The sequence below is a fragment of the Achromobacter sp. 46006 genome (assembly GCF_059761975.1).
Map to the genome: position 1 here is coordinate 57441 of NZ_JCBANN010000010.1, position 57014 is coordinate 114454.

Annotated in this window: 45 protein-coding genes (2 of these 45 cut by a window edge); 20 read left to right on the top strand and 25 right to left on the bottom strand. The window is 67.2% G+C overall.

The window, feature by feature from the left end; genetic code table 11:
- Both AC6LKG_RS08080 and AC6LKG_RS08085 read right to left on the bottom strand, forming a co-directional pair.
- Positions 1-227, bottom strand: the 5' portion of a protein-coding gene (locus AC6LKG_RS08080; RefSeq protein WP_498163833.1) for a hypothetical protein. 286 nt of this gene lie to the left of the window's left edge; 227 of the gene's 513 nt are visible here — the first part of the coding sequence; it begins with the start codon at positions 225-227; its stop codon lies off the left edge, out of view.
- A 130-nt stretch (positions 228-357) separates the two neighbouring features.
- Entirely contained in the window at positions 358-801 is a 444-nt protein-coding gene (locus AC6LKG_RS08085) for a hypothetical protein (protein WP_498163834.1), read from the bottom strand.
- Positions 802-1014: 213 nt separating this feature from the next.
- Between AC6LKG_RS08085 and ppk2 the strand changes: the two genes are divergently transcribed.
- Positions 1015-2175: a polyphosphate kinase 2 gene (gene ppk2, locus AC6LKG_RS08090; protein WP_498163835.1), complete on the top strand. Its 1161-nt coding sequence runs from the start codon at positions 1015-1017 to the stop codon at positions 2173-2175.
- Between the two features lie 42 nt (positions 2176-2217).
- Here ppk2 and AC6LKG_RS08095 read toward each other — a convergent pair whose 3' ends face one another.
- The 3 genes from AC6LKG_RS08095 to AC6LKG_RS08105 all read right to left on the bottom strand — a co-directional run bounded on the left by AC6LKG_RS08095 (position 2218) and on the right by AC6LKG_RS08105 (position 5280).
- Positions 2218-3036, bottom strand: coding sequence for a hypothetical protein (locus AC6LKG_RS08095; protein ID WP_498163836.1), 819 nt, complete (start codon positions 3034-3036; stop codon positions 2218-2220).
- Positions 3037-3166: 130 nt separating this feature from the next.
- The gene (locus AC6LKG_RS08100; RefSeq protein ID WP_498163837.1) at positions 3167-3547 is read right to left on the bottom strand and encodes an RNA-binding S4 domain-containing protein; all 381 of its coding nucleotides are present in this window, start codon (positions 3545-3547) and stop codon (positions 3167-3169) included.
- A 50-nt stretch (positions 3548-3597) separates the two neighbouring features.
- Complete coding sequence (locus tag AC6LKG_RS08105) at positions 3598-5280, bottom strand: putative bifunctional diguanylate cyclase/phosphodiesterase (RefSeq protein WP_498163838.1); 1683 nt, start codon at positions 5278-5280, stop codon at positions 3598-3600.
- Between the two features lie 1075 nt (positions 5281-6355).
- Here AC6LKG_RS08105 and AC6LKG_RS08110 point away from each other — a divergent pair.
- The 6 genes from AC6LKG_RS08110 (at position 6356) to AC6LKG_RS08135 (ending at position 25459) form a co-directional block, all read left to right on the top strand.
- On the top strand, positions 6356-7549 hold the full coding sequence (locus AC6LKG_RS08110) for a TolC family protein (RefSeq protein ID WP_498163839.1): 1194 nt from the start codon (positions 6356-6358) through the stop codon (positions 7547-7549).
- A complete protein-coding gene (locus tag AC6LKG_RS08115; RefSeq protein ID WP_498163840.1) occupies positions 7546-9705 on the top strand; it encodes an ATP-binding cassette domain-containing protein in 2160 nt (719 codons plus the stop codon). Before AC6LKG_RS08110 ends, AC6LKG_RS08115 begins: the two co-directional genes overlap by 4 nt.
- The gene (locus AC6LKG_RS08120) at positions 9702-11027 is read left to right on the top strand and encodes an HlyD family type I secretion periplasmic adaptor subunit (RefSeq protein ID WP_498163841.1); all 1326 of its coding nucleotides are present in this window, start codon (positions 9702-9704) and stop codon (positions 11025-11027) included. Before AC6LKG_RS08115 ends, AC6LKG_RS08120 begins: the two co-directional genes overlap by 4 nt.
- A gap of 69 nt (positions 11028-11096) precedes the next feature.
- Positions 11097-23219 (top strand): Ig-like domain-containing protein, encoded by a 12123-nt coding sequence (locus AC6LKG_RS08125; protein ID WP_498163842.1) that lies wholly within the window; start codon positions 11097-11099, stop codon positions 23217-23219.
- 10 nt (positions 23220-23229) lie between these two features.
- A complete protein-coding gene (locus AC6LKG_RS08130; protein ID WP_498163843.1) occupies positions 23230-24186 on the top strand; it encodes a hypothetical protein in 957 nt (318 codons plus the stop codon).
- Between the two features lie 10 nt (positions 24187-24196).
- The gene (locus AC6LKG_RS08135; RefSeq protein WP_498163844.1) at positions 24197-25459 is read left to right on the top strand and encodes a hypothetical protein; all 1263 of its coding nucleotides are present in this window, start codon (positions 24197-24199) and stop codon (positions 25457-25459) included.
- A 104-nt stretch (positions 25460-25563) separates the two neighbouring features.
- On the opposite strand, the gene AC6LKG_RS08140 is transcribed toward AC6LKG_RS08135, so the two are convergent.
- Positions 25564-26553, bottom strand: a complete 990-nt coding sequence (locus tag AC6LKG_RS08140) for a tripartite tricarboxylate transporter substrate binding protein (protein ID WP_498163845.1) — start codon at positions 26551-26553, stop codon at positions 25564-25566.
- Positions 26550-27386, bottom strand: a complete 837-nt coding sequence (locus AC6LKG_RS08145; RefSeq protein WP_498163846.1) for an amidohydrolase family protein — start codon at positions 27384-27386, stop codon at positions 26550-26552. Before AC6LKG_RS08145 ends, AC6LKG_RS08140 begins: the two co-directional genes overlap by 4 nt.
- Positions 27387-27517: 131 nt before the next feature.
- Between AC6LKG_RS08145 and AC6LKG_RS08150 the strand changes: the two genes are divergently transcribed.
- Both AC6LKG_RS08150 and AC6LKG_RS08155 read left to right on the top strand, forming a co-directional pair.
- Positions 27518-28423 carry a LysR family transcriptional regulator gene (locus AC6LKG_RS08150; protein WP_498163847.1) on the top strand — a complete coding sequence of 302 codons (906 nt, stop codon included), beginning with the start codon at positions 27518-27520 and terminating at the stop codon, positions 28421-28423.
- Positions 28424-28495: 72 nt separating this feature from the next.
- Complete coding sequence (locus AC6LKG_RS08155) at positions 28496-30319, top strand: ABC transporter ATP-binding protein/permease (RefSeq protein ID WP_498163848.1); 1824 nt, start codon at positions 28496-28498, stop codon at positions 30317-30319.
- Positions 30320-30446: 127 nt separating this feature from the next.
- Here AC6LKG_RS08155 and AC6LKG_RS08160 read toward each other — a convergent pair whose 3' ends face one another.
- From AC6LKG_RS08160 to AC6LKG_RS08170, 3 genes are all read right to left on the bottom strand, one after another.
- Positions 30447-31250: an aspartate dehydrogenase gene (locus AC6LKG_RS08160; RefSeq protein ID WP_498163849.1), complete on the bottom strand. Its 804-nt coding sequence runs from the start codon at positions 31248-31250 to the stop codon at positions 30447-30449.
- Between the two features lie 147 nt (positions 31251-31397).
- Entirely contained in the window at positions 31398-32891 is a 1494-nt protein-coding gene (locus AC6LKG_RS08165) for an MFS transporter (protein WP_498163850.1), read from the bottom strand.
- Between the two features lie 151 nt (positions 32892-33042).
- Positions 33043-33993 carry an adenosine deaminase gene (locus tag AC6LKG_RS08170; protein ID WP_498163851.1) on the bottom strand — a complete coding sequence of 317 codons (951 nt, stop codon included), beginning with the start codon at positions 33991-33993 and terminating at the stop codon, positions 33043-33045.
- A 215-nt stretch (positions 33994-34208) separates the two neighbouring features.
- On the opposite strand from AC6LKG_RS08170, the gene AC6LKG_RS08175 reads away from it, so the two are divergent.
- The 5 genes from AC6LKG_RS08175 to AC6LKG_RS08195 all read left to right on the top strand — a co-directional run bounded on the left by AC6LKG_RS08175 (position 34209) and on the right by AC6LKG_RS08195 (position 38114).
- Positions 34209-34913, top strand: coding sequence for a hypothetical protein (locus AC6LKG_RS08175; RefSeq protein WP_498163852.1), 705 nt, complete (start codon positions 34209-34211; stop codon positions 34911-34913).
- 98 nt (positions 34914-35011) lie between these two features.
- Positions 35012-36532 carry a lytic murein transglycosylase gene (locus AC6LKG_RS08180; RefSeq protein WP_498163853.1) on the top strand — a complete coding sequence of 507 codons (1521 nt, stop codon included), beginning with the start codon at positions 35012-35014 and terminating at the stop codon, positions 36530-36532.
- Positions 36529-37164 (top strand): class I SAM-dependent methyltransferase, encoded by a 636-nt coding sequence (locus AC6LKG_RS08185; RefSeq protein ID WP_498163854.1) that lies wholly within the window; start codon positions 36529-36531, stop codon positions 37162-37164. Before AC6LKG_RS08180 ends, AC6LKG_RS08185 begins: the two co-directional genes overlap by 4 nt.
- Before the next feature lie 171 nt (positions 37165-37335).
- Positions 37336-37911 (top strand): GNAT family N-acetyltransferase, encoded by a 576-nt coding sequence (locus tag AC6LKG_RS08190; RefSeq protein ID WP_498163855.1) that lies wholly within the window; start codon positions 37336-37338, stop codon positions 37909-37911.
- On the top strand, positions 37908-38114 hold the full coding sequence (locus AC6LKG_RS08195; protein ID WP_498163856.1) for an oxidoreductase-like domain-containing protein: 207 nt from the start codon (positions 37908-37910) through the stop codon (positions 38112-38114). The genes AC6LKG_RS08190 and AC6LKG_RS08195 overlap by 4 nt, the downstream gene beginning before the upstream one ends.
- 52 nt (positions 38115-38166) lie before the next feature.
- Here AC6LKG_RS08195 and AC6LKG_RS08200 read toward each other — a convergent pair whose 3' ends face one another.
- On the bottom strand, positions 38167-38748 hold the full coding sequence (locus AC6LKG_RS08200; RefSeq protein ID WP_498163857.1) for a TonB-dependent receptor domain-containing protein: 582 nt from the start codon (positions 38746-38748) through the stop codon (positions 38167-38169).
- Between the two features lie 121 nt (positions 38749-38869).
- On the opposite strand from AC6LKG_RS08200, the gene AC6LKG_RS08205 reads away from it, so the two are divergent.
- Both AC6LKG_RS08205 and AC6LKG_RS08210 read left to right on the top strand, forming a co-directional pair.
- Positions 38870-39136 (top strand): CopG family ribbon-helix-helix protein, encoded by a 267-nt coding sequence (locus AC6LKG_RS08205; protein ID WP_498163858.1) that lies wholly within the window; start codon positions 38870-38872, stop codon positions 39134-39136.
- 5 nt (positions 39137-39141) lie between these two features.
- A complete protein-coding gene (locus AC6LKG_RS08210; protein ID WP_223203203.1) occupies positions 39142-39411 on the top strand; it encodes a type II toxin-antitoxin system RelE/ParE family toxin in 270 nt (89 codons plus the stop codon).
- Between the two features lie 5 nt (positions 39412-39416).
- On the opposite strand, the gene AC6LKG_RS08215 is transcribed toward AC6LKG_RS08210, so the two are convergent.
- The 8 genes from AC6LKG_RS08215 to AC6LKG_RS08250 form a co-directional block, all read right to left on the bottom strand.
- Complete coding sequence (locus AC6LKG_RS08215; protein WP_498163859.1) at positions 39417-39854, bottom strand: acetyltransferase; 438 nt, start codon at positions 39852-39854, stop codon at positions 39417-39419.
- A gap of 12 nt (positions 39855-39866) precedes the next feature.
- Positions 39867-41606 (bottom strand): M14 family metallopeptidase, encoded by a 1740-nt coding sequence (locus tag AC6LKG_RS08220; protein WP_498163860.1) that lies wholly within the window; start codon positions 41604-41606, stop codon positions 39867-39869.
- A 69-nt stretch (positions 41607-41675) separates the two neighbouring features.
- Positions 41676-42542 carry an ABC transporter permease gene (locus tag AC6LKG_RS08225; protein ID WP_498163861.1) on the bottom strand — a complete coding sequence of 289 codons (867 nt, stop codon included), beginning with the start codon at positions 42540-42542 and terminating at the stop codon, positions 41676-41678.
- A 5-nt stretch (positions 42543-42547) separates the two neighbouring features.
- Positions 42548-43471: an ABC transporter permease gene (locus AC6LKG_RS08230; RefSeq protein ID WP_498163862.1), complete on the bottom strand. Its 924-nt coding sequence runs from the start codon at positions 43469-43471 to the stop codon at positions 42548-42550.
- Between the two features lie 175 nt (positions 43472-43646).
- Positions 43647-45179 (bottom strand): ABC transporter substrate-binding protein, encoded by a 1533-nt coding sequence (locus AC6LKG_RS08235; protein ID WP_498163863.1) that lies wholly within the window; start codon positions 45177-45179, stop codon positions 43647-43649.
- 55 nt (positions 45180-45234) lie between these two features.
- Positions 45235-47088, bottom strand: a complete 1854-nt coding sequence (locus tag AC6LKG_RS08240) for an ABC transporter ATP-binding protein (RefSeq protein WP_498163864.1) — start codon at positions 47086-47088, stop codon at positions 45235-45237.
- 9 nt (positions 47089-47097) lie between these two features.
- The gene (locus AC6LKG_RS08245; RefSeq protein WP_054415947.1) at positions 47098-47610 is read right to left on the bottom strand and encodes a winged helix DNA-binding protein; all 513 of its coding nucleotides are present in this window, start codon (positions 47608-47610) and stop codon (positions 47098-47100) included.
- Between the two features lie 169 nt (positions 47611-47779).
- Complete coding sequence (locus AC6LKG_RS08250) at positions 47780-48268, bottom strand: Lrp/AsnC family transcriptional regulator (RefSeq protein WP_498163865.1); 489 nt, start codon at positions 48266-48268, stop codon at positions 47780-47782.
- Between the two features lie 121 nt (positions 48269-48389).
- Here AC6LKG_RS08250 and AC6LKG_RS08255 point away from each other — a divergent pair, with 121 nt between their 5' ends.
- On the top strand, positions 48390-49868 hold the full coding sequence (locus AC6LKG_RS08255) for an aminotransferase class V-fold PLP-dependent enzyme (protein WP_498163866.1): 1479 nt from the start codon (positions 48390-48392) through the stop codon (positions 49866-49868).
- 39 nt (positions 49869-49907) lie between these two features.
- Here AC6LKG_RS08255 and AC6LKG_RS08260 read toward each other — a convergent pair whose 3' ends face one another.
- Positions 49908-50273, bottom strand: coding sequence for a hypothetical protein (locus tag AC6LKG_RS08260; protein ID WP_498163867.1), 366 nt, complete (start codon positions 50271-50273; stop codon positions 49908-49910).
- Between the two features lie 177 nt (positions 50274-50450).
- Here AC6LKG_RS08260 and AC6LKG_RS08265 point away from each other — a divergent pair, with 177 nt between their 5' ends.
- The 3 genes from AC6LKG_RS08265 to AC6LKG_RS08275 all read left to right on the top strand — a co-directional run bounded on the left by AC6LKG_RS08265 (position 50451) and on the right by AC6LKG_RS08275 (position 52850).
- The gene (locus AC6LKG_RS08265; protein ID WP_498163868.1) at positions 50451-51059 is read left to right on the top strand and encodes a class I SAM-dependent methyltransferase; all 609 of its coding nucleotides are present in this window, start codon (positions 50451-50453) and stop codon (positions 51057-51059) included.
- A 206-nt stretch (positions 51060-51265) separates the two neighbouring features.
- A complete protein-coding gene (gene fmdA / locus AC6LKG_RS08270; RefSeq protein WP_498163869.1) occupies positions 51266-52495 on the top strand; it encodes a formamidase in 1230 nt (409 codons plus the stop codon).
- Between the two features lie 22 nt (positions 52496-52517).
- Positions 52518-52850 (top strand): FmdB family zinc ribbon protein, encoded by a 333-nt coding sequence (locus tag AC6LKG_RS08275; protein WP_498163870.1) that lies wholly within the window; start codon positions 52518-52520, stop codon positions 52848-52850.
- Between the two features lie 63 nt (positions 52851-52913).
- Here AC6LKG_RS08275 and AC6LKG_RS08280 read toward each other — a convergent pair whose 3' ends face one another.
- The 5 genes from AC6LKG_RS08280 to AC6LKG_RS08300 form a co-directional block, all read right to left on the bottom strand.
- Complete coding sequence (locus tag AC6LKG_RS08280; protein WP_498163871.1) at positions 52914-53660, bottom strand: ABC transporter substrate-binding protein; 747 nt, start codon at positions 53658-53660, stop codon at positions 52914-52916.
- Positions 53661-53788: 128 nt separating this feature from the next.
- Positions 53789-54208, bottom strand: a complete 420-nt coding sequence (locus AC6LKG_RS08285) for a copper resistance protein NlpE (protein WP_498163872.1) — start codon at positions 54206-54208, stop codon at positions 53789-53791.
- Between the two features lie 133 nt (positions 54209-54341).
- Positions 54342-55259 (bottom strand): SMP-30/gluconolactonase/LRE family protein, encoded by a 918-nt coding sequence (locus tag AC6LKG_RS08290; protein WP_498163873.1) that lies wholly within the window; start codon positions 55257-55259, stop codon positions 54342-54344.
- A gap of 16 nt (positions 55260-55275) precedes the next feature.
- Complete coding sequence (locus AC6LKG_RS08295; RefSeq protein WP_498163874.1) at positions 55276-56274, bottom strand: Bug family tripartite tricarboxylate transporter substrate binding protein; 999 nt, start codon at positions 56272-56274, stop codon at positions 55276-55278.
- Positions 56275-56304: 30 nt separating this feature from the next.
- On the bottom strand, positions 56305-57014 hold the 3' portion of the coding sequence (locus AC6LKG_RS08300; RefSeq protein WP_498163875.1) for a Bug family tripartite tricarboxylate transporter substrate binding protein. The gene runs 253 nt beyond the window's last position; only the last 710 of its 963 coding nucleotides appear in the window; its start codon lies off the right edge, out of view; the stop codon is at positions 56305-56307.

The following is a 57014-nucleotide window of genomic DNA, read 5'->3' on the forward strand; positions in this document are numbered from 1 at the left end:
GGGGTGCGCAGGCGCTTGAATGGCGACAGCGCCAGGATTGCGACGATGGCCGGCAACAGCAGCACCAGCGCGCTGCCGATGGCGCCGCCGATGCGGTAGCCGAGCGTTTCGGCGGCGGCGCCCGGTGGCGGCGGGTGGCTGCCCTTCAGTGCCAGCAGGCCGAGCCACAAGCCGAGGTACAGGAGCCAGGTCGCGGCGCGCAGCGCGCGGCCGGGCCGTGGCGCCATGGGGCGCGTCGCGGGGGGCGTGGGCAGTGGCGTGTCGGCGCCTGGCAGACTCAGGGTGGGTTCTCTACGCGTGTCCACGGCGGGTGGCGATCACGAAATATTTGGCATTGGATGTTACTGTGCAGGCAGGTCAGGCGCAATGCGGCGCGCGGCGCCAGCCCACCCATTCGCCTTCGCCCGCGAAATGGCGCGGCCCGCGCGCGGCCACCGCCAGGCCCGCGCGCAGAGGCTGCGGATCCAGGCCCGGCATGTGCCGCAACAGGGCCGCCGGCAGCGCGTCGGGGTCGAGGTGTTCCTGGCCGAATTCCACCGCCATCAATGTGCCCGCCTCGCGCACCCGGATGTACCAGAGGCCTTCCATGTAGTCGCCGCTCCATGGGTCGGGAAACAGCGCCGGCGTGAAGCGGAAGCCGAATTCGCAGATGTCGTTCCAGGGCCAGGACTGGCGCCGGCCGCCCGCGCCATCCGGGCCGAGCGCGCGAGTGAAGCCGGTCTCGTCGAAGCGGATGGTTTCGGCGTAGGGATCGGGCGGGGCGGGGGGGCCGGTAAGCAGGCGTCTGAGCAGGGACCACATGGCAGCGTGGAGGCAAGGTCGATGGCCGCAGTGTAGCGGTGCCGCCGCCATGGGGGGCGCGGCGCGGATGATGCCGCAAGAATGTTACAAGCCTTGATGCACATCAATCCCGCACGCCCGGGCGCGCGTTACGGTTGATGTTTTTCCTGACGGGTCGCCGGCGACTGCCCGGCCATCCGCAACCGGCCCTCACGCGCAGCAAGGACAGTACTGATGACAGACAAGACCCCGCCAGCTTCCACGCACAACGGCAACGCCGCCAGTGGCAAGGCCGAGGCGCGCGCGCCGCGCGCGGCCAAGCGCACCGTCGCGCGCAAGCGCGCGGCCCCCGTCACCGCACCCGCCGGCCTGCCCGCCATCGAGCCGGCGATCCAGGCGCACAAGCGCGTCAATGCGCGCGCGGTTGCCGCGCGCCAGGAAACCACCGCTGTGCTGGCCGACATCGCGCGCCGCTATCGGGTCGGCGATTCCGGCGAGGCCCACGCGGCGCTGCGCTCGGTGATCGAGGAACTCTCGCCCGACGACGCGCTGGCGGTGCAGCGCGCGCTGCTCGAAGCCAATGCGCAGGCCGGCGGCGCCCGCCGCAATCCCGACGAGGAGTTGGCGACCGACTGGCGCGAGGGCATCTATCCCTACCGCCATCGCATGCTGCGGCGCAATTATGAAAAACAGAAGTACGCCTTGCAGGTCGAGTTGCTCAAGCTGCAGGCCTGGGTCAAGGCCACCGGCCAGCGCGTGGTGATCCTGTTCGAGGGCCGCGACGCGGCCGGCAAGGGCGGCACCATCAAGCGCATGATGGAACACCTGAACCCGCGCGGCGCGCGCGTGGTGGCGCTGGAAAAGCCGTCCGACACCGAGCGCGGCCAGTGGTACTTCCAGCGCTACGTGCAGCACCTGCCCACCGCCGGCGAGATCGTGATGTTCGATCGTTCCTGGTACAACCGCGCCGGCGTCGAGCGCGTGATGGGCTTCTGCTCGCAGGAGGAATACCTGCAGTTCCTGCGCCAGGTGCCGGATTTCGAGCGCCACCTGGTCACCAGCGGCATCCACCTGGTCAAGTTCTGGTTTTCGGTCAGCCAGGAAGAGCAGCGCCGCCGCTTCCTGCAGCGCAAGGTGCATCCGCTCAAGCAATGGAAGCTCAGCCCGGTGGACCTGGCTTCGCTCGACAAATGGGACGACTACACCCGCGCCAAGGAGGCGATGTTCGCGCACACCGACACCGCCGATGCGCCCTGGATCGTGGTCAAGTCGGACTGCAAGAAGCGCGCGCGTCTGAACGCCATGCGCTACGTCCTGAGCCGCCTGCCGTACGAAGGCAAGAGCGGCCAGCCGGAGCTGGCGCTGGACCCGTTGATCGTGGGGCGGGCGCTGTAGGCGTATCAATCCCGCGTGAAATCGAGTCAGGGTCGTCGTTCTCTACATCCCGGGTGATGGATAGGAGGGCGGCTCGTCGGACCTGGGATCCATTTCGTCAATGGATCCAAACGCTTCGCCGAGTTCTTGCCTATCGCGTTGCTCGATTGCTTGGAATTCAGCCACCAGATCCGAATAGCTCATCCTGAGTCTTATGATTTCGCTCTGCAGTTCTTGCAATACCTTACCGGGTTTTCGCCCTGATTTTTGCTGATTTGCCCAGATCCGGTCCACGAGCTGCTTGCCGTATTGGGCGGGCAGCGAAAGTACTGAAGTGTCGGCAAGAATGAGCAGTCGAGCTGTGTTCAACTCCGCCACTTGTGCTTTCTCGAACACCCCCGAATAACAAAACGCCAATGGGGCCAATTTATGGTCGCCGTGCTCCTGCTTAGTCAGTAGATTCAGCAGGCTCGAGTGTGTCGTAACAGGCGTTCGGGATGGTAGCGGCTTGGCCTCGCAGGTTAGCAGTGCATCTAGGAATTCGGCATCGTCGGCAACGGCCATATGGGTCGTGCGATTGAAGCAATAGCGTACCGGTACGCCATGTTCATTCAGAAGCATCAAGCCTTCATGTTGGGTCTTCTTGAATGATGGCAGATACTTACCGTCGAAGAGCTTGAATTCCAACAGGAGCGGATACCAATCGTCCACGCATGCGACCAAGTCCGCACAGTACTGATCGAGCTGATAGAAATTCTGCGAGGTATTTTCAGGAGTGTATGACAGGAACTTACGGCTGCGCGCCGTGAAGAAATTCCTTAGGCGGACTTCAGCTTCCTTGACTAGTTGATCTTCCGTAAACGCTGGGGCTGTCCTTTCCATGCTCCGTCCTTTCTCGTTGACGCAGCATACTAACGGCAAACCGTTTCATACGGACTTGTCGACAATATGAATGCCGAATCGGTGTTGTATTGCCATAAGCGGATCTCAACCCGGGCAGCAGGGCGCCGCCTCATTTGCCCCGCATCTGGTCGATCAGGCGCCGGTCGCGCTTGGTCGGCCGGCCGGCCGCGATGTCCAGCGCCGGCTCGGGCGCCAGCCGCCGCATTTCGGCCGCGCGTTCGCGCGCGGCCACGCTTTCCGGGGTTTCCTCGTACAACTGGCGCGCCACCGGCGCCGGGCCGCGTGCGCCGCTGACCGCCACCACGCGCACCTGGATGGGCGGGTCTTCCTTGCGGATGCTGATCACGTCGCCGGGGCCGACCTCGCGCGCCGGCTTGGCCGGCTGGCCATTGACCTGCACCCGGCCCTTGCCGATTTCGTCCACCGCCAGGCTGCGCGTCTTGTAGAAACGCGCTGCCCAGAGCCATTTGTCGAGCCGAATCTTGTCCATTGCCGCCATCGCGATATTGCGCCATCAAGCACACATGATAGCGGCAGGCGTCATGCCGGCGTGTCGCGCAGCAGCGCGGCGAAGGCGCTGGCGGGCAGGGCGCGGCTGAACAGGAAGCCCTGCATCGCGTCGCAGCCTTCCTCGATCAGCATTTCGCGTTGCGCTTCGGTCTCCACGCCTTCGGCCAGCGTGCGCATGCCCAGTGAATGCGCCAGCCGCACCACGCCGCGGATCACGGCGGTGGCGGTAGGGACCTTGCCCAGCGCCCAGACGAACGACTGGTCGATCTTGAGCGTGTCGATCGGCAGCCGCGCCAGGTAGGCCAGGCTCGAATAGCCCGAGCCGAAGTCGTCCAGGGAGGCCGAAATGCCGGCCGCGCGCAGCGCCGCCAGGATCGAGGAGGCCTTTTCCACGTCGCTCATCAACGAATTCTCGGTGACTTCCACGTCCAGCAGCGTCGGCGGCACGCCGTGCCTGCGGGCCAGGTGCACGATGGTGTCCGCCAGGTCCGGCGCCACCAACTGGCGCGCCGACAGGTTGAAGGAAATGCGCGGCACCGGCAGGCCTTCGGCCAGCCATTCGCTGATGTGCCTGCAGGTGGCGTTGGCCACCCACTCGGTCAAGGCCGGCTCCAGCGGCGAGTCCAGGATCACGTCCAGGAAGGCTGCCGGCGCCAGCAGGCCCCGGGTCGGATGGCGCCAGCGCAGCAACGCCTCGGCGCCGCACAGCGACGCGTCGTGCATGCTGATCTGCGGCTGGAAGTGCAGTTCGAACTGGTTGCCGCTGAGCGCGTCCTGGATGTCGCCGCGCAGCGACAGGCGCGCGCCCAGGCCCTGCATCAGCTCGCGATGGTAGACCCGCACCTGGAAGCGCCCGGCCGACTTGGCCGCGTACATGGCCGCGTCGGCGTAGTTCAGCAGCGTCTCGGCCGATTCGCCGGGCGCGTTCATCAGGGCGATGCCGATGCTGGCGCCGAGCGAGACCGAGCGGCCATGGATATCGCTGGGCCGCGCCAGCGAATTCAGGATCGAATTGGCCAGGGTCTCGGCCGCGCGCTCGTTGGTGCCGCGCAAGACCAGCAGGAATTCGTCGCCGCCGACCCGCGCGCAGAAGATCGAGGGCGTCAGGAACTTGCGCAGGCGCTCGGCCACGTCGCACAGCAGCAGGTCGCCCTCGGCGTGGCCGAAGGCATCGTTGACTTCCTTGAAACGGTCCAGGTCCAGGAACAGCACCGCCAGCGTGGCGCCCTGCGCGGCCAGCGCCGGCTCGGCCTCGGCGATGGCGGCCGACAGCGTGTCCATGCACTGGCGCCGGTTGGGCAGGCCGGTCAGGTAGTCGTGGGTGGCCTGGTACTTGAGTTGCGCGCTTTCCTCGCGTTCGCGCGAGACATCACGCAACAGCATCAGCAGGCCGCCTTCGTGGGGAAAGGCGCGCGCCTCGAACCAGCTCGCCAGCGGCGCATGGTAGCCGGTGTGGCTGGCGGGGCGGCCGGTCTGCAGGGCGCCGCGGCAGGCATCGTAGCAGCCGGTTCCGACCAGGTCCGGACAGGCATCCCACAGGCCGTGTCCGATCAGGTCCTGCCTGCAGCGCCGCAGCAGGCGCTCGGCGGCGCGATTGAGATAACGGATGCGCCAGCCGCGGTCCACCGACAGCAAGCCGTCGGCGAGCGCGTCGAGCGTGGCGCCATCGGCGCCGGAAAGGGAAGGAGACGATTCGGGGCTGTCGTCGTTCATCTTGAGGCGGATATCCCTGGGCACGATCGATGTGCAGTTTTATCGCATCGCTGGCGCCTCGTAAAACCTGGAAGGCGCAAAACAACTCGCCAGGGCATGCGGTGGCCGGGTCGGCGCCCGCAATGTCGAGTCAGGGAGGACTTCCGGGACAGGCCGGTGGATCGCCGCCACCGGCCTGTTCGAAGGGATAAGGAGTGCCGCGCGCAATAAATGCAATACAGCCAAAGAGGGTTTTCTCGTAAATCAAGAATCTTCTCGGTGCTGCAGGTCCCTGACTGTTTTTTTCATTTATTTGAGATTGGGTATTTCATTTTTCCGGATTGCAAAAATAATGTTGCCGCTTGGCGTTTCCGGGTACTTCCATTGCGACGGATCGGCTGTCGGGGATAACCGTCGGAACACTCAAAAGCGTCCGAGATTATGGGACGGAATCACGCCTTAATCACCTATTTGACGGCGTAGCATATCGAGCTTCTAAGAGTTGGCAGTGCCTGCGGCACATGCGCAATTTCGGTGCGGATGCATTAACCACTGCCGTGGATGGTCGGTGAATTCAATCTGGTGCGGATTATCTTCTTGGGGTTTACCGCTGCATTGGAAACTGCCCTTTCCTTGGCCGCCGAGCGCATTTCGGCACGGCATCGGTCGTGGCGTCGTCGTGGTCAATCGATTGGTTTTCGGCAGGCATCGTTTCCAAGGTTCTGGTGTGTGCCGGCTGGACTGAAATGAAACATCGAAATTCAGCATGGGGATGTTTTTCCCGGGCTTCCTGGATAGATCGGAGCAAAGTGAAAAAAATGAACTGCCTGGTGTTGGACACGCCTCGGCTCGTGGGTCAGGACAGCCGCGTTCATGGCGATTTGGACCGGGCATGTCGCTAGGGAGCGGGTTGGTGATGGATGCCGCCCGGCAATGGGGCGCGAGGGGGATCGCCATGCGATGGCGTATTTGGCTTGGCGGTCTCCTGGGGGCCGTTCTGGTTGGGCAGGCGGACGCTGCCGGCGCAGCCGCGCAGGACGGGCGACCGGTCTTGCCGGCGGCGACCGCCGCCGCCGCGGCCACGTCAGGCCCGGCCGTGACACTGCAGGCCCTGGTCGATGCGGCGATCACCGGACATCCGTTGGTGCGCAGTGCTGCCCAGGAAGTGATCGCGGCTCGCACCGACGTGGACGCAGCCAAGCGCCGCTGGTGGCCATCGGCCACCCTGGCGCTGGAGTCCCATTCGACCTCTTCCGGTTCCCCGGCATCGCGCGGCGCCCAACTCGAGCAGACGCTTTGGGACGGCGGCCTGATCAATGCCGGCATCGACCTGGCGCGGCAATCGGTCAACAAAGGCGAGGCGCGCGTCGCCTGGCAACGCCAGCAATTGGCGTTGCAGGTCATCGGCGCCTGGCAGTCCCTCATCAGCGCACGCGACAAGATCGCTGTGTCGCGCGAAACCATGGCACGGCTGCGGGGCTACGAGGCGCAAATACGTCGCAGAGTCGCCATGGACGCGTCGCCGGCGGTCGACATCGAACTGGCGCTGTCGCGCCTGCGCCAAACCGAAGTCGACATGACCATGGCGCAATCGACGCTGCGTCGCGCCGCGCAGCGGCTGGAACAGTTGACCGGTGTCCCCGGACTGGACCAGGACGCCGACAGGCTGGCCGCCTGGCCCGGCGCTTCCGCATTCAAGGCCGCGTCGGGGCGCCTGCTGTCGCTGGATGTGGATGCACAGGCGCACGAGAGCGCCGCCGTGCGGGTGGCGCGAGGCGACATGGCCGTCCTGCAGGCGCAGTTGGAGGCCAAGCGCGCGCAGCGCTGGCCGACGGCCTATCTGCGCGTCAACAAGCCATTGGGGGAGGCCTATGCCGGCGCGGGGTCCGATCGCGGCACCTCGGTCTTCGTGGGCATCCGCTACACGCCGGGAGCGGGCCTCGCGACCGGCGTCGAAGCCGACGCCATTCGCGAGCGCGTGACGGCGTCCAACCTGGCCGTCGACGCCGCCTATCTAGAAGAACGCGAAGCCATACTGGGCGATATCGATCAGTTCGCCTCGGCAGAGAACGAGCTGCTTGCGCTGCAAAGCGCGGTCACGGGCTCGCAACACGTGCTGGAATCGTATTCCCGGCAGTTCACCGCAGGCCGCAAGACCTGGATCGACCTGTTGAATGCCGTGCGTGAACTGGCGCAGAACCAGTATGCCTGCGCGGATTCCCAAGCGGTGCTGGCCGCGGCGTTCTACCGCTTGCAGGTGCGCCTGGGCGAAACGGAGCTGCGGCCGTGAACCAGGCTCCGGACATGACGTCGCTGGAATCGCTGGCCTGGGCGCTGGGACGCCTGGCGACCTTGCAGGGCACCATGCTCGACCCGCTGCAACTGCGGGCGGGGCTGCATCTGACCGGGGCCTCGCAGCATCCTGCCGGTCAGTTGGATCTGTTGTGCCGCCATCTGGGAGTGGCTGCGCCGGCACGCCTGGACCGGCCGGACCCCGCGCACCTGCCGCTGCTATGCCATCTGGAGAGCGGCCGGTGGGGCATCGTGACGGACCTGGCGTCCAACGGCGAATGGATGGTCGCATGCGGCCAGACGATTCAGCCGGTCACCGGGGCCGCCTTGGCGGGAAACTGCATGCGCGTGTCGTTGGCCGGTTCGGCAACCGGCACGGCCGACGCGAAATCCAGCTTGGTCGATGACGAATCGGCCACGTTCCGCGCGCGTCGCAATGCGGCGATCCGGCCGCACCGGGGGGCCTTGATCGAAGCCTGCGGCGGTTCGGTCATGATCGGCCTGTTGGCGCTGGCCACATCGATGTTCTCGATGCAGGTCTACGATCGCGTGATTCCCACGCATGGCGAGTACACGCTGTTCGTGCTCGCGACCGGGGTGCTGATCAGCGTGCTGATCGAATTGGCGGTGAAGATCGCCCGCGCCCGCGTCATGGACCACGTGGTGGTCGGCGTGGACGGAATGCTCTCTCGCGATATCTTCCAGCGCCTCATGCAACTGCGCGTCGACCAGATGCCTGCGTCGGTCGGCTCGCTGGCGGCGCAGATCCGCGGCTATGAACAGGTGCGCGCCTTCTATACGGCATCGTCGCTGTTCGCGTTGGTCGATCTGCCCATGGCCGTCGTATTCGTCCTGATCGTGATGGCGCTGGCCACGCCGGCCGTGGGCCTGGTGCTGCTGGCGTTCGCGCTCGTCGCGCTGGGCATCGGCCTGGCGTCGCAACGCCGCATCGCGCTGCAGGCCAAGGAAGGCGCCGCCTATGCGAACCTCAAGACCGGCCTGCTGGTGGAAGCGGTCGAAGGCGCGGAAACCATCAAGGCCGGCGCCGGCGGCTGGCGCTTCCTGTCGCGCTGGCTCGACGTCAGCGCGCGCACCATCGCCAACGATCTCAACATGCGGCATTTGAGCGAGAACGTGGGCTACCTGGGCGGCACCGTGCAGCAGTTGAGCTACGCATCGTTGATCGTGGTGGGGGCGCTGACGGTCATGCATGGCGAGATGACGACCGGTTCGCTGATCGCCTGCTCGATTCTCAGTGGACGCATCCTCAACCCGATCCTGGGCATGCCCGGCCTGATGATCCAGCATGCCCATGCGCGCGCGGCCGAGGAGGGCCTGGAAAAACTCTATCAGCTCAAGACCGACAACCACGGAGTGCGGCGGCCGTTGGTGCCAGAACGGATCGAAGGGCGCTTCACGCTCGAGGACGTGTCCTTCGCCTATGGCGAGAACCCATTGGCCTTGCGCGTGCCGCGCCTGCACATCCAGCCGGGCGAACGCATCGCCGTGGTCGGGCCGATCGGCTCGGGCAAGTCGACCCTGCTGCGGGTGTTGACGGGCATGTACGTGCCGCAGTCGGGCCGTGTCTTGCTGGATGGGCTGGATATGTCCCATATCAGCCGCCTGGCGCTCAGCCGCCAGATCGGCTATCTGCAGCAAGACCACCGGCTGTTCCAGGGTACCTTGCGCGAAAACCTCTTGATCGGGTTGCCGGACCCCGGCGACGAAGCCATCCTGCACGCCATGCATCGCACGGGCATGGACCGCGTTGTCGCGGCGCATCCCAAGGGGCTGGACCGGCCCATCGTGGAAGGCGGGCGCGGGCTGAGCGGTGGGCAACGGCAGTTGGTGGCATTCACCCGCCTGCTGCTGTGCCGGCCGCGCATCATCCTGCTGGACGAACCCACCGCCTCGATGGATGACGAGCAGGAGCGCCGTTGCCTGAGCGTGCTGGCCGAGGAGGCGCAAGCGGGGGCGACGCTGGTGATCGTGACGCACAAGCTCAACGTGCTGCCGCTGATGGATCGCGTCGTCGTCATGGTCGGCAGTGGCATCGTCCGGGACGGGCCACGCGATGCCATCCTGAACGAACTGGGTTCGGGGCAGGGTAATGCCGCAAACGCCTCGCTGGCGGCCGCGGGAGCGCGCGCATGAACAGGATGCCGCAATACCGTCGGATCGGCGCGAGCCTCGCTGCGGGGGGCGCGCGGGCCGTTGGCCGCGCCGCCGCGAACCTCGGCAGGGCGCTCAAGCTCAGGCATATCGGCAAGAAGCTGGGGGCGGCGCTGTCGCCGGCGATTGCCGGCGACAGCGAACCGGGCTTCTCGCTGGCCTTGCCGCAGTGGCGCGCGCGTCGGTGCCTGCGCGTCATGTTTGCGGGGCTGTGCGCGCTTCTGGCGTGGGCCGCCGTCGGCAAGGTCGATCAGGTCACGCGCGCGCCCGCGCAGATCATCGCTTCGGCGCGCACGCAGATCATCCAATCGCCCGACGGCGGCGTCATTGCGCAATTGCACGTCAGCGAAGGCGATGTGGTGCATGCCGGCGACGTGCTGGCGACGTTGCAGGAAGAGCGCGCCCGCGCCGCCGTCAGCGACAGCAACGCCAAGGTGGCGGCGCTGCGCATCACGCTGGCCCGGCTGCATGCCGAGGTCTATGGCACACGGCTCGAGTTCCCGGCCGACCTGACGGGCTACGACGACTACATACGCAATCAGCGCGAGCTCTATCAGAAGCGCCGAACGGCGATCAAGGAAGACCTGGCGGCGCAAGAGCACATGCTCACGCTGGCGCGCGAAGAGCTCGGCATCAATCGCAAACTGGTGAAAACCGGCGACGTCAGCCAGGCGGAGATCCTGCGCCTGGAGCGCGCCGTTGCCGACATCGAAGCGCAGATGACCAGCCGGCGGAACAAGTACTTCCAGGACGCGCAGGCCGAAATGACCAAGGCGCAGGAAGACCTGACCAGCCAGACGGAGCAGTTGCGGGACCGGAACCAGGTGCTGGGGCAGACCCGCCTGACCGCGACGGCGGACGGCATCGTCAACAACATCCGCGTCAACACGATAGGCGGCGTGGTGCGGCCGGGCGAGACCGTCATGGAGATTCTGCCGACCGGTGGCGACCTGTTGGCCGAGGCGCGGGTCAGCCCCGCCGATATCGCCTTCGTGCAGGTCGGCCAGGACGCCAACGTCCGCATCGACGCCTACGACTCCTCGATCTTCGGGGTCATGCGCGGCGAGGTGAGCTACATCAGCCCGGACGTGCTGCAGGAAGAGACTCGCCAGGGGCCGTCGCATTACTACCGCGTGCGCATCCTCATCCGCGAGGCTGAATTCAAGCGCCACTCGACCGAACAGATCCGGCTCCGTCCCGGCATGACCGCCACGGTGGACATCAAGGCGCGAGAGCGCACGGTGCTCCAGTATCTCGCCAAACCCATTACCAAGGGATTGCAGCAGTCGCTAGGCGAACGCTGATCTCCCGATACTTGTCCGCGGCGTGCCGTACCTCGTATTGCAACCCGCTTCGCTCGCTGATATATCACCATGAAGAACATACTCAAAACGCTACCTGTCACAATCAAGAATGGCCGCATTGCGCTGAACTTCAAGTTGGCCGACGTCAAGGCGATGACGATCGTCGGCGTCGACCTGGTCGCCTTGATGCAGGACGGCAGCCGATTGCTGCTGCCGGGCCTGGCCCTCAAGGTGCTTGAGAAGCCGTCTCCCCAATTGCAGTTCGAGGACCAGGAGCTTGTCGGCACGGAGTTGTTCACCAAGGTCGACATCGACAACGTGACGCTCAAGGACGCCTCTGAAGCGCTGGGGGTTCCCAGTTCCGATCCGACGTCGCAGGACACCGGAGGCGCCACGGACCAGGCGCAGTCGGTTGCTCTGGGCAACGGCGGGCCGGAATCGACGGCCGGCAAGGAGGACAAGGGCGCTGAGGAACCGCCCGCCTGGTATCAGGAATACGGCTGGATCTTCGGCCTGGTCGGCCTGGCGGGGCTGGCGCTGGGGTTGTCCAGCCGCAAGAAGAGCAGCCAGGACGAACAAAGTCCGTCCAACCAGCCACCCGCCAATACCGTGCCTGATGCCCCCGGTGGAGCGCCTTCGGATGACGCCACGCCCGCGCCGGGGCCGTCCACGATTCAGGTCACCGGGGGCCTCGCGGCCGGTGTGCTCAACCATGCTCAGACGCTGTCGGTCATGCTCTATGACGGCCAGGGCGGGCAGTTGGGGCAGGGCGAACTGACGGTGGGCGCCGATGGCCAGGTCGTGGCCTACCGCGCCACCTTGCCCAGCGACTATGTCGGGTTCGTGCGGGTGGTGATGTCCGACCAGGCGCGCGATGGCCTGGGCTTCATCGATGAATACCGTCAGGCGCTGGCATTGTCGCAGGGCATGACCCCGGCCCAGGCCGAGCAGTTTGCCAGCTCCGACTTCCCGACCTTGAACGCGATCGGCTATCGCGCGGAGGGCCAATCCCAACTGACGATCTCGGTGACGCCGCTGACCGAATTGGCCGTCCGCCTGCTGGCGGGGGTATCGGCCGATCCAACGCAGCCATTGGACGGCGCGGTGACGGTCGAACAAGTCAACGAGATGATGGCCGCGGTCGCCAGGCTCGCGACCCAGTTCACGCAGGACGATGTACAGATCCTCGACATCCTCGGGCCGGTGATGGCCATCAACGCGAACAACTTCGCGGCGGCCGCGGATGGCGCTCAGGTCTACGGCAGGGTATTGGCCAGCCTGACGGGCCTGGACGCGGCCTCCGGCGCGCTCGAGAATTCGCTGCATCTCCTGACCAGCGGCTTGGCGGCGGACGCCGACGGCGCCCTGCATCTGGCCTCCACGGTCGAGGGCGCGATTCTGCTGGCCGCCATGCAGGAAGCCAATAAGCTGATGGGCCAGTTGGTCGATAGCTCGCTCTTCGAGGCCTTCAAGCTGCCAGAGGCGCCCTGGGCCGCCGTCACCGCCGTCTTCACGGATGCCTCAGAGGCCGTCAGTCCCACGCTGGACATGATCGGCAAGGATAAGCAGCCCTCCGTGACGGTAAGCTGGGACCCCGATTCCACCCACGTCGCCGCTGGCCAGACGGTGGCGCTCTATCTGTTCGATGGCCAGAAGGTCGCATCGCATGTCTTGTCGCAGGAGGAGGTTGACGCTGCCAGCGTGGTGCTGCGCGCGCAGGACTATGGCGACATGACCCTGGGCGACGATGGCGTGAAGCGCCTGTTCGCCGCGCTCGCCGACGACGACGGCGGGCTGGTCGCGCGCTCCGAACCGCACACGTACGGGCTGGTGAGCGTCGATGTCGACCGCATCACCAACCTGAGCGCCGACACGGGTGTCTCGCCCAGCGACTTCATCACCAACCAACCGGTGCAGGCGGTGTCCGGCACCTATCTCGGTGTACTGGGCCCCAATACTCGCATCGAGGTCTCGGCAGACGGCGGCAACACCTGGGTGGCCACCAAGGCCACGCCGGCCGCGGACGGAACCGGCGGCACCTGGGTATCCGACTCGCTGCGCCTGGACGGCACCCCGTCGGAGGAAGCGCCGAAACTGCAGACCCGCGTGACGGTGTCTGGCGTCAATGGCGAGCAGCCGTTGACGCTGGCGGGCGCCTCGCACGACTTCATCCTGGACGTCACGCCGCCGGACGCGGCTGTGGCGTCCATCGACAGTATCAGCGCGCCGTTCGCCGGCGGTTCGCTGCCCGGCGTTTTCCTGTTCACGGAGGCCTCGCAGACGATTCGCGGGACGCTGCGGGGAGCCACGACCGACGATGACCGGGTGATGGTATCGGTCGATGGTGGCGTGAACTGGATCCTGGGCGAAATTTCGGCGGACGGGGCAACTTGGAGCGCCGAGGTCGGATTCTCCCGGCATGGCGTCGGCGACATCCTGGCGCGCGTCAACGACGTGGCCGGCAATGCCACCGATTCGGTGGCTGCCCCCTACCAATTCTCCGCCCGCGAGCTGGTCGGCCTGCCGCCCACGCAGGCTGTGCAGATCGTGACTGTCACCGACAATGTCGGTGACGCCGATTCCTATGACTTCGCCGGGGCGCTGGGCCCCAATATGAGTACGGACGATCGGCGCCTGACGCTGAGCGGCAGAATCAGCGAGCCGCTGGTGGGCGATCAGGTGCTGGTCGTGATCAGCACTCTCGAAGGGGCAGCAGCCCCCAAGACCCTGGGTATCGTGAACGTGGCGCCCGACGCGCAGGAATGGTCGTTCACGCCGGTCGGCGACATGGATCTGGGGTTGAATCACATCGAGGTCAAGGTGTTTTCACCGGGGGCGAATGCCTATTCGCCGCACTATCCCGAAGGGGTCGACGAGACCACCCCGGGCGCCCAGTCCAACTGGGGCAGTTGGGACGTGAACGTGCAATCCATCTCGTTCGAAGGCGTGGTCATCCCCGGCGTGACGTCGGTCAACCTGCTGGAGATCCCGAACCGGGTTACCGACAACGGCCGCCCGATCCTGACAGGTGCGTTGGCCGCGCCCTTGCTGCCCGACGAACGCGTCTCGCTCTACGATGTGGCCAATGGCCGCGAACCCAGGCTGGTGGGCACGGCCGAGGTCACGCCAAGGGACGATGGCGCCGGCGCAACCTGGCGCTTCGCGTTCCGTGACGATGAACAACTGGGCGATGGCGAGCATCGCCTGCGCGCCGTGATCGAACTGTCCGGACCGGACGGATCGCGGGTGCCGCTGCTCAGCGCGGTTACGCCGACCGTGGTTGTCAGCACGGAATTGCCTGACCAGGCGGTGACGATCGACCAGGTCCTGGACGACGTGGGCGTCTATATGGGCATGATCGCCAGCGGCGCCTCCACCGACGACACCACGCCAACCCTGTCCGGCAGGCTTTCCGCACCGCTGCGTCCCGGGCAGACCATGCAGGTTCTGGTCGAGGATGCCGACCATCCCGAACGCTTCTTCACCTACCGTCCAGTCGTCGACGAGTCCGGCCTGGCATGGTCGCTGACCGTCCAGCCGGCCCTGCCCGAGGGCGACTACAACCTGAGCGCCGGCGTGGTCAACGTGGGGGGCGCGATGGGGCCGGGAAGCGCCGAATTCAATCTGCGCATCAACAGCCTGACCTTCACCAACCTCGAGGATTCCGTCGGCTCCATCAGGGGCAATGTGCTGGCCGGCGCCGAACCCTTCGTGACCGACGACAGGGGCCCCATCCTGCGCGGCAGCCTTGGCACGACCCTGGGCCAGGATGAAGTGCTGCGGATCGTGTCACGGCACGGCGCCGATCTGACCGTGCTGGGAGAGGCCACCCTCACGCCGACCGACGACGGCCGGCTGGCGTGGCAGTTTTCCACTGACGCCGCGGGCGATGGGCAAGGCCTGTTGCCGGATGGCCAATCGACGTTGTCTGCGCAGATCGTCGACGTCGCCAGCGGCCAGATTCGCCTGGCAGCGGACCGTGTCATCGTGGTGGACGACGGCGTGCCGACCGAGTCCGCCAACGTCTCCGCGGTGCGCGATCAGTTCCTGGGCGTGAATGGCTTTGTCGGCCCCCTGGCCGCGAACCAGAGCACCGACGACCGCCAGCCTTTGATCTCGGGCACATTGGTGGGCGTGCAAAGCCTGCTGGCGTCGCGCGTGGTGCAGGTCGTCGACAACTTGGTTCGCCCCGACGGCACGACGTCCGAAGGCGTGCTGGGCGTGGCCACGGTGGGCGCCGACGGCAGATGGAGCTTCCAGCCGGGCACCAACCTGGCGCCGGGAGAGCATACCTTCTCGGCCCAGGTCGTCAATCGGGCGAACGGCGAATCGGGCCCCCGCGGCCAGGCCTTCACGGTCAGGGAAAATGGGATCACGTTCACCGTGGTCCAGGACGCGGTGGGGCCGTTGCAAGGCAACGTGCTGGATGCGGCCGTGTTCACCCAGCCGCCCATCACCGACGATCTGCGCCCGCAACTGTCCGGTCGGCTCGAGATGCCGCTGGGGCCCGGCGAGCGTGTCGCGGTCTACGACTCGGAAAACGGCGGCCCGGTCAGCCTGCTGGGCACGGCCACGGTGACCGGCTCGTCCTGGGTTTTCAACCCGGGGACCGAACTGCGCAACGGCGTGCACGGGCTGCAGGTGCGGGTCGAGCGGCTGGTCGCCGGCGCGAACGCCCAGGTCCTGTTTTCGGCCTCGGTGCCGCCCATCACGGTCGATGGCACCAGCACCCCGGTCACCCAACGGGTCATGACGCTGGCGGTCACCGACAACAATGGCGCCAACGGCTCTCGCAGGGGTGTCGTGGTGGATCAGCGGGCCAGCATGGATGATCGCACGCCGGTCGTCAGCGGCACCCTGAGCGCGGCCCTGGATGCGAGCCAGCAGGTACAGGTGTTTGCTGCGCTGAGTGGCGGCGCCGAGCGCAGGCTGGGGGTGGCCACGACTACGGGTGCAAACTGGACCTACACCGTCGGCAGCCAGCTGCCCTACGGCCTGAATACGATCTCGGCGCGGGTGGTGGCAGTGAACTCGGGGTTGGTCAGCAATACGCTGTCGACCTCCGTCAACGTCAACAACATCACGCTCTCCGGGATCATCGAACACGAAGGCGGCTTCAACGTCCTGGTTCGGGACAGGCACGGCACGGGCGACAATACGGTAACGCTGCGCGGCTCGCTGGGCGCGCCCCTGCTGCTTGCCAGCGAGCGTGTGACGGTCTATGCCAAGGCGGAAGGCGAACCCATCGCCACGCCGCTCGGCGTCGCCACCCTTGAGCAGAACGGGCTCGACTGGAGCTTCGCCCTGCCGACCCGTGGCGGCGTGCAGCAGGTCTGGAGAGAGGGGGAATACGAAGTCTTGGTGCGTATCGAGGACATGTCCTCGCGTTCCGCGCTGGCGGTGGCCAGGACGACCTTCACGGTGGACACCGCGGCGCCGGAGCAGACCGCCACGATCACCGGCTACCAGGACCAGGTGGGCGATCTGCAGGCAGTGTTCGCCGAAGACGTCAGCACGGATGATGCCCGCGGCATCCTGCAAGGCACGATCGACGCACCGATCAACGGCGCCACGCGCGGCGTGGTGCTGTACGAGCAAGTCGACGGCCAATTGATACGACTGGGCCAGGCCACCGTGACGGGAACGGCGTGGACTTTCCAGAACCCGGTAGCCTTCGCCTCTGGCGCCCACAGCTTCCTTGCCCGGGTCGAGAACCTGGTCGCCGACAAGGTGGGAGGGGATTCGCCTGTGTTCCCCATCCACGTGCAGCAGGTCTACCTGGATGCCATCATGGCGTCCGGGGGGGACGAGACGAACATTCTTACGGCTGATCTCAATGGCACGTCGATCACGGGCGAATTGCGCATCACCGGCCACCTGGGCACGTCGCTGGCGCCCGGGGAGCAACTCTGGATCGCCGTCGATGGCGTGAGACAGAAGCGCGCCGCCGAGTTCGTCGGCACGGCAGGGGAACCCCAGTCCGCTTGGGGATATAACCTGGAAAACGACGAAGCGCTGGCCCAAGGCGACCACGTTATCGCGGCGTACGTCATGGATGCCGCCGGCAACGAAAGGCGCGTGGCGTCCGCGCCGTACTCGGTGCATATCGACAATGAGGCGCCGGTTGAAACGGTCACGATCAGCCGGGCGCGCGACAATCGGGCGGCGGGGCCGTCCTTCACGGGGGACAATCCATCCGCCGTTTCGTCGGACGATCCCTTGCCCCAACTGAGGGGTTCCGTCTCCGCGGCCTTGACGGGAGGCCGCAGCGTCGCGATATATGGACAGATGGCGGGGCAGGACGCCCCGGAGTTCCTGGGTTATGCGACGTTGGCCGCCAACGCGACCTGGACTTTCCAGGTCGACCGGGAGCTGCCTTTCGGCGATACGGTCTTCACCGCGCGCGTGGTCAATCGGGCACAGCCGGACACTTTGCGTGGCCCGGTTTCCCCGGAATTCATCGTGGCCGAACAGGAACTGAGCATTACGTCACTGGTCGACCAAAAGGGCGGCGTGACCGGCGACCTGTTCCAGTCGCAGGCGACGACGACCATTCTGCGAACCGATGACTTGCGCCCGACCTTGAAAGGACACCTTGCCGCGCCGCTCAAGGCCGGCGAGACCATCGCTATCTTCCATGGCGGCGCCCGCCTCGGCGAGGCCACTATCGATACCGACGGTGTTTCGTGGTCGTTTTCCCCGCAGGAGGACCTTGCGCAGCGTACCGGGCGCTTCAGTGCCGTGCTGCAGGCCACCGACGGCACTTCGCTGATCTCGACGCTGACGCCGGATGTCGCCGTCTCGGTTTTGCGGCCGGGACATGCCGTCACCATTGGCGCCGTGCAGGTCGGAAGCGGCGCAGCCAGCGTTGACGTGTTGAGCGGTGGCGGCGTCCTCGACAATGCGCTTCCGCGTCTGTCGGGCACCCTGGCGCAGGCGCTGAACGCCGACGAAGTGGTGCGCGTGTACTTGCAGGACAGCACCGGCGCCAGGCACTTCCTGGGCAATGCGGCGGCGTCCGGCAGCACCTGGGCCTTGCAGCTCGACGTCGCGTTGCCCGCGGGGACGAGTCATCTGCTGGCCGCCGTCGAGAACCGCGCCGACAGCCAGGACGTGGTGTGGTCGGCGCCGGTCGACGTCAACCTCGTATCCCTGTCGCCGATATCGGTGCAAGGGGTGACCGCACAGGACCATGTCACCAACGAGCGTCCGAGACTGAGCGGCGTGGTGACTACCGACAATCTTGAGAACCTGACCGTACGGGTGCTGGTCGATGGGACGGCGGCAGGCACGGTGGCCATCGACCAGGACGGCCAATGGAACTTCGATCTCTCCGATGACCTGGATTCCGGCCTGCATCAGGTCGGGTATGCGTTGCTGCGCAATGGCCAGCGGATCGCCGCGGTGCCAGCCAGCGAATCGGTGAGCTTCACGGTGGGCGCGGCCGACGGCCAGTTCAGCTTGACGCTGGACCAGGCGGAAATCATCGTCACCGACCAGGCCTTGACGATGCTGAGCGGCACGACGTCCGCGCCGGTGAAAGAAGGGTGGGGGGCCATGGTCAGGATCAACGACAAGGACGTCGGGTTGGCCAGCCTGGACGCCACGCGGCAGAACTGGTCCTATGCAATGTGGGCGCAGGTTCCCGGTACGTACTCGGTGACGGTGCGACCGCTCGGTCTGCTGCATCCGAATACGTCATACGGCGGTTGGGTGGGCACGGATATCACTCAGACCGGGATCACCATCGATGCGCCGGCCGACGCGATGGCATTGGCGGCGGGGCAATTCGCACTGTTCACCCATGAGGGCGCCGTCGAGTTGACGGGCGGATTGGCGGCTGCGCTGCCAGCCGGCGCCGTGGTGCAGGTTCGCAGCGATGGCGCGGTCCTCGGGCAGGCTACGGTGACAGGCTTGAAGTGGAGCTACAGCCTGCCTGTACAACAAGGACGCGGGACGCATCAGTTCTCGGTGGCGATATTGCCGCCCGGCGCCGACGCCAACGACGCCAGCGCAGAGCCGGCGTTGGCCGCGCAGGCGACATGGAGCTTCGTCGGCCAGGGCGAGGGCCCGCAGTCCTTTGCCATTGTGGGGATCACCGGCCTGGCGGATACCTCGGGCGAGAATGTGGTCAGCGCCAATGGGACGATCTCCGATCCATTGCCGGTGCTGCGCGGCAGCATCCAGGGAGCCCTGGAGCCGGTGGACCAGATCGTGGTGTTTGGACAGGCCCCCGGTGGCGCGCAGACGCGCCTGGGCGTGGCGCAGATGGTGAATGCCACCACGTGGGAATTCCGCCTGAAGACACCGCTGCCCTTTGGCGGCTACACGCTGACCGCGATGCCGGAAAACCGGCTGACGGGTATCGCCGACGACTTGTTCGGCGCAGTCGCGAACTTCCAGGTCCAGCATATCGCGATCACGACGGTGGAGGATCGCACGGGCGTCATTCGGGGCAATGTGCTGGAGAGCGCCGCTTCCTTGACCGATGACGCCACGCCGGTCATCCGGGGACAACTGGGGGCGCCGGTGCGTGCCGGCCTCCAGCACCTGGAGGTGTCGGATACCGTGAATGGCGTGACCACCGTCCTGGGCCGCGCGCAACTGGACGCGGCCGATCCATTGCGTTGGAGTTTCACGCCTTCGGCACCGCTCGCCGACGGCCGGCACACCCTGACGGTGGCCGTGGTCGAAACCAATACCGCGGCCGTCCAGGCCGAGCATCAGGTTTCCTTCATCAAGGACGGCAGCATTCCCGCGCAGACCGTCACGATCACGCAGGTGCGCGACGATGACGGCCCGGTGATCGGCAACGTGCCACTCAATGGCGCGATCGATTACCCGCGTCCGCTGGTGTCGGGCAGGCTCAGCGCAGCGCTGACCAACGCGCAGGTGCTGCGCATCTGGCAGGAGGGCGCGGGAGGCGCGGTCACCTATCTGGGGGACGCCACCGTCACCGGCACCAACTGGACATGGCGCAGCGACCGGGACATGGCGTTCGGCGACGTCCGCCTGTTCGCCACGGTGGACAACGCCGCATCGGTCGGCCCGGTGTATCCGGCGCCCGACGGTTCGGCGCACGGCCCCCGTTCGGCGGTCTACAGCTTCCGCCTGCTGGCGCTCAACGATATCGAGGTCAAAACGCCCGAGGGCAACGCGGTGGAGGCGAACACCGTCGACCGCCTGTTCGTGATCAGCGGCAAACTGGCGGCGCCGTTGGTCAACGGTGAATACTTGGAGGTCCGTGATGGCGACCGGATACTGGGTCGGGCCTCCCTTGAGGACGACCTGGGCTGGCGGTTCGCCATTGACCAGGCGCTGTCCAATGGCCAGCACAACTTCAAGGTATCGCTGGTGGGCGCCGGCAATTCCTTGACTACTCCATTGGTATTCGGGCTTGTGCCGGTGAATGTGCATGACGCCGCGCCCGACCCATTGCAGGCGGGGCTGATCCAGGCCGTGGTCGCCTTGCCGCCCACAGTAATGCTGGTCGCGGGCAGCGCCTTCGACACGCTGATGGGACAAAGTGTCCGGCCCGGCCAGAGCCTGGGCAGTGGCCGCGTCGGGATTTTCGGCACCCTGGCCCTGGCGCCCCGCGCTGGCGATATCGTTCAGGTGTTCGACAATGGCTCGTTGTTGGGCACGGCCTCGGTTGCCGGCACGCGCTGGTGGTACAACGGACCGGAAGCGTTGGGCGCGGGCGATCACCAATTCACCCTGCGCATCAACGAACAGCCGGTTCCGGTTTCCAACCGCGTCACGCCCGAGGTGTATCCGATCCAGGTGCTGGATGCCGATGCCATCCGCATCGACGATCTCGTCAATCGCACGGATACGAGGCAGTCGCTGAGCGGCTCGCTGGTCCACGCCCTCGGCAACGGCGAAGTGCTCGGCGTGTATCGCACGCTGAACGGTGAAACCGTGCGCCTGGGCGATGCGCAGGTGCAGGACGCGGCGCGCGAGGATGGGCGCTTCGGCTGGCAATTCACGCCCGATGCGGCCTTGCCGCTGGGCGTTGGCGAGCAGACCTTGACACTGCAGGTTGAGGGTGCGACGCACGCGCGCATCGCCGCGACGCAGTCGGTCTCGATTCTCCTGGACGAATCCAGCCTTGCCACGGCTGCCACGATTCTCTCCGTGTCGGCGATCCAGCCGGATGGGCTGCACAGCCTGGTGCCTGACTCCCGGGTGGCCGCGTCGGCGCTCATCGTGAGCGGTGATCTGGACCGCGCCCTGATCGGTAGCGAACGCGTTGCGCTGTATGACGCCGATGCCCTCGTTGGCTACGCCACGGTTGGCGCCAATGGCCGCAGCTGGACCTATACCTCCACCGGGATCGGCAATGGCCATCACGAGTTGAAGGCCGTGGTCAAGAGCGAGGCTGGCATCGATGGCCCCTTCTCGCCGTCCTTCGGGCTGGATGTGGTGGCGTACACCCCGGCCATCACGTTGACCGGAGTGCGGGAGGGCGAGTCGTCGTTGGGCAACGCGGTGGCGCTGGATACCCAGGGATTCTCGGTGTTCGCCTGGAACATGAACAGGGCGATATCGCCTGACCTCCCCAACCTCAGGGCGACCGCGAACCTCGCGCCCACCGGCTGGTCGCAAGTGCCGCAGCTCGGCTTCGGCACCTATTCCAGCGCCTTTCTTCCGGGGATTCCGTATTCCACGGTGGCCAACTACGTGGGTAGCGGTTGGTTCCATGTGGATCCCGAGCAGGTTGGCCTCTGGCAATTCCGTTCGCCGCGCGTGGACGATTTCGAAATCGTCAGCGTCGATGGCGCACGGCTGATGGCTCAGCGCTCGTTCGGGGCCAACGGTTTGCAGGCCGGCATCAATCTGGACGCGGGTTGGCACTACCTCCGGGTCGACGCGGGCAATACCGGCGGCCCCGGCTCGTTGACGATTTCTTGGCGCCGTCCGGGAGAATCCGCGTTCAGCGTGATCCGAGGCGTCCAGACCGGTCCGGACGAGAAGGCGGCGGCCTTGGGAGCCACGGACCAGCAACACGCCGTGACGCTGAACTACTCCTTGAGCGCGCCGCTGGCAAAGGACGAGACCTTGCAGGTGGTGGACCAGACCGCGCATCGCGTGGCGGACGGGCTGCGCTTGCAGTTCTGGAACCTTCCCGCGGATGCAAACCGGACCTTCGAACGTGCGCTGGCGCTGACGGAGACGACGGCGCCGGTCGTGTCGCGCATGACGGATAGCGTGCTGTACGACCCCACCCACCGCTACGATAGCGGCGTGGTCGCCACTTCGTTCTCCATGGTGGGCCGGGCCTCGGGCTGGTTCCATGTCGAGCAGGGCGAGGCCGGCACCTGGCTGTTCCGCGGCAGCACCCGGTTCGACCATGTACAGCTCAAGGTGGACGGCCATACGCTGCTGTCCCCGGACACCGGCTTGGACCATGCGCAATATGCTTCGCTGCACCTGGACGCAGGGTGGCACTATCTGGATTCCACGCTGTTCCAGGGTAATAACGGCAATTTACGGGCCGAGGATTGGCAAATCAGCGTGCAGAAGCCAGGAGATAGGGACTTTGCAAGCCTGACCGGCTTCGCGCAGTTCGACGCTGCGGTGCTGGGCAATGCCACCGTCGTCGATGCCCAGCATGGCACGGAATTTTCCTTCGGCCTGTCGATCGACGACGGCAACAGCCATACGCTGTCGGCGGCGGTGATCAAGGCGGGCGAAGCCGCGGCCAACCCGCTGGAAGACGGCAAGGCCGGCATGACGTTCCTGGCCAATGGCGCCTTTGGCATCATCGACAAGCAGGTCGAGGTCGTCGGCGACGGACAGCATATCAATTTCTCCCGCGACCACGGCACCATCAACCTGGTCAACCTGGACGCCGATGGCGCGGCCCATGCCAACGGCAACACGCTGGTGGTGAACGCCCGGGACGTGCAGCAAGCCGATATCGGCGCGGCCGCCTTCCTGGGTGGCAGTCCGTTGCTCAACACGTCTTATCACCAAATGGTCGTGCTGGGCGGCGAGCATGACGTGCTGAAGTTCGGCGACGCGGTTTCAGCGAGCCAGTGGCAGCAAGACGGGACGATTGATATGGCGCAAGACCGTCATCTGACGGTGTTCACCGACGCCGACAGGCAATTGCAGGTGATTGTCGACACCCATGTCACGCTTGACCTGGAAGGGGCGCTGCGTTCGAACGCCCATCCGGTCATCTGAGGTACCTGGCATGCATAGCGAATCTGGAAAGATCAACTATTGGCCGGGCTTCGTCGACGCCTTCTCGAACCTGGTGCTGGCGCTGGTTTTCGTCATCGTGGTGTTGGCCATGTCGCTGGGGATGTTCGGCAGCCTGATGGCCAAGATGGCGGTGCAGCGCGCGTTGGTGGAGCAGCTCAGGGAGCTGAAGGCGGTATCCGCGGGCAAAGGCGAGATTGACGAAGGCACGGCGACGGAAGCCGCCGGCGGGGGGCACCCTCCAGTCCTGCCCGACGCGGCGGATGCCGGGTCGGTTCGGGACAGTGTCGTGCCGACTGTGCCGGAACCGGCCGAGGCGCCACGGCCCGTTCCGGTGGACCCCGCCGCTGTGGTGCCGGTGCCTCGTGATTCCGCCGCGCCACAGGAGCAGGACCCTGCCGCGGCGGTCACGCCTGACGGCACACTGCGGGCCGGGAGCCCGGCAAGCGAGGCTCGAACGCTGCCGGTCGACGGCAATACGGCCGCCGAGGCGGAGCGGGCGGCGCTGCGTCGCGAAAACGAGGTGCTGCGGGAAGAAAACGCCAATCTGCGCAAGAAGAACGCCGCGTTGTTGCAGCCGGAGACCCCGGCCCGCCATGAGGCCAAGGCCACCAAGCCAGCGCCGTCGGGCGAGCCGAAACCGACGGATAAATTCGGGCCGACGCTGCCCGAAGGAGACCGCCAATTCGTCCAGAGCATCGAAGACGAATTGCAGCGCGCGCTCAAGCAGCTCGAGAACCAGCCCGACAGCCGCGACAACATCAATGTGATGATTTACGTGCCGAACTACGCGTTGACCGAAAACAGGCGCACGGCATTGTTCTACCTAATTTCTATCAAGGATTATTTGATGAAACGAAATATCTCCTCCGCGCGGATTCGGATGCAGATGACCCAGGCACCAGTTGGGCAAAAGGACATGTCCGTGTCCGTTTCCGTTGAACGCTGAGGAACCCATCATGAAATTCCTGTCATTCCGCTGGCATGTAGCCAAGGTCATCGCTCCGTTGCTGGTGCCGCTGCTCGCGGTCATCATCTGGCCCGAGTTCATGAAGTTGGCGCTCGGGTCGGGCCATGCCATCACTTTTGTAATCATGGCGGGTATCGTCGTCGGCGCGGTGATCATTTCCTACCTGAGCCTGCGCATCAATAACCGCTGGAAGGCCCTGGCGCGATTCAGCGCCGCGGTCGAGGATCGCGATGTCGACTGGCACAGCATGCCGTTTGTGCAGAACACCACCCTCGGGAAGATAGTCCTGCGCCAGGACACGCTGGCGTTGAAACAGGATGCCATCGAAAAAGACATCCATGACTTTCGCATCAGGGTTTATCAGGCGCAGGCTCTGCCCGATTTCCTGGTCGGACTGATGGTGGCGCTGGGGCTGGTGGGGACGTTCATCGGCCTGATCTACACCCTTGGCGACATCGGCACGATGTTGGCGCAGCTCGACACCAGCGGATTGGGTGAGACCCAGATCGAACAGGTCTTCGGCCGCATGGTGGCGCAGTTGCAGAGTCCGCTGGTCGCCATGGGCACCGCTTTCGCGGCATCGCTGTTCGGCTTGATCGGGTCGATTCTGCTGGGTCTGATGATGGTGCTGTTGCGCGGACAGGTCGAGAGCTATCTGCGGGCAGTGCGCAAGTTCATGCTGAAATTGTTCGATGAGCGCAACCGTCATTTCAGCCTGGCGCAGGCCGATGTGGTGACCGAGGAGATGCTGTCGCGCCAAGTGCACCACCTGGGAGAACTGATCGAGCGGTTGGGAGAGCGCCAAGGCGAATCGCTGCGCTCTCAAGAGGCTTTGCAGCGTCAGCTCAGTCAGGTGGGCGATTGGCAGGAGGCCGCCCTTGCGCAAGTGAACGACACCAAGGCGCGGACCGCCTCGCTCGAAAACAATCTGGCGGCGTTGTTCGAGCGCATCGATGCGATCATCACCGCGACACGGGCATTGACGGACGCCTCGGCCCAGGGATCGGTTGACCTGCGGCGCACGACCGAGGTACTGACCAGCGCCGCCGATACGCAGAAGGCGCATGGCCTGGTGCTGGAACAATGCGTGGAGCGCCTGGCCCAGGCTCCCTTGTTGCTGGAATCGTTGCAAACCTGGAACCAGGCGGTCAGCGCGCATCAGGATGCGCGCTTGCAGGCATTCGACGCGCAGTTGCAGGTCATTCGCGTGCTGCTGGAGCAGCGCCATTCGCCGGCCGCGGCGGCGACGTGAGCTGCACGACACGATTGTGAAACGACTCCGGTTGCTCAAAAAAAGGCGCCCCGTGGGGCGCCCAGGACCGGCAATCCGGTTGGCGGGCAAGCGCCCGCCCGTACTCAATCCATTTTCAAGCCGGCTTCCTTGACCACGCGCTGCCACTTCGCGATCTCGGCGCGGCGGAAGGTGTCCAGTTCGGCCGGGGTCGAGCCGATGGGTTCGGCGCCGATGCCGGCGAGCTGTTCGGCGATCTGCGGGTCCTTCAGCACCTTGGCCAGCGCCTGCGAAACCTGATTGATGATTTCCGGCGGGGTGCCGGCGGGCGCGAACACCGCGTTCCACTCGTAGGTTTCGTAGCCGGGCACGCCCGACTCGGCGATGGTGGGCAGGTCCGGCGCCGCCTTGGAACGTTCCGAGCCGCCCACGGCCACCGCGCGCAGCTTGCCGTTCTTCACGTGCTGCCAGGCCGAGCCCATGCTGGCGAACATCACCGGCACCTGGCCCGACATGACGTCGATCATGGCCGGACCGCCGCCTTTGTAGGCGACGTGCTGCAACTGGGTCTTGGCCAGCAGGTTGAACAGTTCGCCAGCCAGGTGCTGGGCCGAACCAGGGCCTGCCGAGGCGAAGTAGACCGGCTCCTTGGCGCCGGGCTGGCCCAGGCGGATCAGGTCGGCCACCGTCTTCACTTCATACGACGGCGTTACCACCAGCACGTTGGGCACGCGCAGCAACAACGACACTGGCGCGAAGGCGGTCAGCGTGTCGAACTGCATCCTGGTGTGCAGCGCCGCGTTCTGCGCGTGGTTGGAGGCGTCCAGCATCAGCGTGTAGCCGTCGGGCTGGGCCTTGGCGACCGCCGCGCCGCCGATCATGCCGCCGGCGCCGCCGCGGTTCTCGATCACCACCGGCTGGCCCAGTTCGGCCGCCAGCTTGGGGCCGATCAGGCGGGCCACCACGTCGACCGTGCCGCCGGGCGGGTAGGTCACGACCAGCGTGATGGGGCGCTCGGGATAGGCGGCGCTGGCCGTGCCGGCGGCGCCGGCCAGCACACCGGCGGCGGCCAGCAGGCTGGCGCGGCGCGCGAGGCGTTTGATCAGAGGGGTCATCGGGAGTCTCCTTGGAATTGGAACAGTCGCAACGGCGTGTCGGCAAGCACGGCGCGCCGCTGGGCGGGGTCGTCGATCCAGTCGTCCAGCCACCGCGTGGCCGCAGGGTAGGACGCCAGGTGGCGATGCTCGGTATGGGGCCAGTCGCTGCCCCACATGAGGCGCTCGGGGCCGCAGGCATCCAGCAATCGCCGCGCGGCCTCGCGGCCGGAGGCGGCACAGGCCGGGCCGCTCCAGTTGCGGTAGGGGGCCGACAGCTTGATCCAGACCTGGCCGCCGGCGGCTTGCCGCAGCAGGTACTGGAAGCCCGGGTCGGCAACGCCCAGCGCCGGATCGGGGCGGCCGAAGTGGTCCACCACCACGCGGCAGCCGGCCTGCAGCAGGGCGGGCAGGAGATCCGCCAGCCGCGCCGCCTGCACGTGCACCTCGACGTGCCAGCCGAGCGCGTTGACGCGTTCGAGCAACTGGCGCCACGCCGGCGCGGCCAGGTCGGGCAGGGCCAGACCGATCAGGTTCAGGCGTATGCCGACCACGCCGGCCGCGGCCAGTCCGCCCAGGGCGGCGTCATCGATGCCGGGGGCGACCACCGCCACCCCGCGCAACCGCGCCGGCTCGGCGCGCAGCGCCGCGACCAGGTGGCTGTTGTCGTTGCCCAGGAAGCTGGGCTGCACCAGCACGCCATGCGAAAGGCCGTGCGCGTCCAGCAGGCCCAGATATTGGGCCGGCGTGGCGTCGTAGTCGGGCGTGTGGCGGCGCGTGTCCGCCAGCGCCAGGCCCTGGCGGAACACGTGCGCGTGGGTGTCGACGGCGGGGCCGGTGACCGAGGGGGGCAAAGCTGTCTCCTGCAATCCTGCGTGCGTGGTCCGGGGCGGGCACGCCTCATTAAGGTTCTGTGAGCGGGATTCTAGGCAGCCGGGGTATAGTTTTCTATTCTGGAAAAACGCTTTATTCATATTGGATTGATATGGAAACCCGGCATCTGCGCTATTTCCTCGCGGTGGTCGACCATGGCAGCGTCAGCCGCGCCTCGGAATGGCTCGGCATCGCCCAGCCGGCCCTGAGCCAGGCCCTGGGCCGCATGGAAAAAGACCTGGGCGTGCGCCTGTTCGAGCGCTCGCGCCAGGGTTCCACGCCGACCCCGGCGGCCCTGGCCATTCTGGAAGACGTGCGCGCCAGCATCGCCCGCATCGACGCCGCCGCGCGCCGCGCCCGCGAAATCGGCCGCGGCAGCGCCGGCCAGTTGACGGTGGGGCTGGTGTCGTCGGCCCTGTTCGACACCCTGCCGCGCGCCTTGCGCGAGATGCGGCGCCAGGCGCCCGGGGTGCGCGTGATCCTGCGCGAGATGAGCAACGCCGAACAGGCCGAGGCGCTGCAACGCGGCGAGATCGACATCGGCCTGATGCACACCCCGGTGGCGGTGGGCGGCCGCATGCGCGAACGCCAGTTGCTGCGCGACCGCCTGGTGGCGGCGGTGCCGGACGAATTCGAGGTGGCGCCGGACGGCCAGGTCTCGATGGCGCAGATCGCGCGGGCCGGCCTGGTGATGTATCCCCAATCGCAGTTGCCGGCCTTCTACGCCGGCATTCTCGACGCCATGCGCAAGGGCGGCCACGACGCCCAGGTGGCGCAGGAAGCCAATCGCACCCTGACCGTGCTGGCCTGCGTGGCCGGCGGCTGCGGCGTGGCGCTGCTGCCAAGCTGGATCCGCTCGATGGATTTCCGCGGCGTGCGTTTCTGCGAGGTGCGCGACGGCGAACGCCTGCCCAGCTTCGACCTGAGCGCCATCTGGCCGGCCCGCTCGGTGCCGACGCTGGCGGACCTGTTCGCCCATCTCGACCTGGGCGCCGCCGAACCCTTAAGCCACGCTTAAGACGCCGTTCCGGCCGGAACCGGAACGCCCCTGCCGTTCTAACAATAAATAGACGGCATCAGGGGACTGTTCATGAATCTGGACTGGCAGCAGCAGTTGTGGCAAAGCGCGTGGTGGATGGCGCGCGCGTTCGGCATCAGCGCCGTCGCGCTGGCGCTGGTGGCGCTGGCCTTGTCGCGCTGGACCGACTGGGGACGCAAGTTCTGGCGCCTGGCCTGGCCCTACCTGACGCCGCGGCGCAGTTGGCGCCCGTTGCTGACGCTGGCGGCGCTGCTGTTCCTGGCGATGTTCTCGGTTCGCATGACCGTGCTGTTTTCGTTCTGGTACAACGGTTTCTACAGCGCCCTGCAAGCGCTCGACGCCGCCGCTTTCTGGCGCTTCCTGGGCATATTCTCGGTGCTGGCCACGGTTCATGTGGTGCGCACGCTGATCGACAGCTATGCCGGCCAGGCTTTCGACATCCATTGGCGCGTCTGGCTCAACGACCGCCTGACCTCTGACTGGCTGGGCGCGCGCGCCTACTATCGCGGTCATTTCGTCGAGCAGCCGGTCGACAATCCCGACCAGCGCATCGAGCAGGACATCGCCATGTTCGTGACCGGCTCGCGCACCCTGGCGATCGGCGCGCTGAGCGCCATGGTATCGCTGGTGGCGTTCACCGTGATCCTGTGGAACCTGTCCGGCGCGCTCACGGTGGCCGGGGTCGAGATTCCGCGCGCCATGGTGTTCATGGTGTACCTGTACGTGATGGTCGCCACATGGTTCGCCTTCCGCATCGGCCGGCCGCTGATCCGCTTGAACTTCCTGTCCGAACGCCTGACCGCCAACTTTCGCTACGCCTTGCTGCGCCTGCGCGAAAACGCCGAGAACGTGGCCTTCTACCAGGGCGAGGCGGTCGAGCGCGCCACGCTCTGGGCGCGCTTCTCGGCCTACATCGCCAACCTGTGGGCGCGCGTCTACCGGGGCCTGAAGTTCGATGGTTTCAACCTGGTTGTGAGCCAGGTGGCGGTGGTGTTTCCGTTCCTCTTGCAGGCGCAGCGCTTTTTCAGCGGCGCGATCAAGCTGGGCGACGTGATGCAGACCTCGCAGGCGTTCGGCCAGGTGCAGGACTCGCTGTCGTTCTTTCGCACCTCGTATGATTCGTTCGCGCAATACCGCGCCACGCTCAACCGCCTGGCCGGATTCCTGGATGCCAACGCGGCGGCGCGCGCGCTGCCGGCGATCGAGGCGCAACCCCTGGCCGACGCGCTGGAACTGCGCGGCCTGGAGGTGGCGCATCCGGACGGCCGAGTCCTGTTGCGGCGGCTGGACCTGGCGTTGCGGCCGGGGCAGGCCCTGCTGATCAAGGGGCCGTCGGGCAGCGGCAAAACCACTTTGCTGCGCACCTTGGCGGGCCTGTGGCCCTACGCGCGCGGCACCGTGCGGCGGCCGCAGGGGGCGGCGGCGCTGTTCCTGTCGCAGCGACCCTATCTGCCACTGGGCCGGTTGCGCGACGCGGTGGCCTATCCGGGCCAGGCGCGCGACGGCGACGATGCGCGCCTGGCGGCAGCCCTGCGGGCGGTGAACCTGGCGCACCTGGCCGGGCGGCTGGATCACGAGGCGGACTGGTCGCGCATCCTGTCCATCGGCGAGCAGCAGCGCGTGGCCTTTGCCCGCGTGTTGTTCAACCGGCCCGCCATCGTTTTCCTGGACGAAGCCACCTCGGCCACCGACGAAGGGCTGGAACACCTGCTCTATGGCCTGCTGCGCGAGCAACTGCCGGACACCATGCTGGTCAGTGTCGGCCATCGTGGCACGCTCGACGCCTTCCATACCCATCGCCTGGACCTGGATGGGGCGGGCGGTTGGACCCAGGCGGCGCAGGCGGGCGCGGCGCGCACCCGGGCGGCGGCTTAAGGCTTGTCCACCCCGAAAGGCGCTTCGGGTGACCACGAGGCACGCCGCCGCGGCGGCCACCCGGCGGCGGTCGCCGTGGCGGCATGGCGCGGTGTCGTCCTGCGGCGCGCGCGGCGCCGCCGCGCCATCAGGTGCCCACGCGCAGCGGGCCGGTCAGCTTGCGCAATGCGGCGATCACGCTTTGGGCGGTGATGCGGCCGGTCTTGGGATTGGCCGACGGAATGTTCTGGATCTCCATCGAGAACGAAGCCGAATCGGACACCACTTCGACCCGGTGGACGTTGCGTTCCAGCGTGGGGTCGGCCCAGATCTCCAGGGTGGTGCGGTCCGGGCCGATGCCGGCCAGCGACACGCTCACGGCCACGTTGAGGTTGGCCGGGAAGCCCACCGCCGCCTCGCGCGGCGAACCGCGGAAAATCAGGCGCGGCTCGGTGATGCCGTCGATATCGATGTTGTTGTCGACCAGGTAGGGCGCGCCCAGCAGACCGCGCACCGGCTTGCGCGTGATCATCGTGACCGAGTGGATCTCGCCCTCGGCCGCGGCGGTGATCGCGTCCAGGCCCAGGATGGCGCCCGACGGCACCATGATCTGGCCATGGTGGCGGCGCGCCAGCTCGATCAGGTCATCGTGGCGCAGCAGCGCGCCGGAACTCAGCACCACCAGCTTCTTGCCGGCCCGCAGGACCGGTTCGGCCAACTCGCGGAACACGGCGGCGGGCGCGCATTCGACCACCACGTCGCAATGTTCCGCCAGTTCGCCGATGGTGGTGAACACCGGTTTGGCGTTGCGCCAGGCCACCGCGGGCGCGGCCTGGGGATCGCGCACCGCCACCGCGGCCAGCGTCAGGCCGGGCAGGCCGGCATCCAGGGAGTGCGCCACGGCCTGGCCGATGGCGCCGAAGCCGGCGATGCCGACGCGGGAACTGTTCATGGAAGATTCCGGAAGAGGGCGCGGCGCGCCGCGCGGTTGTGGGAGGCCGGCCGTTGGCGGATCGCCGGCAGGGTCGCCGGTCAATGTAGCGACGGCTCGGGCAGGCGTCAATGCGCGGCGCCAGCGTGACGCGGGGGGCGGGGGCGATCAGGCCGCGCGCAACAGCGGCCGCGCGCCGCGCGTGACCCACAACAGCAGCAGCGCCGCCAGCAGCGAGGCCGCGCCGGCGCCGGCCATGGCGGCATGGAAACCATCGGCCAGTGCATCGGCGAACAACGCCATCACGCCCTCCGGTTGCGCCGGCAGCACATGCCGGGTGACCGCGGCGCGCGCCACCGCCAGCGCGTCCGCCTGGCCCAGCCGCGTCAGCGCCGCGGCCAGGTGGTCGACCGCGCGGCCGCTCATCAGCGCGCCGAGCAGCGCAATGCCGATGGTCATGCCGGTTTGGCGCAGCGCGTTCATGGTGGCCGAGGCCATGCCCGAACGCTCGCGCGGCACAGTCGCCATCACCGCCATGCTGGTGGCAGGCACCGCCAATCCCATGCCCAGGCCCAACAGGACCATCAGCGAGCCAGACAGCGCATAGGGCGTGTGCGCGTCGAAACTCATCATGCCGAGCATGGCCGCGCCGACCAGGCCGTAACCGGCGATCATCAGCCGCGGCAGGCCGAAGCGCGGGTTCAGCCGGCCAAACACCGTCGACACGATTCCGGTGGCCACGAATTGCGGTGCGAGCTGCCAGCCCGCTTCCAGCGGTGACAGGCCGCGCACGTGCTGCAGATAGAGCGAAAAGAAGAACAGGCTGCTGTAGGCGCCGAATCCCATCACGAACGACGCGAAGTTGGTGCTGGCGAAGCCGGCGTCGCGGAACAACCCCAGCGGCAGCAGGGGGCGCGCCACGGTGCGCTCGACCCACAAAAACGCGACCAGCCCGGCGGCCGCCACGGCCAGCGCGGCGACGGTGGCCGGTGCCTGCCAGCCATGCTCGCCGGCGGTGATCAGGCCATAAGTCAGCGCGCCCAGCCAGACCACGCTCAGGGCCTGGCCGGCCGGATCGAAGGCGGCATGTTCGGGATGCGCGCTTTCCTGGATGCCCCAGGCGCCCAGCGCGATCGCCAGCGCGCCCACCGGCAGGTTGATCAGGAAGATGCTCTGCCAGTTGAAATGCGCCACCAGCAGTCCGCCCAGCATCGGGCCGACGATCAGCGAGATGGCATTGCAGGAAGCCCACAGGCCAATGGCGCGGGCGCGTTCGCCGGGGTCGGGAAAGGCCTGCGTCAGCAGGGACATGGCGCCCGGTATCAGCAGCGCGCCGGCCACGCCCTGCACCGCGCGGCCGGCCAGCAACAGCGGCAGGTTGTCGGCCAGGCCGCAGAAGGCCGAGCCCAGCGTGAACAGCGCCACGCCGGCAAGCCACGAGCGCTTGCGGCCATAGCGATCGCCCAGCGGGCCGGCCGACAGCATGAAGGCCGACAGGAACAGCGCGTAGGCGTCCACCACCCATTGCAGGCCGGCCATGTCGATGCGCAGCGCGGCCTGCATGGTGGGCAGGGCGACGTTGACGATGCTGATGTCCAGGATGGTGATGAAGCTGCCCAGGTTGACGGCGAAAACCAGGGCGCGGCGGCGGGATGCAAGCATGCGGAAGGGGCGGGAAAGGGAGGGAAAGCCCATTCTAGTAAATAAAGAGACGCATTCCCAAATGGCGCGTCAGGCGCGTTCTCTACACTGTGCTGACCGTTGAAAATGAAAGCATCGCCGCGCTGGCGGGCAGCGGCCATGCGGGACGGGCCTATTTCAGGATGCGCGCATCCATGCTGTTGTCGGCCAGCGCCTGTGCCTGGGCCCGGCTCATGCCCAGGTGCTCGTACAGCGCATGGAAGTTCTCGGTGACGTAGCCGCCGAAGTAGGCCGGGTCGTCGGAATTGACCGTGACCTTCACGCCGGCGTCCAGCAGCGACAGGATGTTGTGCTGCGACATGTGTTCGAACACGCGCAGGCGGGTGTTCGACAGCGGACACACGGTCAACGGGATCTGCTCGTCGATCAGGCGCGCCATTAGGCGCGGGTCCTCGGCGGCGCGCACGCCGTGGTCGATGCGCAGCACTTTCAGCAGGTCCAGCGCTTCCCAGATGTATTCGGGCGGGCCTTCCTCGCCGGCGTGTGCCACGGCCGGCAGGCCTTCGGCGCGGGCACGGTCGAAGACGCGCTGGAACAGGCGCGGCGGAAAGCCTTTTTCGCTGCTGTCCAGGCCGACGGCGATGAACGCGTCGCGATAGGGCAGCGCTTCTTCCAGCGTGCGCATGGCCGCTTCCTCGGGCAGGTGGCGCAGGAAGCTGAGGATCAGGCCGCTGCTGATGCCGAGCTTCCTGCGGCCGTCTTCCAGCGCCTGGCTGATGCCGTCCAGCACCACCTTGAACGGCACGCCGCGGTCGGTGTGGGTCTGCGGATCGAAAAAGGGCTCGGTGTGCACCACGTTCTGCTCGTGGCACTTGACCAGGTAGTCCCAGGTCAGGTCGTAGAAGTCCTGCTCGGTGCGCAGCACGTCGGCGCCACGGTAATACAGGTCGAGGAATTCCTGCAGATTGCCGTAGTCGTAGGCCGCGCGCAGGGCATCCATGTCGGGCCACGGCAGCGCCACGCCGTTGCGGCGGGCCAGCCGGAACAGCAGCTCGGGTTCGAGCGTGCCCTCCAGGTGCAGGTGCAGTTCCGCCTTGGGCAGTGCATTGAGCCAGTCGTACATGGGTGCTCCTAAGTCGAGGTATTGATGGCCTGCGCCACGGTGTCGGCGAATGCGCGGGCCTGGCGGCTGCCGGGCCGGGCGGTGATCCACGGATAGGCCGACCCAGTCGGTCAGCGCGGCGATGCGCCGATTATTGACCCGCGCCCGGTCCTTGGCAACGCGCCCCTGGCGTTTCGGTATAGTTCGTCGCCAGGGAGGGCTGGCGTGCCATGCGCATGATGACAACACAGCAGGACGGGCGGCCGGCGGCCGCGCGACGGTGGGCGATGGCGGGGCCGCTGCTGGCGGCGCTGGCCGGCTGCGGCGTCTCGACCGTGGACGAGGTGCGGGTGGCGTGGCCGCCATTCAAGGACGGCACGGCGCTGGTGCTGCCGTCCGACCCGGCGCAGTGCCCGGACCTGTCCGGCACCTACCGCGTGGCCGGCGAATTGCGCTCGGGCGAGGCCGCCGCTGGCGTGGCCGACCTGCGCCGTTTCCTGGCCTATACCCTGGAACTGCCGGGCCTGCCGGACACCGCGGAACACGCCTGGCGCCCGACGCCGGCCGCCAGCGTCACCTTCAAGCCGGTGGCCGAGGGCTGGCGGGTGCTGGCCGACGACGGCCAGGGCGGCCGCTTCAGCGGCCTGCTGCCCAGGCGCGACGGCATGGACCCACCGGTGGACGGCCCGCGCGCGGCCGGGCCTGGCGCCCGGCATGCAGGCGGTTGCACCCAGGGCCGTTTCTGGATCAGCGCCCGGCGCGACTGGCACCAGTACGAATCCATGGGCGTGTTTCGCACCGTGGCGCTGCTGCGGCCGCAGGCCGGTGGATTGCTGGTGAGCGTGCAGCGCGAGTCGCACAGCATCGGCCTGCTGCCCTGGTATTCGTCGGATGAGGTGCGCTCGCAGTATTGGTTCGGGCGGTCGGCCGCGGGCCGGTAGCCATCGGGTAACCGCCCGCATCCTCGCGGGCTTTCCGGTTCGATTTCGCCGCCCGCTCGCGGTACGATCCTGGCTGACTTCGATTTTTCAGGATTGCCATGCGACAGAATGCACTTCGCGCCCGAATCGATCCCCTGGCGCGCGCCGTCCTGGCCGCGACCTTGAGCGTTGCCGCCTTGGGCGCCGCCCAGGCCCAGTCGCCTGCTTCCGCCACCGGTACGCGCAGTACCGGGGCCCAACCTTCTTCGCCCGGGCCGGTGCTGACGCCCAAGCGCAGCTTCGACGAGCCGGCCGCGGCGGCCGCCAGCCCTGCGGCCGCTCCGGCGGCGACGCCTGACGATTCGCGGACCTCCCCGCCGACGAACGTGCGCGTGCCCGACGCCGCGCCCGCGGCGGCGCCGGCCCACGTTCCCGCCGCAACCGCCGCTCCCGCCGCGCCCACGGTCATCATCCCGACCGAACTCGACACCAAGGCGTGCATCGCCAAGCTGCGCAAGGGCGCCACCGCCAACGGCCTGAGCCTGGCCGACTGGGACAAGTACACGGCCAAGGCCAAGCTGTTGCCCACCACCGTCGCGTCGGCCCAGGGCCAGCCCGAGGGCCGCGAGACCTGGTGGGACTACATCGCCAAGACCGTCGACGATGAGCGCGTCGCCGATGGCCGCGCCGTCATGGCCAAGTACGGCGCGCAACTGAATGCCATTGGCCAGCAGTACCAGGTGGACCCGGCCACGCTGGTCGCCATCTTCGGCATCGAGACCAACTATGGCCGCCAGGTCGGCAAGACCGACGTGCTCAATGCCTGGCTGACGCGCGCCTGCACCGAGAACAAGACGCTCTGGGAAAAGAACGCCTACGCCTCGGTGCGCCTGCTGCGCGACGGCGTGGTGCCGGCCGACAACTTCGTCGGCTCCTGGAGCGGCGCCTTCGGCATGACGCAGTTCATCCCCACCTCGTTCTACGAGCTGGCGGCCGACGGCGACGGCGACGGCAAAATCGATCTGTACAACTCGCTGCCCGACGCCCTGGCCTCGACCGCCAACCACCTGCGCAAGCGCCGCGCCAAATGGACCCACGGCCTGCCGGCGGTGGTGGAGGTGCGCGTGCCGGCCGACGTTGCCGCCGCCATTCCGCCCGCGCCCGACGCCGAATACGTCGGCTCGCAGGACCGCCGCAGCATCGCGCAGTGGGCCCAGGCGGGGCTCAAGCAGGGCGACGGCTCCGCGCTCAAGCTGGCCGGCGGCAATGACCAGCAGGCCTACCTGTTCGCGCCCACAGGCGCCAAGGGCCCGGTGTTCCTGGCCACCGTCAATTTCGACGCGATCCTGCACTACAACCAGTCGCGCCGCTATGGGCTGGCGGTGGCGTTGCTGCTGAACCGCCTGCAGGGCGGCCCGGCCCTGGCCACGGCTTGGCCGACGGACGACCCCGGCCTGTCGCGCGCGCAGATCAAGGAAGTGCAGGAGATGCTCAACGCCCGCGGCTATGACGTCGGCACCGCCGATGGCATTCCCGGGGCCAAGACCCGCGACGCGGTGCGCGCCGAGCAGGAAAAGCGCAACCCGCCGCAGGACGGCCGCGTCGGCAAGCGCATCTACGACGCGCTCAAGGCCAAATGAGCGCCGCCGATCCCGCGCAAGCTGTCGACGGCGGCGGGGCCGTGGTCTCGGGCACCCAGGGTTACGGCGAAAACGCCGCGGCCCTGGCCGAGCAGTACGAGAGCATCGCTTTCGCGGATGTGCATCGCGACGTGGCGCACCTGATCCCGGCGACGCCGTCGCGCATCGCCGACATCGGCGCCGGCTCGGGCCGCGATGCCGCCGCGCTGGCGCGCATGGGCCACCAGGTGGTGGCGGCCGAGCCCACGCCCGAACTGCGGCGCGAGGGCCAGCGCCGCCACGCGCTGCCCAACCTGGAATGGGTCGATGACGCCTTGCCCGAACTTGCAGGCCTGCAAGGGCGCGAGTTCGACGTGATCATGCTGACCGCCGTCTGGATGCACCTGGACGCGGACGAGCGCGCTCGCGGCATGGCGGCGCTGGCGGCCCTGCTGGCGCCCGGCGGCCAGATCCTGATGTCGCTGCGGCACGGCCCGGTGCCGCCCGGCCGGCGCATGTTCGACGTGTCGGCCGAGGAGACCATCGCGCTGGCGGCCGGGCATGGCCTGTCGGCGCATCACCTCGCCAGGCGCGAAGACATGCTGGACCGCGCCGACGTGCGTTGGAGCTTCCTGGGCCTGAAGCGCGGCTAGCGGGGAAGGCCAGGCCGCCGCGCCGACGCGACCGGCACCCGCCGCGATGGCCGCGCTTTGCGCCGCGTACCGCGACGCCTGCGGTGTGTCCACGGTGCGAAAGCGCGATGGCATGCGGGGGCGGGCATGGATATGATGCAAGGACACCGTTTGTGTCCATGCTTCGAGATCATGCCGTCCGCCTTGCTACCCGAATCCTTCGTCACCCGGCGCCTGCGCGCCGAGCGCATGTCGTCGACCCATCTGCCCTTCATCACCGCGATGCACGACGACGCCGCCCTGATGGCAACCATGGGCGGCACCCGCGACGCCACGGCCAGCCGGCGCTACGTCGAGCACAACATGCTGCATTGGGCCGAACATGGCTACGGCATGTATGTGCTGCGCGAGCGCGACAGCGGCGTGCTGGCCGGCCGCGCCGGCCTCAAGCTGGCGCTGTCGGGCAAGATCGAGCGGGTCGAGATCGCATATGCCTTCGCGCCTTCTTGCTGGGGCCGGGGCTACGCCTCGGAAATCACCCGCGCCCTGCTGGCGCTGGGATTCGAACGCCTGCCGGTGGACGCGCTGAGCGCCGTGGCGATACAGGCCAACGCCGCGTCGCTGCGCGTCATGGAGAAATGCGGGATGCATTGGATCGAGACCACCGGCGAAGGCGAGGCGCGCAAGCTGCGCTACGAGATCCGGCGCCAGCAATGGCGTGCGTTGGCGGACGAAGCGGCGCCGATCGGCGCTAACATGCGCTCATGAGTCCCGCGAATACCCCCGATACCCCGAACACCACTGCACCCGTCGACGACGATCCGCCGCCAGTACCGCCCGAGGCCCCCGCGCCCGAGGAATGCTGCAATAGCGGCTGTATCCCCTGCGTCTACGATACCTACAACGAAGCCATGGACGAATACCGCGCCGCGCTCAAGGCGTGGCGGGCTCGGCACGGCGAGGCGGGGTAGGGGGCAAGGACCGCCTGAGTGCGCAGTCGCAAGTCATGCGACGGGCCGCAAGTCAGAAATCCACGCTGACCGCCAGCTTGACCGTGCGTGGCGCGCCGACGGAGGAGAAGCCGTTCCACGTGCCTGACCAATAGCGCTGATTGAAGGCATTCTCCACGCCCGCACGGAAAGCGACAGGGTGCGCCGCCAGCCGGGTGACGTACCGGGCGCCCAGATCGCCCCGAGTCCAGGCCGGCAATTTCTGCGTATTGGCGTTGTCGGCATATTGCCGGCCTGTGTGGATGGCCGCGGCCTGCAGCGTGAGGCCGGGCAACCATGGGGTATCCCATTCGGCGCCCAGGTTGACCAACCAGGTGGGAACGCCCATGGCCGTCCTTCCGTCCAGCAGCCCGGCGCGGGTCCGTGTGTTGATCGCCTTGAGATAAGTCGCTCCGCCCAGCAAGCGCAATCCCGGTGTCACCGCGCCGGCGATGTTCCATTCAAGGCCACGATTGCGCTGTTCTCCGTCGGGCGCATATCTGTTGCTGCCGTTGTCCTTGATGGGACTCGGACGGGTGGTCTGGAATAGGGCAAGGGATGATCGTGGTAGAGGGTTGCCAGCGAAGGAGGGGGAGGGATACGCGGGGGCGTGCATGAGCGGGGACGTCAGGCTTCTGACCTGCCAAACCGCATCTGATGATCTTTTTTGATTAAGAGTTAATCACTTCGATTAAAATAGGCTGCCCATGCTGACAGTACCCCTCTGGAGATACAAGATGAGTCCCGCAACCAAGGTGCTGACCGCACATGTGCCGCTTCCGTTGGCCGAGAAGGTCGATCAGATGGCTGCGCGCCTGGACCGATCTCGCGGCTGGATCGTGAAGCAGGCACTGTCCGCTTGGATTGCCCAAGAGGAGGAACGTGACAAGCTCACCCAGCAAGCGCTTGCTGACGTGGATGCTGGTCGGGTTGTGGATGACCAAGCCGTGCAAGCCTGGGCGGAGAGCCTGGGCTCTGACCAGCCATTGCCGCTGCCGCGATGATGGAAATGAAGTGGACCAGCAAGGCGCTTTCCGATCTGGCGCGCTTGCATGAATTCCTGGCGGCGGTGAATAGGCCCGCGGCCGTACGGGCTGTGCAAGCGCTGGTCAAGGCTTCAAGTGTTTTGCCGACCAACTCCCGCATTGGCGAGCAGCTATTTCAGTTCGAACCGCGCGAGGTACGCAGGATATTGGTCGGGGAGTACGAAATACGTTACGAGATCCGGGATTCGATCATCTACGTATTGCGACTGTGGCACACCCGGGAGAACCGCTGACGGCCTCAGCCCGCCAGCTTCATATGGATGATCGGCCGCGGCCGCCCCGCGGCATCGGTTTCCGAACGGCCCACGTCTTCAAAGCCATAGTGCTTGTAGAACCCATGCGCCTGCGGATTCTGTTCGTTTACGTCGACCCGCAGGCTGCCGTGCAGCGACAGCGCGAAATTCAGCAGGCGCCGCCCGGCGCCCTTGCCGCGCTTGTTGGCGTCGACGAACAGCATCTCGACCTTGTTGCCGTTCAGGCCCATGAAGCCGGCGACCTCGCCGGCATCGTCCTCGCAGACCCACACGCGCACCGATGGCAGGTGGGTGTTGAGCACCTGCGGGTACATGGCCTGGATTTCCTTTTCGGACAGGAACGTATGGGTGGCGCGCACCGAACGGAGCCAGATATCCACCAGGGCGAGATCGTCGCCGTGGTTGCGTTCTCGGATGTTCATGTCAGGCGCTAACTAATGTCCGGAGCGGTGGATGTCGGTCGCCGCCAGGACGGTTTCCATTTGCACAGTATGCGCGAAAACGAAGCGGTCCCCGTACACGGTTTCATCCGGAAACTCGGAGATCAGCGCCATCGGCAGCGCTTCCCGGTCGGTCTCCGTGACCTGCACGGGGATGCCGTTCAGCACATCGAATCCGGTTTCGAGCGCGTGCGCGTGGAATAGTTCAAGCTGGCGCGCATTGAATTCGACCAGGCCGGGCACGTTGCGGGCCAGCCGCGCCGTCACGCCCTCGATCAGGCGGCGGGCGCGCTCGCGCCAGCCGGGGTGGTGGCGCAGCACCAGGAAGAAGCCCTTGGGGATGGTCCACAGCTCGAAGTTGCGCGGCAGGTAGCCCGACAGGGGACGGGTCCACTCGTGGGCCGGGTAGCCGTGCAGGTTGATGTGCAGTTGCGCGCCGCTGATGGCGTGCGCCTGGTGGCGGCCTTCGCGCTCGAAGAACGGCGCGTGTTCGCGGTAGGCGATGTCGTCGCCCAGCGCGCTGTAGCGCGAGGCGTGCAGCATGTGGCGCGGATGCTGTTCGCGCAGGCGGTTAAAGAGCGCGTAGCCGTCCGGATTTTCGGCGGCGATCAGCGCGAAGTGGGCGTCGCCGCGCGCCTTGAGCGCCTGCGCGGCGCGCAGCGCGCCGACCACGCCCGAGGTTTCGTTGGCGTGCTGCGCGCCCGAGATGAACACTGCCGGGCCGGGGCCGCGCAGGTAGGTGCCCAGCACCGGGCGGCCCTGGCGCGATATCGCCTGGAAGCTGTCGCCGCCCAGCGCGGCCATGCAGCCGGCGATCTGCCCGGCCGCCAGCGGCTGGCGCAACTCGGCCAACGGCGCGTCCAGCGCCACGGGCGCCAACGGCGCCACCGGCGCGAAGGGTTCCAGCGTTACCAGCACGCGCGCCGCGCCGTCGTGGCGGCGGATGTCGGGGATGATCTGGCCGGGCTGCAGGCCGCGGTCGCCGGAGGGGCGGCCGGAGTGATGCTGGAAGTGTTCCAGCAGCGTGAAGTACAGGTCTTCGTGCAGGGCCTCGAAGGTGCTGACGATTTCTTCGTCCACCGGCAGCGCGAAGTCCATGCCGGGCAGGTCGACGCGGATTTCCAGGCGGTCGAAGTACGGTTCGTGCGCGCCCCAGGCATGGTTGCGCACCGTGTCGACGATGCTGCGGAAGGCCTGCTGGTACTCGGTGGCCTGGGCCGCGTCGGTCTGGATGGCGCCGTTGGCGTCGCGCACGCGCAGCCAGCCGGTGGGCGACAGCTCGGGCGTGCCGTCCTGCCCCTGGCCCAATTGGTTGGGCGCGAACACGCGGTCCTGGCGGCGGCGGCCGTCGGCGTAGGTCAGGGTGACGTCATAGTGCAGGTCGGACGCGCCTGGTTTCATGGTCACGCGCACGCCCTGCAACAGCGCCACCAGCGGATAGGCTTCCAGCGTGAAGCGCTTGGCCAGGGCATGCTCGTGCAGCGGGTAGCGCAGCTCGACCGCAGCCAGGCCATCGCGTTCGACTTCTTCCAGGAAGTAGTGCAGCAGCGGTTTGTAGGCGCTGCGAAAGCGCGCCGTCACGCCGGCCTGCGCCAGCCGCGTCTCGGCCTCGCGGCGCGCGTCGACGCCCTCGAACAGCCAGCCTTCGACGGTCGCGCCGCGCCAGGCCGGCGCCTTGTAGGCATGGATCCAGGCGTCCAGGGTGCGGTCGAATGTCTTTTCCAGCAATGCCATCGTCGGTAATCCTCTAGTGCCTTGCAGGCCGTCCCCGCCGCCGGATCGCGCCGGGACGGGGGCACACATTTACACCTTGCCGGTGGGGTCCAGGCGATCGCGCAGCCAGTCGCCCAGCAGGTTCAACCCCAGCACTGTCAGCATGATCGCCAGGCCGGGGAACACGCTCACCCACCACGCCGTCTGCATGTAGGTGCGGCCATCGGCCAGCATACCGCCCCAGCTCGGGATCATGGGGTCGACGCCCAGGCCCAGGAAGGTCAGGCTGCTTTCCAGCAGGATGTTGTTGGCGACGTTCAGCGTCATCAGGATCACCAGCGGGCCCAGCAGGTTGGGCACGATGTGATGGCGGATCATGGCCAGGTCGCGCACGCCGAAGGCGCGCGCCGCCAGCACGAACTCGCGTTCGCGCAGCGCCAGCACCTGGGCCCGCACCAGGCGCGCATACTGCACCCACTGCGAGACGATCATGAAGAAGATCACGTTGAACAGGCCGCCGCCCAGGATGGCGATGAAGGTGATGGCCACCAGGATGAACGGCAGCGCCAGCTGCACGTCGGCAAAGCGCATCACGATCATGTCCCAGAAGCCGCGGTAGTAGCCGGCGATCAGGCCCATGACGATGCCGAGCAGGGCGCCGCCCAGCACCGACGCGAAGCCCACCATCAGCGAGATCTTGCCGCCGACGATGACGCGCGCCAGCACGTCGCGGCCCAGCGGGTCGGTGCCGAATGGGTGGGCGGCGCTGGTGAAGGGCGCCATCAGGCGGGCGGTCAGGTCCATGGACTCGCCGCCATCGGGAAACAGCCAGCCCGAGGCCAGCACCAGCACGATCATGACGCCGGTCAGGGCGGCGCCCAGCACGAATTCCAGCGAGCGGTAGCGGCTGCGCGGCTTGATTGCCTTGGGGGCGGCGGGGGAAGTAGTGGTCTGCATGGGGCTCACCGCGTGCGGATACGGGGATCGACGATGCCGTAGGCGATGTCGACGATCAGGTTGACCAGGACGATGACGGCGGCCAGCACGGTGACCGTGCCTTGCAGCACCGGGTAGTCGCGGCCGGAGATGGCGTCGAACGCCAGCGTGCCCAGGCCGGGCCAGTTGAACACCATCTCGATGACGACGATGCCGCCGATCAGGCCGCCGAATTGCAGGCCCAGGTAGGTGATGAGCGGAATGGCGCAATTGCGCAGCGCGTGCTTGTACAGCACGATGCGTTCCTTCAGGCCCTTGCTGCGGGCCACCATGATGTACTGCGCCGACAGCGTCTCCAGCATGGTGGTGCGCACCAGGCGGATGTTGGTGGCCGACAGGATGATGGCCATGGTCAGCGACGGCAGCACCAGGCTGGCCGCACCGCTCCAGCCCGACGGCGGCAGCAGCGGGAAGGTGATCGACAGCAGCAGCACCAGCATCAGCGCCAGCCAGAAGTTGGGGAACGACAGCCCCACCAGCGACAGGATGCGGATGGCCTGGTCGGTGGGCTTGCCGCGCTTGATGGCGGCCTGGATGCCCAGTGGCAGCGAAATCAGGATCGAGGCGATCAGCGAGGTGAACGCCAGCATCAGCGTGGCCGGCAACGCATCGCCGATCAGCTTGGCGACCGAGGTGCCGCCCATGAAGCTGCGGCCGAAGTCGCCGTGCAGCAGGCCCTGCATGTAGCTCAGGTATTGCTCGTGGAACGGCCGGTTCAGGCCCAGCGCCTGGCGGATGTTGGCCAGGTCCTGCTCGGTGACGCTGCCCGAGCCCTGGCTGAGCATCAGCGCGGGGTCGCCGGTCAGGCGCACGGCATACGAAACGAGCAGCGTCACGGCCACGATCACGAAGACCGCCTGCAACACGCGTTTAATCAGAAATCCGGTCATGAGGCTCCGCCAGGGCTTTCGCCCCGGCGAATCAGTAGGGTTAATGCGTCAAATACTTCACAGACATCGCGACGCCCAATCAGGCATCGCCCCCCCTAGCGGGATGCCGGGGAGCCGGCTTTGCCGGTCCCCTGGCATGCCCCTGGGGGAAGGCGCGCAGCGCCTCGGGGGGGCTCTACTCCACGGTCGTGCCGATGAACCGGAAGCGGATGTCGCCCGGCACCTCCAGGTTCTTCACGCGCTTGTTCACGCCGACGATGGTGTTCAGGCTGTACAGCGGCATTTCCAGCGCCTGGTCGGCCACGTAGGCGGCGATTTCCTGCAGCATGGCTTCGCGCTTCTTGACGTCATAGACGGTGCGCTGCGCTTCCAGCATGGCGTTCAGCTTGGGGTCGTTGTCGTACGGGTTCCACTTCTGGCCCGAGTGGTACATCAGGTAGGCCGTGTTGTCGTAGTCGTAGGTCCAGCCGCCCCATTGGTTCTGCCACATCTCGCCGGTCTTGCCGCCGGGGATGATGTCGTTGAGCAGCACGCCGGTTTCGTACGGCTTGATGGTGGCGCGCACGCCCACCGCCTGCAGGTAGCCCGACACCGCCTGGGCCACTTCGCGGAAGTTCGAATCGCTGCCGCGCACGTCGATCTGCACCGTCGCGCCCGGCTTGATGCCGGCGCCGGCCAGCAGCTTCTTGGCTTCGGCGGGGTTGAAGGGCAGGGGCTTTTGCTCGGGGTTGTAGCCGAACGACTGCGGACCCTGGAAGCTGGCGATGGTCTTGGCCTGGCCCAGCAGAAGCTGCTTGACGATGGTGTCGCGGTCCACCGCCAGGATCAGCGCGCGGCGCACGTCGCGGTTCTGGGTGATGCCGTGCTTGGTGTTGTAGCGCAGCGCGAAGGCCACCGGGCCGCCGGTCGAGATGACGTCGGCGTTGCCGGACTTCTTGACTGTCTCGATCAGGCCCAGCGGGATCAGCGTGGCGATGTCCACGCGCCCGGCCTGCAGTTCGGCGACCTGGGTGCCGGGTTCGCTGATGAAGCGGTAAACCACCTTGTCCAGCTTGGGCTTGCCGCCCCAGTAGTCGTCATTGCGCGCCAGGGTCACGTTGACCTTGGGCTGGTAGCTCTCGAACTTGAACGGGCCGGTGCCGACCGGGTGGGTGTTGAAGTTCTCTTCGCCCTTTTCCTGGATGTACTTGGGCGGCACGATCATGGCGCCGTAGCCGGCCAGCTTGGTCAGCAGCACGGGGTCGGGCTGCTTGAGGATGAAGTCTACGGTGTACTCGTCCACCACCTTGACCTCGCCGATCGAGTCGTAGTTCGACTTCTGCGGGCCCTTGGCGCCTTCCGCGCCCAGCAGGCGCTCGAAGGTGAACTTGACGGCCTCGGCGTTGAACGGCTCGCCGTTGTGGAACTTGACGCCCTGGCGCAGCGTGAAGCGCAGGCGCTTGTTGTCGTCCAGGTATTCCCACTTGGTGGCCAGGCCCGGCTGCAGCTTCAGGTCGGCGCCGCGCATGGTCAGGCCGTCGTACAGGTTGCTGCCGACCGAACCCCAGAAGGTCACGAAGGTGTCGATCGGATCCCAACTGCCCGGGTCCTGGTTGATGGCGACGTTGAGCGTGCCGGCCGCCTGGGCGGTCGACAGGACCGCGGGCAGCGCGCCGCCCAGCGCCAGGGCCAGGGCGGTGGCGGTGAAGGTTTTGCGTAGGGAGAGCATGTTCAACTCCAGGGACGGGAAATCGGCCGGGCCGACGTGTAGAAAACGGAAAGGTTCAGGCGGCGCGGGCCACGCGGTGGCCGGGCGCGAATTCAACCAGGGGAATGATGGCCGGCTCGTCGCCCACGCGCCGCACCGGGCTGGGGATCTCGCCCTCGATCAGCGAGGTGTCGATGTGGCGGCCGGGCTCGGCCACCGGCACGGCGGCCAGCAGCTTGCGGGTGTAGGCGTGTTGCGGCGATTCGAAGATCTGGCGGCGCGTGCCCAGCTCGACGATCTGGCCCAGGTACAGCACCGCCACGCGGTGGCTGACCTTCTCCACCACCGCCATGTCGTGGGTGATGAACAGGTACGACAGGCCGCGGTCTTTCTGCAGATCCATCAGCAGGTTCAGGATCTGCGCCTGGATCGACACGTCCAGCGCCGACACCGATTCGTCGGCGATGATCAGCTTGGGGTCGCTGGCCAGGGCGCGCGCGATGCAGACGCGCTGGCGCTGGCCGCCGGAGAACTCGTGCGGATAGCGGCGCGCGTGCTCGGGCTTGAGGCCCACCTGTTCCAGCAGTTCGCCGACGCGGCGCGCGATGGCGGCCTCGTCGCTCAGCAGCCGGTGGGTGCGGATCGGCTCGGCGATGCTGAAGGCCACGGTCTTGCGCGGGTCCAGCGAGGCGTACGGGTCCTGGAAGATGTACTGGATTTCCTGGCGCAGGCGCTGGCGGCCGGCGGCGTCCATCGAGAAGATGTCCTGGCCGTTGTAGCGCACCGCGCCCGAGGTCGGCGCCACCAGTTGCTGCAGGGTCTTGCCGATGGTCGATTTGCCGCTGCCCGATTCGCCCACCAGCGCCAGCGTCTCGCCGGGGTAGACGTCGAAGCTCACTTCCTCGACCGCGTGCACGCGGTGGGTGACGCGGCCGAACAGGTTGTGGCCGACGTCAAAGCGCGTGGTCAGCTTCTCGACGCGCAGCACCGGCTCGTCGTAGCGCGCCGTGTCCTGCTCGCGGGTCTCGCCGACTTCGCGCAGCGTGTCGCCTTCCAGCACCGTCTGCGGCGTGCGCAGCGGCAGGTCGCGGCCGGTCAGGCTGCCCAGGCGCGGCACGGCGGCCAGCAGGGCGCGGGTATAAGGATGCCTGGGCGCGCGGAAGATATCTTCCACCGGGCCCTGCTCGACCTTCCTGCCGCGCAGCATCACCACCACGTCGTCGGCCATCTCGGCCACCACGCCCATGTCGTGGGTGATGAAGATCACGGCCGTGCCCAGGTCGCGCTGCAGTTCGCGGATGGTGTTCAGGATCTGCGCCTGGATGGTCACGTCCAGCGCGGTGGTCGGTTCGTCGGCGATCAACAGGCGCGGCTGGCACGACAGCGCCATCGCGATCATCACGCGTTGGCGCATGCCGCCCGACAATTGGTGCGGATAGCGGTCCAGCAACTGTTCGGCGTCCGGCAGGCGCACCTTCTCCAGCAGCGCGCGCGCCGCCTTGCGGGCGGCCGAGCGCGACAACTGCTGGTGCAGCATGATGGCCTCGATGATCTGGTCGCCGATGGTGAACACCGGGTTCAGCGAGGTCATCGGCTCCTGGAAGATCATGGCGATGTCATTGCCGCGGATCGCGCGCATCTGCTCGTCGGACGCGGCGGTCAGGTCGACCTCGCGGTCGGCGCCGTCGCGGAACAGGATCTGGCCGGTGGCGATGCGGCCGTTGTTGTAGTCCGTCAGCCGCATGATGGCCATGGACGTCACCGACTTGCCCGAACCGGACTCGCCGACGATGGCCAGCGTCTTGCCCGGCCGCACGTCGAAGTCCAGGTTCTCGACGGCGCGGAACACGCCGTTTTCGGTATTGAAGTCCACCGAGACGCCGCGCACGGAGAGCAGCGGCTGGGCGGAGGAGGCGGAAAGGCTAGACAACGTGGATTCTCACAGCGAGGTGGCGGCGCGGGCGGCCTGGTCGTACAGGCCCGACAGGGCGCGCAGGGTATTGGCCAGCTGATGGCTGGCATCGTCCGCGGCGGGGGAGTCGATGAAGGGTTTCACCAGGCATTGCTCGCGCACTTCGGCGTAGCGCTGGATGGCGGCGGCGCCGGCATCGGTGGTGGTGTAGATCACTTCCTTGCCGGTCTTGGCGCTTTGCACCACGCCCAGCCGCTCCAGCTTCTTGAGCGAATAGTTCACCAGGTGGGTGTCTTCGACGTTGAGTGTGAAGCAGATGTCCGCCAGTTTCTTGCCGCGGCCGCGATGGAACACGTGGTTCAGCACCAGGATGTCCAGCGAGGTCAGCTCGGGCAGCCCGGCACAGGCCATGCAGCGGACCATCCAGCGGTTGAAGGCGTGCGAGGCGATGATCAGGCCGAACTCCACCTCGGACAGTTCCGGGGCGGACGAGGCGAGATGGGAGGAGGAAACAATGGCGTCCCGGACGGAAACAGGCATGGGGGCGGATGGGGACGGATCGACAATAAAACGTTGGCGAATTATTGACGATTTGTGGATATGCAGGCATCCGGGATAACCCGTGGATATAAGCCCTCCAAGATGGATATAACCGCAGGTTATTCGCGCCGCGCCGGCCGCCCGGCGCCATGCCGGCACCGCGCCGCGGCTACGCCTCGCCAGTGGGTTCCTGCAACTGCCCCAAGTCCGGCGGCCGGTTCTCGATGATGGCTTCCATGCTGAAAAAGCCCGTCACCGTGGACAGCTCGAAGTCGGTGATCAGCTTCTGGTAGAAGCGGTCGTATCCGGCGATGCCGCGGCACACCACCTGGATCAGGTAGTCCCAGTCGCCGCCGATGCGATAGAAACCGGTCACCTCGGGCAGGCGTTCGACGTGCTTGCGGAAGCCGTCGGCCCATTCCTTGGCATGGTGGCTGGTGCGGATCATCACGAACACCGTCAGGTCCAGCCCGAGCGCCGCCAGGTTCACCTCGGCGCGGGTGCCGCGGATGATGCCGCAGGCGTTCAGCCGCTGCAGCCGCCGCCAGCAGGCGTTCTGCGACAAACCGACCCGATCGGCCAGCTCGCGCTGCGACAGCGAGCCCTCGCGTTGCAGGCAGGAAATGATATTCAGATCAAACTTGTCAATTTTTTCCATGAATTCGATCAAATGATCTGTTTTATGAGATTTTGAGGAAAATTTAGGTGAGGTTTAAAAATTCCTTCCATCGTATGATATTTCGGTCAATTTCCACTCGCCGCTTCCCCGTATTTTCATCATGCCTACCCAAGCGACCCCGGCCACCACAGGGCCGTTGCGCCAGTTCCAGCAATCCCTGCAATCCCCCGATATCGTCGCCAGCCTCGCCGACGGCCTGATCGGCAAGGACGCCGTCATCGAAGGCCCCTTCGGCCTCAAGCCGCTGGTCTACGCCGACTACGTCGCCTCGGGCCGCGCGCTCATGCAGGTCGAACGCTTCGTCCTGGAACACGTGCTGCCGTACTACGCCAACTCGCACACCGAGGCCTCGTTCTGCGGCGGTTTCATCACGCGCCTGCGGCGCGAGGCGCGCGCCGCGGTCGGCCGCTGCTGCGGCGCAGGCGACGAGCACGCCGTGATCTTCTCCGGCTCGGGGGCCACCCTGGGCATCAACCGCCTGGTGCACCTGTTCGGCGTACCGACGGCGCTGGCGGCGGGCCGCAAGGTGCGCGTCGTCATCGGCCCCTACGAGCATCATTCCAACATCCTGCCCTGGCGCGAATGCGGCGCCGACATCGTCGTGCTGGCCGAAAGCCCGCAGGGCGGCCCGGACCTGGCCGAGCTGGACGCGGCGCTGCGCGCGCCCGACGACACGCTGGTCATCTGCGCGCTGTCGGCCGCCTCCAACGTCACCGGCATCGTCGCCGACGTTCCGGCCATCACCCGCCGCGTCAAGCGCGCCGGCGCCCGGATGATCTGGGACTACGCCGGCGGCGCGCCGTACCTGGACATCCGCATGACCCCGGCGGCCGACGCGGCCATCGATGCCATCGTGTTCTCGCCGCACAAGTTCATCGGCGGCCCCGGCGCGTCCGGCATCCTGATCGTGCGCCGCGACGCCGTCGTGCCGACCACGCCCACGTTCCCGGGCGGCGGCACCGTCAAGTTCGTCTCGCCCACCAACCACGACTACAGCGCCAGCCTGGAAGCGCGCGAAGAAGCCGGCACGCCCAACGTGGTCGGCGACATCCGCGCCGCGCTGGTGCTGCTGGTCAAGGAGGCGCTTGGCGCCGACCTCATGGCGCGGCGCAACGCCGCGTTCGTGCGGCGCGCGCTGGCCCGCTGGCAGGACGATCCCCGCCTCGAGCTGCTGGGTTCGCTGAGCGCGCCGCGCCTGCCGATCTTCTCGTTCCGCGTGCGCAACGGCCAAGGCGGCTACGTACACCAGCAACTGATCACGCGCATGCTGAGCGACCGCTTCGGCATCCAGGCGCGCGGCGGCTGCGCCTGCGCCGGCCCGTACGTGCACAACCTGCTGGCGATCGACGAGGCCGAGTCGGCGCGCATGCGCCAGGCCATCCTCGACGGCCGCGAAATCGAAAAGCCGGGTTTCATCCGCCTGAACTTCAGCGTGCTGCTGTCAGACGCCAAGGCCGATTTCATCCTGGATTCGGTGCTGGCCCTGGCCGCCGATGCGACCGGGTTCGAAGACCGCTACGACTTCGACCCCGCCCGCGCCATCTTCTTCCCACGGCCCGCTCCCGCGGCGGTCGCCTGAGACGCCCGGCGGGCAGGCATCGTGGGGGCCTGCGTCCCGTCATCTCTTCATGTAGGGACCGCAGGTTTTGATCCATGCGGTCTTGAGCGCGGCCAGGTTGTCGGGCCGGTCCTTCATCGCGCGCACGGTCTGCTCGGGAAATTCCCCGCCGTCGCGCGCGCACTGCTCGTAGTCGTCGACCAGCGCGAACTCCATGTCCAGCAGGTCCAGCCGGCCCTGGCACAGCGGCGCGTTCAGCTCCTGCCAGTTGGCGGTCTCGCGCCCCTTCTGCACGTTCACCGCCTCCTGGTAGCGGGCGGCGCTGGCGTCGAACCGCGCCACGCACTCCCTGGCCGCGTGGGCGGCGCCCTGCGGCAGGGCACAGGCGAGCAGGAGCAGGGCGGACAGAGGGCGGGGCAGCAACATGGGCAACGGTTCTCCGGCGCGGCGTGGCCGCGAAATGCAATGGCGCATCATAACTGTCGGCGTTGGCCGGAGCCCGCGCCAACGCATCCCGGCTGTTTTGGGACATATCGGACCAGTCCAATAGCCAAGCGTGCGTCGGCGCCGCATATTGCCGTTCCTCGAACGAAGGGGGAAGGCATGCGCAAGTTGAAGTACATAAGCAAGCGGGCATTGTTCAGGCTGTCGCCCGTGCTGGCCGAATGCTGCGGTGTTGACTTCCGGTTGGACACGCCCAGCCGGACTTTTCTTGAACAGCGGGTGTTCGACTACCTGAACCGGCTCGCCGCCGACTGGCGCGCGCCGCAGTCGTTGCTGTTCCTGGGCGTGGACAAGCACAACTGGCACTATCCGCGGTTGCTGCGCGCCAACTTCCATTCGCTCGACATAGCGCCGCGCAACGCGGTCTACGGACGCCCGGGGAAGCATTGGACCGGCGATGCGCTCGCGATGGCGGCGCATTACGGCCCCGATGTTTTCGACGTGGTGGTCGCCAACGGCCTGCTCGGCTTTGGCATCGACGGCGAGTCCGGCCTGCGCCGACTGCTGGCGCAATGCCACGCCGTGCTCAAGCCCGGCGGCATGCTGGTGCTGGGCTACAACGACCTGCCCGAACGCACGCCTTTTCCGGTCGAAGTGGGCCCGGGGTTCGAGGAGTTCGTGCCAGACATCGATGGGGTGACCGATTCGCGCCACATGGTCGACGACCCCTACCGGCACGTTTACTGCTTTTGCCGCAAGAGCGGTTGAGGTTCGGCCTGGGGCCCGGAGTCGAACCCCGGAGGGCGCGTGTGATGGCGTCACTGTGAAAAAACCCAGTTTACCGTTGCCTGAAACTGGCCTACCGTGCATGACGAATCAGTCGCTGGCGGCGCCGTTCAAGGCGCCAGGCATCCTGGCCGGCCATTGATGGCAAGTTCTGTTTTATCAACACGTTGCGTTGGAGATGAAAGAGAATGACCGATACCCTCATCCAGGTCGACCTGACCCAATCCCCTTACGAGAACGAGAAGATCCACAACCGTTGGCATCCGGACATTCCGATGGCCGTCTGGGTCAAGCCCGGCGATGATTTCATCCTGGAAACCTACGACTGGACCGGCGGTGCCATCAAGAACGACGACAGCGCCGACGACGTGCGCGACGTCGACCTGTCCACCGTGCATTTCCTGTCCGGCCCGGTCGGCGTCGAAGGCGCCGAGCCGGGCGACCTGCTGGTGGTGGACCTGCTGGACATCGGCGCCAAGCCCGACAGCCTGTGGGGCTTCAATGGCTTTTTCAGCAAGAACAATGGCGGCGGTTTTCTCACCGACCATTTCCCCCATGCGCAGAAATCCATCTGGGATTTCCACGGCATGTTCACCTCGTCGCGCCACATCCCGGGCGTCAGCTTCGCCGGCCTGATCCATCCCGGCCTGATCGGCTGCCTGCCCGACAAGAAGCTGCTGGACACCTGGAACCAGCGCGAACAGGCGCTGATCGACACCAACCCGAACCGCGTGCCGCCGCTGGCCAACCCGCCGGCGCCCAAGACCGCCCACATGGGCGCGCTGCAAGGGGCCGACCGCGACCGCGCGGCGGCCGAGGGCGCGCGCACCGTGCCGCCGCGCGAGCACGGCGGCAACTGCGACATCAAGGACCTTTCGCGCGGCGCGCGGGTGTTCTTCCCTGTGTACGTCAAGGGTGGCGGCCTGTCGGTGGGCGACCTGCATTTCTCGCAAGGCGACGGCGAGATAACCTTCTGCGGCGCCATCGAGATGGCCGGCTGGGTGCACATGCGCGTCACGCTGATCAAGGGCGGCATGGACAAATACGCCATCCGCAACCCGATCTTCAAGCCCAGCCCGATCACGCCGGCCTACAAGGACTTCCTGATCTTCGAAGGCATCTCGGTGGACGAGGGCGGCAAGCAGCACTACCTGGACGTGAACGTGGCCTATCGCCAGGCCTGCCTGAACGCTATCGAATACCTGAAGAAGTTCGGCTATTCGGGCGCGCAGGCCTATTCGCTCTTGGGCTGTGCGCCGGTGCAGGGGCACATCAGCGGGGTGGTGGACATTCCCAACTCCTGCGCCACGCTGTGGCTGCCGACCGAGATCTTCGATTTCGACATCCAGCCCTCGGCCTCGGGACCGGTCCAGCACATCAAGGGCGGCGTCGACATGCCTTTGTCGCGCGACCGTTGAGGCCGGAGCCAGGGAGACCCATATGCCCATGTATGACTACGCCTGCGCCGACTGCGGCGAATTCGCGGCGCTGCGGCCGCTGGCGCAATGGCGCGATCCGGCCGACTGTCCGCGCTGCGGCGCGGCGTCGGGCCGCATCGTCGGCGGCGCGCCCGCGATCTCGGCGCTGTCGTCGGCCGTCAACCGCGCCCATGCCGCCAACGAACGCAGTGCCAACGAACCGCGCAGTTCGCGTTCGGGCCACGGCATGAATTGCGGTTGTTGTTCGGGAGGGCGCAAGTCCGGCAAGACCCGCGCCACGGCCGACGGCGCCAAGTCCTTCGCCGGCGCCCGGCCCTGGATGATCAGCCACTGACGGCGGTGGCGATCCGGTTGATGGCGGCCTGCGTGGCGGGCCGCCATCGACTTTGCCGCTTGCTTACCGCGGCGCGGCTTCCAGCGGCGCCACGGCGGCGCCCTGGATCTTGTGGCGCGCCAGCGCCTCGGCGACGAAGCCGCTTTTCTTCATGGCTTCGACGAAGGCGGCCAGGTAGGTGCTGGCCTTGGCGCCACGGCTTTTCGGCACGCCCATGGCTTGGCGGATCAGCATGAAATGACCGTCCAGCAGGCGCAGGCCTCCCAGGCGTTGGGCATCGGCCTCCAACTGTTGCCTGACGCCGGCCGCCACTTCCATGTTCTCCTTGACGAAGGTATCGACCACGGCGGGCGAGGTGGGCGCGCGGAACAGCTCGGCATGCTTGATCTCGCGCGTCAGGTACAAGTCATAGGCGCTGCCCTTGCCGACCACCACGCGCTGGCCCGCGCGGTCCACTTCTTCCATGCGTGTGATGGGGGAGTCATCGCGCACCAGGTAGGCGCCTTCGATCACCACGTACGGCGCGGTGAAGGCGATCTGCTCGCCCCGCAGCGGATCGATCGCGAAAAAGCCCACGTCGGCCTGCTCGGCGGCGACCGCGTTGACCGATTCGCCGGCGGACTTGAACACCACCAGTTCGAGCTTCACGTCGAGCCGGCGGGCCAGTTCCGTGGCCAGGTCGACCGAGACGCCGCCGGGCGCGCCGGTCTCGGGGTGGCTGTTGGCAAGAATGGGGTTGCCCAGGTTGATGGAAGCGCGCAGCGCTCCCGTCGGGGCAAAGGCGTTGAGCAATTCGTGATCGGTCTTCATGGCTTCCTTTCTTGGCGGCGCGTCGCCCGTGGCGGGGCGGGCGGTTCTGCATGTGCGGCAGCAAAGAATAGCCGCAAGCGGGGCGCTTGCGGCAAGCCGGCGCCGGGCGGGCGCCGGAGCATGCCGCGCTACTGCGCGCGCCGCAGCACGTAGTGCGGCGCCAGCGGGCCGGTGGGCCGGGTGCCGTCGCGGTACAGCATGATCACCTGATTCTCGGCGACGAAATAACGCTGGCTGTCCCCCGAGGCGTCCAGACGGATGGTGCTGCCGTCGGATTCCCAACTGAAGGTGCCGGCCACTGCTTCGGGCTGCGGCTGGCGGTCCAGATACTGCGTGGTGCGCTCGTAGCGGCCGTCCTGCATCAGCGTCAGGCGGGTGCGGATGCCGGGGCAGTCGGCGCAGGGCAGCGTGCCCTCGTAGCTGCCGGGCCAGTCCAGCGAGTCGCGCGCCGTGTGGTTGTCCACGGGCACGGCGGCCGTGTGTCGGGAAGGGGCGCAGCCGGCAAGCAGGGCGACTGTCAGGGTGCAGGTCAAGGTGGTTTTCATCATGGCGAGCTCCTGTGTTGCGGTGCGCCCACGATACGGACGCACGCCCATCCTTGCTGAAACGGGATGTAAAGGCAAGCGCGGCGGGCCCGCCGCGCAGGCGCGCAATCCCGCCGGGCCCGGGACCCGGAGCGCGTCAGCGCGGGGCCACGGCCAGCAGGCCCGGATGGGGCGCGCGGGCGGTCAGGATGGTGCCCGTCACCGACTCGGTGCAGAACAGCGTGCGGCCATCCTCGCCGCCAAAGGCCAGGTTGGTGGTCGACATGCCCTTGGGGCTGCGCCAGACGATCAGCGGTTCGGCGCGATGGTTGAGCAGCCACACGTAGCCCAGCCCCGGATTGCAGACCAGCAGGTTGCCTTCGCGGTCCACTGCCAGGCCGTCCGGGCCGCTGGGGCCGTACGAGGTGAAGAACTGGCTCACCTTGCTGACGCTGCCGTCCGCCATCAACGGCACGCGCCAGACGCAGTTGCCGCGCGTCACCGCCAGGTACAGCACCTTGCCATCCGGCGACAGCGCCACGCCATTGGGGCTGGGGATGTTGTCGAGCAGGCAGTCGAGCTGGCTGCCGGGACGCAAGCGGTACAGTCGGCCGCTGGGATCGTGCAGGCCGCTCTGGCCCTGGTCGGTGAAGTAGATATTGCCCTGCGCATCGAAGGTCAGGTCGTTCACTCCCTTGAAGCGCTCGCTGTTGCGGCGGGCCAGGTAGGGCTTGACCTGGCCGCTGGCCACATCCAGGACCATCAGGCCATTTTTGTAGTCCGTGATCAGCAATCGCCCGTCATCCAGGAACTTCATGCCGTTCGGTTCGCCGTCGTACTCGGTCACCAGGGTCCACTGCCGGTCGGGCGCGATGCGGAACACCCGGCCCCAGGGGATGTCGGTGACGTACAGGTTGCCATGGCGGTCGAACACCGGGCCTTCCAGGAACGAATCGACCGGCGCCCCGGCGCGATTGGCGTCGGCCCAGTCGCTGCGCTGGTGGCGGCGGAAATGGTCGGGCATGGCGCTCCATGCGTCGAATTGCGCCACCTCGGGCGGTTGCAGGAAAAACATGGCGTCTCCTTGGGGTCTACTTGGCGTCGTAGCCGATGCTGCGGGCCACGTTGCCCCACATCACGCCGCTATCGGCCAGGATGCGGCGAAATTCCGCCGCGTCGGCGGCGCGCGGCTCGGCGCCCATCCTGGTGGCGAAGGTCTGCATTTCCTCCGACGCCATGGCCTTGGCGACCTCGCGTTGCAGGCGTTCGGTGACTTCCGGCGGCGTGCCCTTGGGCGCCCACAGGCCGGTCCAGTTGACCACGCCGAAGTCCTTCACGCCAGCCTGCGCGAATGTCGGAACGTCGGGAAGCACCGCCAGCCGCTTGGCGCCGCTCACGGCCAGCAGGCGCAACTGTCCGCCCTGCGCCGGCCCCATCAGGCCGGTGGTCGAGGCGAACTGGAAGTCGATCACCCTGCCCAGAACCGCCTGCGTGGCTTCGGCGGCGCCCTTGAAGGGCACGTGCATGAACTTCACGCCCGTCGCCCGCGCCAGTCCTTCGGCGGCGAAATGCGGCGTGGTGCCCGGCCCGCCCGAACCATACGTGACCGTGTCGGGCTTGGCGCGCGCCCGCGCTATCAGATCATCCAGCGTCCGATAGGGACTGTCGGCCGCCACCGCCAGCGCCATGGGCGCGAAGATGAAGGCCGACACGGGCTGCAGGTCCTTTGCCGGATCGAAGGGCAGATGCTTGAAGATGTGAGGCAACAGCGAATAAGTGGTGTCGTTGGCCACCAGCGTGTAGCCGTCGGCCGGCGCGCGGGCCACCTGGCTGACACCGATGGTGCCGGTCGCGCCCGGCTTGTTCTCCACGACGAAACTCTGGCCGGTCTGCGTCGATAGCATCTGCGCGACCTTGCGCGTGGCCACGTCGACCGCGCCGCCCGGGCCGTAGGGCACCACGATGCGCACCGGGCGGCTGGGCCAGGGGTCGGCGGCGCGGGCGATGCCGCAAGCCAGCAGCGGCAAGGCGGCCGCGACGAGCAGCGCGGCGCGACGGCGGCAGGAGCGGGTCAGGGGATGGTGATTCATTTGTCTTCCTCTGTATTTATGGGTAGAGCCTTATTCGGCTTTTAGTCCCAGCTCGCCGGCCAGGTTGCGGTAGGTATCGACTTCGTGGGCCAGTTGCGCGCCGAAGGCATCGCCGCAGGTCTGGCGCGGCTGCATGCCCAGCGCGTCCAGGCTCTTGGCCGTGGCGTCGGCCCGCGAGAATTCGCGCGCCGCCTGCTCCAACTTGGCGCGCACGTCCTGCGCCAGGCCCGCGGGGGCCAGCAGGCCATACCAGGCGTCGGCACTGTAGCCCGGCACGCCGGCCTCGTCGAACGTCGGTACTTGCGGCAATTGCGCCAGGCGCCGGGGGGCGGCCACGGCCAGGGCCGTGAGCTTGCCGGACTGTATCTGCGGCAGCACCGAGCCGAGCGTCGCCAGGGAGCTGTCGACCTGGCCGCCCATCAGGTCGGAGACCGCCTGCGCCGCGCCCTTGTAGGGAATGTGATTCATCTGGATGCCGGTCTGGCGCAGGAACTGCGCCGTGGCGAAGTGGCCGGAACTGCCGGTGCCGGGCGTCGCATAGGTCAGACGGCCCGGTTCGGCGCGGGCCCGCGCCAGGAACGCGTCCAACGTCTTCACCTTCAGGGAGGGGCCGGTGACCAGCACGGTAGGGCTGACCGCCACCGCGCATAGCGGCGTGAAGGATTTCAGCGCATCGAAGCGGACCCGGTCGGCATAGAGCGCCGGAATCATGGTGTGGTTGGTGGCGCCGAACAACAACG

What these genes read in the sequence shown, in the direction of transcription:
- AC6LKG_RS08100 (WP_498163837.1), bottom strand. Translation starts at nt 3,547, where the DNA reads ATGGACAAGATTCGGCTCGACAAATGGCTCTGGGCAGCGCGTTTCTAC.
- AC6LKG_RS08205 (WP_498163858.1), top strand. Translation starts at nt 38,870, where the DNA reads ATGAGTCCCGCAACCAAGGTGCTGACCGCACATGTGCCGCTTCCGTTG.
- AC6LKG_RS08275 (WP_498163870.1), top strand. Translation starts at nt 52,518, where the DNA reads ATGCCCATGTATGACTACGCCTGCGCCGACTGCGGCGAATTCGCGGCG.
- ppk2 (WP_498163835.1), top strand. Translation starts at nt 1,015, where the DNA reads ATGACAGACAAGACCCCGCCAGCTTCCACGCACAACGGCAACGCCGCC.
- AC6LKG_RS08160 (WP_498163849.1), bottom strand. Translation starts at nt 31,250, where the DNA reads ATGAACAGTTCCCGCGTCGGCATCGCCGGCTTCGGCGCCATCGGCCAG.
- AC6LKG_RS08195 (WP_498163856.1), top strand. Translation starts at nt 37,908, where the DNA reads ATGAGTCCCGCGAATACCCCCGATACCCCGAACACCACTGCACCCGTC.
- AC6LKG_RS08245 (WP_054415947.1), bottom strand. Translation starts at nt 47,610, where the DNA reads ATGCCTGTTTCCGTCCGGGACGCCATTGTTTCCTCCTCCCATCTCGCC.
- AC6LKG_RS08180 (WP_498163853.1), top strand. Translation starts at nt 35,012, where the DNA reads ATGCGACAGAATGCACTTCGCGCCCGAATCGATCCCCTGGCGCGCGCC.
- AC6LKG_RS08125 (WP_498163842.1), top strand. Translation starts at nt 11,097, where the DNA reads ATGAAGAACATACTCAAAACGCTACCTGTCACAATCAAGAATGGCCGC.
- AC6LKG_RS08250 (WP_498163865.1), bottom strand. Translation starts at nt 48,268, where the DNA reads ATGGAAAAAATTGACAAGTTTGATCTGAATATCATTTCCTGCCTGCAA.
- AC6LKG_RS08155 (WP_498163848.1), top strand. Translation starts at nt 28,496, where the DNA reads ATGAATCTGGACTGGCAGCAGCAGTTGTGGCAAAGCGCGTGGTGGATG.
- AC6LKG_RS08170 (WP_498163851.1), bottom strand. Translation starts at nt 33,993, where the DNA reads ATGTACGACTGGCTCAATGCACTGCCCAAGGCGGAACTGCACCTGCAC.
- AC6LKG_RS08220 (WP_498163860.1), bottom strand. Translation starts at nt 41,606, where the DNA reads ATGGCATTGCTGGAAAAGACATTCGACCGCACCCTGGACGCCTGGATC.
- AC6LKG_RS08185 (WP_498163854.1), top strand. Translation starts at nt 36,529, where the DNA reads ATGAGCGCCGCCGATCCCGCGCAAGCTGTCGACGGCGGCGGGGCCGTG.
- AC6LKG_RS08150 (WP_498163847.1), top strand. Translation starts at nt 27,518, where the DNA reads ATGGAAACCCGGCATCTGCGCTATTTCCTCGCGGTGGTCGACCATGGC.
- AC6LKG_RS08190 (WP_498163855.1), top strand. Translation starts at nt 37,336, where the DNA reads ATGCCGTCCGCCTTGCTACCCGAATCCTTCGTCACCCGGCGCCTGCGC.
- AC6LKG_RS08235 (WP_498163863.1), bottom strand. Translation starts at nt 45,179, where the DNA reads ATGCTCTCCCTACGCAAAACCTTCACCGCCACCGCCCTGGCCCTGGCG.
- AC6LKG_RS08085 (WP_498163834.1), bottom strand. Translation starts at nt 801, where the DNA reads ATGTGGTCCCTGCTCAGACGCCTGCTTACCGGCCCCCCCGCCCCGCCC.
- AC6LKG_RS08095 (WP_498163836.1), bottom strand. Translation starts at nt 3,036, where the DNA reads ATGGAAAGGACAGCCCCAGCGTTTACGGAAGATCAACTAGTCAAGGAA.
- AC6LKG_RS08285 (WP_498163872.1), bottom strand. Translation starts at nt 54,208, where the DNA reads ATGATGAAAACCACCTTGACCTGCACCCTGACAGTCGCCCTGCTTGCC.
- AC6LKG_RS08105 (WP_498163838.1), bottom strand. Translation starts at nt 5,280, where the DNA reads ATGAACGACGACAGCCCCGAATCGTCTCCTTCCCTTTCCGGCGCCGAT.
- AC6LKG_RS08260 (WP_498163867.1), bottom strand. Translation starts at nt 50,273, where the DNA reads ATGTTGCTGCCCCGCCCTCTGTCCGCCCTGCTCCTGCTCGCCTGTGCC.
- AC6LKG_RS08280 (WP_498163871.1), bottom strand. Translation starts at nt 53,660, where the DNA reads ATGAAGACCGATCACGAATTGCTCAACGCCTTTGCCCCGACGGGAGCG.
- AC6LKG_RS08135 (WP_498163844.1), top strand. Translation starts at nt 24,197, where the DNA reads ATGAAATTCCTGTCATTCCGCTGGCATGTAGCCAAGGTCATCGCTCCG.
- AC6LKG_RS08290 (WP_498163873.1), bottom strand. Translation starts at nt 55,259, where the DNA reads ATGTTTTTCCTGCAACCGCCCGAGGTGGCGCAATTCGACGCATGGAGC.
- AC6LKG_RS08295 (WP_498163874.1), bottom strand. Translation starts at nt 56,274, where the DNA reads ATGAATCACCATCCCCTGACCCGCTCCTGCCGCCGTCGCGCCGCGCTG.
- AC6LKG_RS08255 (WP_498163866.1), top strand. Translation starts at nt 48,390, where the DNA reads ATGCCTACCCAAGCGACCCCGGCCACCACAGGGCCGTTGCGCCAGTTC.
- AC6LKG_RS08130 (WP_498163843.1), top strand. Translation starts at nt 23,230, where the DNA reads ATGCATAGCGAATCTGGAAAGATCAACTATTGGCCGGGCTTCGTCGAC.
- fmdA (WP_498163869.1), top strand. Translation starts at nt 51,266, where the DNA reads ATGACCGATACCCTCATCCAGGTCGACCTGACCCAATCCCCTTACGAG.
- AC6LKG_RS08175 (WP_498163852.1), top strand. Translation starts at nt 34,209, where the DNA reads ATGATGACAACACAGCAGGACGGGCGGCCGGCGGCCGCGCGACGGTGG.
- AC6LKG_RS08165 (WP_498163850.1), bottom strand. Translation starts at nt 32,891, where the DNA reads ATGCTTGCATCCCGCCGCCGCGCCCTGGTTTTCGCCGTCAACCTGGGC.
- AC6LKG_RS08140 (WP_498163845.1), bottom strand. Translation starts at nt 26,553, where the DNA reads ATGACCCCTCTGATCAAACGCCTCGCGCGCCGCGCCAGCCTGCTGGCC.
- AC6LKG_RS08210 (WP_223203203.1), top strand. Translation starts at nt 39,142, where the DNA reads ATGAAGTGGACCAGCAAGGCGCTTTCCGATCTGGCGCGCTTGCATGAA.
- AC6LKG_RS08265 (WP_498163868.1), top strand. Translation starts at nt 50,451, where the DNA reads ATGCGCAAGTTGAAGTACATAAGCAAGCGGGCATTGTTCAGGCTGTCG.
- AC6LKG_RS08200 (WP_498163857.1), bottom strand. Translation starts at nt 38,748, where the DNA reads ATGCACGCCCCCGCGTATCCCTCCCCCTCCTTCGCTGGCAACCCTCTA.
- AC6LKG_RS08225 (WP_498163861.1), bottom strand. Translation starts at nt 42,542, where the DNA reads ATGCAGACCACTACTTCCCCCGCCGCCCCCAAGGCAATCAAGCCGCGC.
- AC6LKG_RS08120 (WP_498163841.1), top strand. Translation starts at nt 9,702, where the DNA reads ATGAACAGGATGCCGCAATACCGTCGGATCGGCGCGAGCCTCGCTGCG.
- AC6LKG_RS08230 (WP_498163862.1), bottom strand. Translation starts at nt 43,471, where the DNA reads ATGACCGGATTTCTGATTAAACGCGTGTTGCAGGCGGTCTTCGTGATC.
- AC6LKG_RS08215 (WP_498163859.1), bottom strand. Translation starts at nt 39,854, where the DNA reads ATGAACATCCGAGAACGCAACCACGGCGACGATCTCGCCCTGGTGGAT.